Source organism: Flagellimonas marina (assembly GCF_042651185.1).
GTDB lineage: Bacteria > Bacteroidota > Bacteroidia > Flavobacteriales > Flavobacteriaceae > Flagellimonas > Flagellimonas marina.
Window position 1 is genome coordinate 572,703 of sequence record NZ_JBHSCL010000004.1, and the last position, 57,671, is coordinate 630,373.

Here is a 57,671-nt window from a genome sequence, read left to right on the forward strand (position 1 = left end):
CACAGGATTCAAATCCAAGTATGGCTTAAAGTCCACCGCTAGATTATCATCCACATTGTATTGTTTAAGATGCGCATCCACATTGGCATCGATAATATTCAAGGCATAGAGGGCAATGGTGATTACCAAGGCCAAATCTCTATCCCGTTGCGTACGTTCTTGGGCATCTTGCAATGCTTCATCGGAAACATCAGGACCGTTTCCATCTCCATTGATATCAAAAAATTCGTCATCCTCAAAACCTGCAAGTCTTCTTTTGAAGGCATTTCGGGCACTTCTGTAGTTTGTATTGTTTATGGAATAAACATAGATTCCCGTACCTATTGCTCCCCAGACTATTGGAGCTTTCCAATAGCGCTTGTTGTAGACCTGACCCAATCCGGGAAGAATCGCAGAGTAAAAAGCGGCTTTGCTGGGTGCCAAAGGGTTGATGCGTTTTTTTTCATAGGTGACCTCCTGTACGGTAATACCTTTATCCTCAAGATTTTGAGCCAAGGAATCAACAGCCGTGGGTTGGGGTTGCGCCTCTTCTTCTTTTTTTTCCTCCTCTTGGGAAAAACCAGTTTGAAGAAACAACAAGAAAAAGAACAACAAAAGAAGGTTTTTATTCACCTGTCAATAGTTTTTTGATACGCTGGAATTCTTCTTCAGAGTGGAATGGAATCACAATCTTACCTTTTCCACTTGCGGAAGCGGTAATGTCCACCTTGGTGGAAAGATGTTCTTTCAGTACGTCAGCTCCCTTGGTCGCAAAGCTGGGTACTTTTTTTAATTCCTTTTTGGAAGTTCCTCCAGACGCACCCTTGGGCTCCTTCAAGGATTTAACCAGTTGTTCCGTTTCACGAACGGAAAGACCATCGGAGACCACCTTTTCATAGACCGCGATTTGCTCCTTCTTTTTGTCTATGTTGATAAGGGCCCGTCCATGTCCCATGCTGATGAAACCATCCCGCATTCCGGTTTGGATGATGGGGTCCAATTTTAATAGTCGGAGGTAATTTGTGATCGTGGAGCGTTTTTTACCTACCCGGTCGCTCAATTTTTCTTGTGTGATTTGGATTTCGTCAATCAATCGTTGGTAGGAAAGGGCAATTTCAATGGGATCTAAATCCTGACGTTGAATGTTTTCCACCAAAGCCATTTCCAAGGACTCTTGGTCATTGGCGATTCTGATGTAGGCCGGTATGGTTTCCAAACCCACCAATCTGGAGGCACGGTACCTTCGTTCCCCTGATACCAACTGAAACTTGTTGAAATCGAGCTTACGAACGGTAATGGGTTGAATAATGCCCAATTCCCGGATGGAACTGGCCAATTCTTCCAAGGCTTCATCATTAAAATTGGAACGGGGCTGAAACGGATTCATCTCAATGGAATCAATTTCCAATTCCACCACATTACCTATGACCTTGTCCGCATTTTTGTCCGAAACAGATTGAATATCGTTCTCAGGATCTTTCAATAGAGCGGACAGGCCTCTTCCCAAAGCCTGTTTTTTCGTTGCTTTCGCCATCTAAACTTTCTCCTTGTTTTTCTTTAAAATTTCATTGGCCAAGTTAAGGTAATTGGAGGCCCCTTTGCTGCTCGCATCGTATTTTATGATGCTTTCGCCATAACTTGGTGCTTCACTCAGCCTAACATTTCGTTGGATAATGGTATCGAAAACCATATCGGCAAAGTGTTTCTTTACTTCTTCCACAACTTGGTTGGATAGTCTCAACCTGGAATCGTACATCGTCAACAACATACCTTCAATATCTAAATCGTTGTTGTGTATCTTTTGTACGCTTTTTACGGTATTCAATAATTTACCAAGTCCTTCAAGCGCAAAATATTCACATTGAATGGGAATCATCACTGAATCTGCCGCGGTTAGGGCGTTCAAAGTGAGCAATCCCAAAGATGGGGCACAGTCAATAAGGACAAAATCGTATCGATCACCCAAATTTTTGAGGGCTTCCTTCATCATATACTCCCTGTTGTCTTTGTCCACCAATTCAATCTCAATGGCCACAAGGTCTATATGTGCCGGGACCAAATCCACATTTGGGGAATCGGTTTGGATGATGACATCCTCCACACGCATAGTGTGCTCCAAAAGCTGATAGGTTCCATGTTCCACAGAATCCACATCAATACCTAAACCGGATGTGGCATTTGCCTGGGGGTCGGCGTCAATCAGCAACACTTTCTTTTCCAAAACACCAAGGGAAGCAGCAAGGTTTACCGTAGTGGTTGTTTTGCCCACACCGCCCTTTTGGTTTGCAATAGCAATAATCTTGCCCATTTCATAGTAAGTTAGGTGCTAAAAATACGATTATTTGAGATGCTATAAAATGTATTTTGTTAACAGGGGGTGAATAACTGGGGCAATCTGCGTTAAAGAAAGTTAAAGTTATATTTATGAGATCGTTATGGGCGATTAATCCATTAAAATCGTTAAAATTTCTAGGGCAGCATCGCTGATTTTTGTTCCGGGCCCAAAAACGGACACCGCACCCTTGTCCAAAAGATGCTTATAATCCTGTTTTGGAATAACACCACCTACAATGACCATGATGTCTTCCCTTCCTAGTTTTTTGAGTTCTTGAACTACTTCGGGAACCAAGGTTTTATGCCCCCCGGCCAAGGATGAAATACCTAGAATGTGCACGTCATTTTCCACGGCTTGTTTGGCTACTTCGGATGGAGTTTGGAACAACGGACCGATATCCACGTCAAAGCCTAGGTCGGCATAGCCGGTAGCGACGACTTTTGCACCGCGGTCATGCCCATCCTGGCCCATTTTGGCCACCATGATTCGAGGTCTTCGACCTTCTTGCAATGCGAATTCATCGGCCATTTTTCGGGCCTTTTCAAAACTTTTGTCGTCTTTGATTTCTTTGGAATACACGCCGGTAAAGGATTGAATTTTAGCCTTGTAGCGTCCGAAAGCACTCTCCATGGCATCGCTGATTTCACCCAAGGTAGCACGAGCTTTGGCCGCTTGTACCGCTAAAGCTAACAAATTTCCGCGGTCGGTTTGGTTTTGAGTGGCTTTTTTGGATGCGATACGGATGGCCTCCAATGTTTTTTCAACTTCGGATGCATTCCGTGTGGATTTAATTTTCTCTAGTCGAGCCATTTGTTGTTGGCGGACCTTTGCGTTGTCCACCTCCAAAATTTGAAGCTCATCCTCGTTCTCCAATCGATATTTGTTCACACCCACGATCACATCTTGACCACTATCGATTCGAGCCTGTTTTTTGGCGGCGGCTTCTTCAATCCGCATTTTGGGAATCCCTTTTTCAATCGCTTGGGTCATACCGCCCAATTTTTCAACTTCTTCGATGAGCCTCCATGCCTCTTCCGCGATTTCTTGTGTCAATTTTTCCACTACGTGACTTCCCGCCCAAGGGTCAACAGTACGGGTAATGTGCGTTTCTTGTTGCAAATAAATCTGGGTATTTCGAGCAATCCGGGCCGAGAAATCCGTGGGAAGGGCAATGGCCTCGTCCAATGCATTAGTGTGTAGACTCTGCGTACCACCAAAAGCGGCAGCCATGGCCTCGACGGTGGTTCGAGCTACATTGTTGAACGGGTCTTGCTCGGTCAAACTCCAACCACTGGTCTGACTGTGCGTACGGAGCATGAGTGATTTTTCATTTTTGGGATTGAATTGCTTTACCAATTTTGCCCAAAGCATCCGACCGGCCCGCATTTTGGCAATTTCTGTGAAATGATTCATACCAATGCCCCAAAAAAAGGAGAGTCGCGGGGCAAATTCATCGATTTTTAACCCTGCCTTGATTCCGGTGCGGATGTACTCAATTCCATCGGCCAAGGTATAGGCCAATTCCATCGCAGCCGGAGCACCTGCTTCGTGCATGTGGTACCCAGAAATACTAATGCTATTGAATCTGGGCATATTTTGACTGGCAAACTCAAAAATATCGGCCACTAATTGCATGGACGGAGTAGGAGGATAGATATAGGTGTTCCGCACCATAAACTCCTTTAAAATATCATTTTGAATGGTTCCCGAGAGTTGTTCCATGGAAACACCTTGCTCTTGGGCGGCCACAATGTAAAAGGCCATAATGGGAATAACGGCCCCGTTCATGGTCATGGAAACGGACATTTTATCCAAGGGAATGCCATCGAACAAAATTTTCATATCCTCAACCGAATCAATAGCGACTCCGGCTTTGCCGACATCGCCAACCACACGTTCATTATCAGAATCATAACCGCGATGGGTGGGGAGGTCAAAGGCTACGGAAAGTCCTTTTTGGCCTGCCTCCAGATTTCTTTGGTAAAAGGCGTTGCTTTCCTCCGCGGTGGAGAATCCCGCATATTGGCGGATAGTCCAAGGTCTGCGAACGTACATGGTGGAGTAGGGGCCACGTAGGAATGGAGAGATACCTGCAGCAAAATCTGAATGAGGAAAGTTAGGAGTTAGGAGTTTTGAGTTTTGAGTATTATCCGACTCTGAACCCTGAACTCTGAACTCTGAACTCAACTCCAAATGTTGAAGGTTTTTTCTACTCATCGTTCAATCGTTTTTGTTCGAGGGTTTCCGCCAATCGTTTTTCGATAATGGGCTCCATCAAGGTTTTTCTGGGCTGAGTCTTTACAAAAGGATACAGTTCCAGATTTTCCTTCATACGGTCTTGCTTGTTTTGGTACTTGTTGGTTCCGACGAGAACGAGTTGGGCTTCATCAAACAACTGCTGTTCCTTAGCGGCACTTTCCTTGATTTTTTGCTGTATGCCCCCCTTTTTCAACGCATCCAAAAAGCCTCCTGATTTCTCAATCTGTTTGAAGAGAGCCAATGCTTTTTCAGCCAATTGCTCGGTGAGGGATTCAATGTAATAGGTACCTTCGGAAGCTTGGGCGGCCGTCTTAAAATAACTTTCTTCCTTCAGCAGTAACAATTGATTTCTTGCTATACGTTCCCCAAAGTCGTTGTCCTTGTGGTAAATGGCATCGTAAGGGAGATTGCATATGATATCGGCCCCACCCAAAACGGCAGACATACTTTCCGAAGCGGTTCGGAGTAGGTTCACATTGTAATCGTATAGCGTCTTATTCCGTTTGGAGGGTATTGCGATGATATGGCAATCGTTATCAATACCATATTCAGCTGCCAAACTGCTCCACAACCAGCGCAGTGCCCTGAGTTTGGCTATTTCAAAGAAATAGTTTCCTCCGACTGCTACTTTAAAAGTGATTGGAAACGTTTTGTTGGGCTCAAAATGATTCAAATATTCGTTGGCATGGGCCAACCCATAGGCCAATTGTTGTACCATGTTTGCCCCTGCATTCTGGTAGAGCGAAATATCAACGCCAATGGAATTGACATTCATTTTTTTTGAAGTGATGGCATGGATTTCTTCCAAAATGGAGTGGTCTCTCTCCAAACTATGAAACCAATTTCCGCTACGGGCGAGATTTCCAATAAGGTCTATATTCAGGTAAACTTGGACCGCATTGTCTCCAAGATGGGCCATCAATTTTTTGATGGGTTCCGAGGCCAAAAACTGAAAATTGAAATGAAGTGGTGTGCTTGTCACATCAATTTCTTTCAGCAAAGTGGCAAAATCAATAGTTTCATTTGGAATGGTGAAAACCAAACTTTCCACCCCTTTTTCCAGGATTTCCAAAGCTTTGGTATTGGCTTTGTTGGCATCTCCAGTATAAATGGTCTGGGCAATATGCCAACTATGATTTTTAGGAAGATGGAAGGTTTTTAATCCCTCCAAATCCTCGGAATGGTAAAACGGTTTTATGTTGATGCCCTCCAAGGATTCCCAAACCAAGGTGTCGTTATAATCCGCACCTTTCAGGTCAAATTGAATCTTTTGTTTCCACTGTTTTGCAGAAACTGGAGGGAATTCATCAAACAAACCGACGTTACTCATCTTCCTTGTTTTTTAAGCTGTCTTCGTATTCAATCAGGAAAATTTCTTCTTTTTCCTTTTTCATATAATATTTTTCCCGGGCAAACTTTTCAAGCTCTTCTTTATCCGATAAGGTTTCCAAAACTTTCTTGTCCTTTTCAATTTCGCCTTTCAAAAACTCCTTCTGTTCTTCCAGTTTTTTGATTTCCCTTCGGAGTTCCAAATGAATCAGCAGTGAATTCGTATCAAAAAAAGCCATCCAAATCACAAAAATGGTCAATACCAAAATGTACATATTGGTCATGAGCTTGAACCATTTTTTTTGTCGCAATTCCTTTAGCCCCATACTTACACCAATTTATTGTTGATAATGGTCCTGACCATATCCACGGCCACCGTGTTGTAATGGTTGTTGGGGATAATGATGTCCGCAAATTCCTTGGATGGTTCAATGAATTGCTGGTGCATGGGCTTTACCGCGGTTTGGTAGCGCGTCAACACTTTTTCCAAATCATGGCCCCGTTCGCGAATATCGCGTTGCAATCGTCGTATCAATCGTTCATCCGAATCCGCATGCACATAAATTTTAATATCGAACATATCCCGCAACTGCGGATTGCTCAGCACCAAAATGCCCTCTACGATCATTACCTTCCGCGGAGGCGTAGGGATGGTCTCTTCCAAGCGGGTTTCTTCCACAAAGGAGTAGACCGGAATATCCACCGTTTTTCCTTGTCGCAATTGCTTTAAATGCGAGATCAACAGGTCAAAATCGATGGAATTAGGGTGATCAAAATTTATTTTCCCGCGTTCCTCCCTAGTCAAATGAGAAAGATCATTATAATAGGAATCTTGGGAGATTACACCTACTTCGTTCTCCGGCAATTGGTCCACAATTTGGTTGACAACCGTGGTTTTTCCACATCCAGTGCCCCCCGCTATCCCTATGATCAGCATTTATATTATTTTAATTTCAAAAGTAAGCATTTGATAAGATTTGCCATCAACCCATGCTTTTGCGTTATTTAGGTTTATTTTCGGTAAAATGCATGTCGGTTATCGTAAACCCCGAAAGTTAATGGCGGTAGCTTTGTGTGGGTTTGATCTTAATCTTATATTTAGCTAGGTAACCCATGACAATTTTTTATGGACGATTCATACACAGTCAAGATTGATGGTAATTTCGACTTTCCTCTTTCCAAGGACGACGTTTCCCAGCTGGACATCATAAAGTTTAAAAAGGACAGTTTTCATATTTTAAAGGAGGACATATCGTATCACGTTAAAATAGTTTCTTCGGATTTTACCAGGGGACTGTACACGGTCAATGTCAATGGGAACGAACATGAAGTTTCCATCCATACTCCATTGGATGAACTTATTGAGAAGATGGGCTTTGCTACTAATGGAGCCAAAAACATAGATTCCATTTCTGCTCCTATGCCGGGTTTAATTTTGGACATTTCGGTGGAAGTGGGGCAAGAAGTGAAAGAAGATGAACAACTCTTGGTGTTGGAAGCCATGAAAATGGAAAATAGTATTACCTCCCCCCGAAACGGTGTCATCAAGAAAATTGCTGTAAATCAAGGTGACGCCGTGGACAAAAAACAGCTTTTGATTGAATTTCAATAAAAAAAACATGAAGAAAATATTGATTGCCAACCGTGGAGAAATAGCGCTTCGTGTTATGAAAACTGCCAAAAAAATGGGTATTCGTACCGTTGCGGTTTTTTCTGAAGTTGACAGAAATGCACCCCATGTACTTTTTGCTGATGAAGCTGTGTGTATTGGCCCGGCACCATCCAATCAATCTTATTTAAAAGGGGACAAAATCATTGAGGTGGCCAAAAAACTAAAGACAGATGGGATTCACCCAGGCTACGGTTTTCTGAGTGAGAATGCTGATTTTGCCGAAGCTGTGGAAAAAAGTGGTCTAATTTTCATAGGGCCAAAATCCAGGGCCATCCGGATTATGGGGAGCAAATTGGCGGCAAAGGAGGCCGTAAAGAAGTACGACATCCCTATGGTGCCGGGTGTGGATGAGGCCATAAGCGATGTCTCCGAAGCCAAAAAAATTGCCAAGAACGTCGGTTATCCAATTTTGATAAAAGCTTCAGCCGGTGGAGGTGGAAAGGGTATGCGGATTGTGGAGAAAGAAAAAGATTTGGAATCGGGTATGAAACGGGCCATTAGTGAAGCCACTTCCGCCTTTGGCGATGGCTCTGTTTTTGTGGAAAAATATGTAACCTCCCCTCGGCACATTGAGGTACAGGTCATGGCCGACACTCATGGCAATGTCCTCCATTTTTTTGAACGGGAATGTAGCATCCAAAGACGTCACCAAAAGGTGGTGGAAGAAGCACCATCTTCGGTGCTTACCCCTGAGCTTCGGGAGAAAATGGGCGTAGCCGCTACCAAGGTAGCCAAAGCCTGTGATTATGTAGGCGCCGGTACTGTTGAATTTTTAATTGATGCTGACCTTAATTTCTATTTTCTGGAAATGAATACCCGTTTACAGGTGGAACATCCCGTTACTGAATTGATCACTGGAGTGGATTTGGTGGAATTACAGATAAAAGTGGCCCGTGGCGAAGCTCTTCCCATGAAACAAGAGGATTTAAAAATTAATGGACACGCATTGGAGCTTCGGGTGTATGCAGAAGACCCTTTGAATGATTTTCTGCCCAGCGTAGGCACTTTGGAGACCTATGAATTGCCTGAGGGCGATGGAATTCGGGTGGATAATGGCTTTAGGGAAGGCATGGACATTCCCATTTACTACGACCCCATGCTTTCCAAACTGATTACCTATGGTAAAACTCGCGAAGAGGCCATGGAGTTGATGTTGGAAGCTATTCAGAATTATAAGGTGAAGGGCGTTCAGACCACATTGCCCTTTGGAAGTTTTGTCTTTGCCCATGAAGCCTTCCGTTCAGGGAATTTTGACACCCATTTTGTAAAAGAGCATTATTCCCCGGAAAAAATCCATCAAAAGAATGCCAAGGAAGCTGAAATTGCTGCGCTGGCTGCCTTATTTCAATATCTAGAAGACAAGAAAACACTTCAAATCCCAATAAATTGAGCTCAATGAATCCCAAAATAAAAGCACTGGAAGAGAAAATGGCCCAGGCCCGTTTGGGTGGTGGTGAAAAGCGGATAGAAAAGCAACATCAAAAGAAAAAACTTACGGCAAGGGAACGTATTCATTATCTCTTGGACGAAGGCTCTTTTGAGGAAATGGGCATGTTGGTGACTCATCGTACCACCGATTTTGGCATGGACAAAGAAGTCTATTATGGCGACGGGGTGGTGACTGGGTACGGTACCATCCATGGACGATTGGTATATGTATATGCCCAAGATTTTACGGTTTTTGGCGGTGCGTTATCCGAAACCCATGCTGAAAAAATCTGCAAGGTGATGGATTTGGCGGTGAAAGTGGGTGCGCCCATCATTGGATTGAACGATTCTGGTGGTGCACGAATTCAGGAAGGTGTGAGGTCCTTGGGAGGATATGCCGATATTTTTCACCGGAATGTTCAAGCTTCGGGTGTGATTCCACAAATATCTGCCGTGATGGGCCCTTGCGCCGGAGGAGCAGTGTATTCTCCAGCCATGACGGATTTTATCATTATGGTTGAGGAAACCAGTTATATGTTTGTGACGGGTCCCAATGTGGTTAAAACCGTTACTAATGAGGAAGTTACTTCGGAGGAATTGGGCGGTGCCAGCACACATGCTTCAAAATCCGGGGTGGCTCATAAAACTTCGTCCAATGATGCGGCTTGTTTGGATGATATCAAAAAATTGATGGCGTATTTGCCACAAAACAATACTGAACTTGCTCCGCTTCAAGACTACATGTTAGGGGAGGAACTTCGGGAAGAACTGTCCGCCATTGTCCCGGATAATCCCAATAAACCGTATGATATGTATGAAGTGATCAACGGGATTATCGATTTGGACTCCTTCTACGAAATTCACAAAGATTATGCTGAAAACATTATCGTAGGCTTTGCCCGATTGGGGGGGCGCAGTATTGGTATTATAGCCAATCAACCTATGTTCCTAGCAGGGGTTTTAGATGTGAATAGTTCTCGAAAAGCAGCCCGTTTCACCCGTTTTTGCGATGCCTTCAATATTCCCTTGTTGGTTTTGGTGGATGTGCCTGGCTTTTTACCGGGTACCGACCAAGAATGGAGCGGCATTATTATGCACGGTGCTAAATTGTTGTATGCGCTAAGTGAAGCGACAGTGCCACGGGTTACCGTCATTACCCGAAAAGCCTATGGCGGTGCATATGATGTAATGAATTCTAAACATATTGGGGCCGATTTCAATTTTGCTTGGCCTTCGGCTGAAATCGCTGTGATGGGGGCCAAAGGAGCTAGTGAAATCATTTTTAGGCGGGAAATTGCCGCTTCGGAAGACCCAGATGCCAAATTGAAGGAAAAAGAAGCCGAGTACGCGGAAAAGTTTGCCAACCCTTATCGTGCCGCGGAACGCGGATTTATCGATGAGGTGATTCTACCAAAAAACACCCGACGGAAATTGCTCAAAGCCTTCGCCATGTTGGAAAAGAAAAAGGTGGACCCACCGAGGCGGAAGCATGGAAATATTCCGTTGTAGAGGCGATAAATTTTTGAAACAATTGTTGATTGTCAGGTCGAGCGCAGTCGAGACCTCTTTTTAAAATGAAATTATACTACGTATACATTTTACGATGCTCCGATGGGTTGACCTACACTGGGATTACCGATGACATTGCTCGGAGACTTTCCGAACACCAAAGTGGATTGAACAAAACTGCTTTTACCTATCTAAGAAGGCCGGTTGAACTTATATTTCAACAAGAGTTCAATGATGTTTTACAAGCTATCTATTTTGAAAAGAAAATGAAGAAGTGGAGCGCCCCAAAGAAAATGGCTTTGGCGAATGGGGAATTTGACCTGTTACAGATTCTCGCGGAATGCAGAAATGCTTCTCACTACAAATATAATCCTGACCAAGATTGAGGTCTCGACTGCGCTCGACCTGACATTTGATTCAATAAAAAGTACCAAAAACATAACACTAATACTTTCTTAAAAGCTTCACCAATCCATGGGGTATGTCTAATTTTGCACCATGCAAAAAGAAAATCAAAAACCCAACTTTGAATTTATCGCATTAATGGCTGCTTTGATGTCCATTGTAGCACTGGCCATTGATGCAATTTTACCTGCAATTTCCAATATAGGCATTGCCATAAATAGCTTGGATTCTACCGATAACCAAATGCTGGTGACCATGATTTTTCTGGGACTAGGGCTTGGGCAATTGTTTTTTGGGCCTCTTTCCGATTCATATGGAAGAAAACCCATTGTTTATTCGGGTTTTGGCCTGTTTTTGATAGGAAGTATTATCTGTTTGTTTGCTCCGTCATTAGCGATTATGATTGTTGGAAGAATTCTGCAAGGAATTGGACTTTCAGCTCCTAGGACCATGGCCATTTCCATTATTCGTGATACCTATGTAGGCGACTACATGGCCAAGGTTATGTCTTTTGTGGTAGCCTTCTTTATTTTGGTGCCCGTAGTGGCCCCCGCCATTGGAAAGGTCATTTTGGATGCTTTTGGATGGCAGGCCATTTTTTATGTCCAGCTTATTATCGCCCTTATTGTTGCGATTTGGTTTTGGCAAAGACAATCGGAAACCTTGCGGCCCGAGCACAAAATTCCTTTTTCAAGTCATGTGTTCATCGATGGACTTAAGGAATTTATGAAGTACAGGGAAACGGTAGCCTTTACTGTTATCTCAGGGTTGGTCACAGGTGCTTTCTTGGTCTATTTAAGTTCGGCCCAACATATTTTTGAAGATATCTATAGCTTAAAAGAAACCTTTCCCTATATTTTTGCGGGATTGGCCATTTCCATTGGTCTCTCCACATTTTTAAACGGGACTTTGGTAATGCGCTTTGGCATGCGGAGACTGTCTTGGATGGCCACTTTGGCATTTACCATCATTGGGTTGATGTATACTGTTATATTCTTGAATTCGCCAAACCCCAGCATTTATGTATTGGTGCCCTTTCTATCGGCACAATTCTTTTGTTTGGGTTTTATGTGGGGGAATTTCCGTTCCATTGCTATGGAACCCATAGGTCATATTGCTGGAATCGGGGCAGCCATTAACGGATGTGTTTCAACAATAGTGGCCATTCCAATTGCAACTTTTATTGGAGAATTTGTAGAGCACAGCGTGTGGCCCCTTTTTGTAGGATTGGGTATTTGTGGCCTAGCTTCGCTTCTTATTTTTACGATGGTAAAAAGACCTAAACGTTTGGCGACAGTTTAGGAGGTTTCGGGAAAGAAAACTTCACCACTGCAAGAATCTTCCCTTGCACCTGTAACGGAGCTCAACACATTGGTGGTGCCTTTCAGCCGTAGAACCCCCATAAGCGCAAAAACTAGGGCTTCTTTGTAGGCAATTAGTGTCTTGTTGGGAACCACCACTTCCACAGTTGACTCCAGCTTTTCTTGAAGTGTATCGATGAAAAATTGGTTGAGGGCGCCACCGCCGGTGACCAGTAATTTGTTTTTGGGTTGATTGGTATGTTCATGAACTTGCACGGCAATCTGCTCGCAATTATGGTGAATAAAGGTGTGCAAAAGGTCGGTTTCCGAACTTTCTGAGGCTTCAATTAATGGGATAATTTTGGAGGTAAACCATTCATACCCTGTAGATTTGGGGTAGGGTAGGCGATAATAGTCAAGACTATTGAGTTTTTTTAGCAACGGTTCATCCAATTTTCCACTTCGGGCCAGTTTTCCGTTTTCATCATAATCCATACCCATTTTATGGGTAATGTAATTCAGGGGCATATTGGCCATTCCAATATCGTAAGCAATTCGTTTACCCTCTTTTTCAAAAGAAATATTGCTGATGCCCCCTAAATTCAGGCAGAAATCATAGTCATGGAACAAAAGCCGGTCTCCAATGGGAACCAAAGGTGCCCCTTGTCCACTTAAGTCAACATCTTTTGTCCTGAAGTCGCACACTACTTGTTTGCCGGAAATATTCGATAAAACCTGTCCATCGCCCAATTGGAAAGTAACCCCATCTTCCGGTCTGTGGTGGGAGGTATGTCCATGGCTGGCAATGAAGTCAACTTCAATATTGCTTTCCTCTATAAAAGCCTTCGCTTGTTCCCCCAGCCATTTCCCATACTCTTTATGGAGTTGGGCATGGTCTTCTTCGGACAAGTATATGGCATTTTTGAGATATTCGCGCATCTCCTCGGAATAGGGAATCTCTTTAGTTTGTTCAATGGTGAATTTCCATCCATTTGTCTCTTCCCAAATATGACAATAGGCCATATCCAGTCCATCTAAAGAGGTGCCGGACATGAGTCCCAGTACTTTATATATGCTCGTGTTCATAGTTTAGTAATCTTAATGAGTAAGGAAACTGGCTTTTTTGCATCGTTCACAATTTCTTTTAAGGAAAATTGGATTCCTTCTATACAATTCAGCTCGGTGATCCAATCTTCAAGGGTTCTCGCGTACCACGAATGCCCGTCCTCAAAGTTTCCGGGAAGCCCTTTCCATGAGTCGGACAACCATTGACTTTGGTACGCCAATTCATTTTGAATCAAAAAGTATGGATGTAAGGTTTGTATGATGATGCTTCCTTTTTCGGAAATGTGCTTCAAGGTATTCTCCAGCAGTGGAACCAAGTCTTCTTTTAAATAGAGGCAAAAATTGAATATGGCTGCATCAAAGGGGCCATTGGGGATGGGTGTGCCTGCTACAATAGCTTCAAAGGTAAGCACATGATAGGCCTCAGGACCTTTGTTTTTCGCTTCTTGGATTAGGGTTTCAATGGCATCAACCCCAGTGGCTTCCCAACCCATTTTTTCCATTTCGCGGGTCAACCAGCCTTCACCACAACCCACATCGACTATTTTTTGGCCTTCCAAGGTTTTTAGGGTCTCCAAAATAGCTGGATTTGTAAATTTTCGTGAGGGAATGGCGTTGCTTTGTACCGTTTTAATCCATTCCGATGCATTTTTCTCCCAAGAATTGATGATTTCTTTTTTCATGGCTGAGTGATTTTAAGTTTGATGGGAAGTCTACCTTGAGCTATTGATGCTCCTTTAAAATGCAAAAAGGCTTCCTCTTGGAATTCCACAAAATCTTGATAGACCTCCACCACATTGGAACCGGACGTCAACTTCAAAATATCCAATACGTAAGGGTTCCCAAAAAGGTAAATCAATACATTTTTTTCTGCGATCAATTGTTGAATGAAGGCCAATAGTTCAGCATCAAAACCAAACTGATTCTTAGGCTTTACCGCAGGTGGAAAAAGAGCAAGAACCACATTTTGATGTGTGTTTAGTTTCTTTTTCACAGTTGACAAATGGGTGGTCAATTCCCATTTCTTCTGACCATAAGCTTCCTCTAAATGTTTTGAAAAGATATTTTTTTCCTCTACATCCAACGAAAGATTCAAAAAAGAGGAATCTTTTATTTGTTGCACCAGTTCAGAATCGGCATACAGCTCTGTAATGGTATTTTGGGCAAGTACTTTGTTTAATTGGGAGACATTTTCAGTGCTATTCCGTTGGACGTTCTTTTCCTTTACAAAAATAGTCTCCTTAAGCTGCCAAATCCGTTTGAAGCTTTCCTCAATGCGGTTTTCGGAAACCGTATTCGATATAATTTCAATGCCTTCAAGTGGATTTTCGCTAAAACACAGCATGTCCATTCCTGCAGCAAAAACGGTGGCCTCCAATTTCCCTTTTTCCGGATATTTTCTGGAAACGGCATGCATGTTCAACGCATCCGAGATGATTACGCCTTCAAACCCCATTTCCTTGCGAAGTAATTCTGTAATGATTTTGAAGGAAGTTGTGGAAGGTTCTTTGTCATCCAACTGGGGTAACAGTAGATGCCCCACCATCACGGAGTCAACTCCTTTTTGAATCAATTCTTGGAATGGGAATAATTCATTTTCCTTTAATTCTGATAGAGACTTGTCAATGACAGGAAGTCCCAAATGGGAATCGGTGGCGGTGTCGCCATGTCCTGGAAAATGTTTGATGGAATTAAGTATTCCGGCGCTTTTCATCCCCTTTACATACGCTTCAGCCTTGGCACAAACCTGTACTTTGTCATCGCCAAACGAACGATACCCAATTACTGGGTTTTCAGGATTACTGTTGATGTCCACTACAGGGGCAAGATTCCAATGGATGCCTGCTTCCCTGCAATCCAAGCCAATTTGTTGTCCCACCTCAAAAATGAGTTCGTCATTGTTTTGGATAGCCCCTAACGTAATGGCATAGGGGTATTGAGGGGTATTTTCAATGCGCATGGCAAGTCCCCATTCGGCATCCATGGCTATCAGCAATGGGTATTTTGCAGCGTTTTGATAGCGGGCGATGAGATCTTTGAGACGGTCATAACTTTTCTCATTGTGGACAACTGGTTTCTTGCCTTCAAAATTGGTGGCGGCACTGGCCCTGCTATGAAAAAAGCACAATGCGCCAATATGGTGTTTCTGGATAATTTGTTCCATTTCCTGGATGGCCTCTTCGGTATCATTGATGAATACGGCCAACATGAACAATTGCCCCACCTTTTGCTGGAGACTCAGTTGTTGATTTGCGATGGAATATGGAGGTATTTCTTTATACATTTGATTCAATGGTCTTTTTGCCGTAATCGGCAGGATATTTTAAGAATTTGAGCACTAAAAAGGCCGGTATTGCTGCTATTACCACCCAGATGAAGAAACCATCGTACCCCAGCCACTCCTGAATATAGCCACTTACCATTCCGGGGAGCATCATGCCCAAGGCCATAAACCCGGTTGCAATGGCGTAATGCGAAGTTTTTGAGATGCCTTCGGCCACAAAGATGAGGTACATTAAAAAGGCAGTAAATCCGAACCCATACCCAAATTGCTCCAGAACCACGGTTCCCACCACAGCATAGATGCTGGTTGTTTGGGTTACGGCCAGAATTGCATAGAGGGCATTGGGTAGGTTAAGGGCCAACAACATGGGCAACATCCACTTTTTCAATCCATCCCGGGAAATCAGAATACCTCCAACAATTCCGCCAAGGGATAGCATGATAATGCCAACTGTACCATAAATGGTGCCCACAGCTTCTGTGGAATATTCCAAGCCGCCAACTTCCAACTTATCCAACAGGAAGGGCGAGGCCATTTTTACCAACTGTGATTCACCCAATCGATAGGTGAGGATGAACAACAGCGCAATTCCAATTTGATTTTTCTTAAAAAAGGATGCAAAAACCTGTAAAAATCCTTCTGGTTTTTGGTTGGGTTTAACCGATGTGTTTTCAAACTTGGGTGTGCTAAAAAAATTGGCAATGGTCAATATCAACATAAGAGCTGCCGCACTGATCATAGTCAACGACCAAGCTTTGGTGTTGTCTCCGTATTTATTCTCCAAAAATCCGGCAAAAATGACCAAAAGCCCTTGCCCGGTAACCATGGCCAACCGGTAAAAGGTGCTTCGGACCCCTATAAAAAAGGATTGTTTTTTTTGGGTGAGGCCCAACATATAGTAGCCATCTGAAGCAATGTCATTGGTGGCAGAAGCAAAGGCGGCCATCCAAAAGAAGGCCAAAGTGATGATAAAGAATGAATTGGAGGGAACAAAAAGACCTATGCCCAAAAATGCCAATGAGATTATGAGTTGCATCACCAAAAACCAAGTCCTTTTGGTGCCATTCAAATCCACAAGAGGGCTCCAAAGTGGTTTTAGCACCCAAGGTAGATACAGCCAGCTGGTATATAGTCCAATTTCGGCATTGCCAATACCCAAACGTTTGTACATGATCACGGATACGGTCACAACCAAAATATAAGGGATTCCTTGGGTGAAATAGAGGAAGGGAATCCAAAGCCATGCATTTTTGTCCTTAGGCGCTACGTTCATCCGTTATGTTTTAAAAGGTTCTGATAAATACTTTTTTCGGAATTTGCTATTACCCTTGCATTGACTGCTTTTTCGTAGTAGGGGGTTGGACCAACCCCTCCGATGATGGCGTAGGCATAGCCCATTTCGCGGAGTGCGACAAGCGATTTCACCAAAAGTACTTTTCCAATGTCCTTGCCGCGTTCTTCGGCAATGACCCCTGTTGGGCCAAAAAAGTTCTTTGCAGTGGACTCAAAACATGCAAAGCCTAGTAAGGTCTGCCCACGTTGGGCCACAAAACAGTTTACGGGAAGTTTACTAAAGGCTGCTTCGGTCTCGTCTGCCCAGTTAATGCTAAAGTACTTTTTTACCCAGCCGACAACAATACTTTTTTCGGGTGGAATAGGTCTTCTGAATACCACTTTTTCAGATTCCAACAGCTCCTTTTCCTTTTCTGAAATATCCGGAAGGTCCAAAAGTCTTACGAGCATGTCTTGCATGTTGATTTATTTTAAGTTCAAAGGCAACAATTCGCTTTCATTGCCAAAGGCATCGGATATGGAAATGACCACCTTATTTGTTCGTTGTTTTTTGGTCAATTTGAGCTGAAAGCAACCCGAATTTTGACTTTCAGAAATATAGTTCTTTCCAATGAGTTGTTTTTCGTTACCGTTAAGTTGATAGTAATTCAGGAATCTGGGAATGGAATCAGTATGTGCGATACAAAGCTCCACTACTTCGTCTTGTTTTTTAACCGATTCGATTCCGGGAAGTTGTATTTCCCTTAAAACTTTGTTCAGTGTAGATGGGTTTTTTGAAGGAAGTGGATAAAATTTCTTTTTCAGGGTTTTTACCACTTTCTCATGCTGACCAATCAGCGATTTGGCACTGAAAAAAATATTACCATCAATGTTTTTCTGGTTTCTGGCAAAGGTCAACTGTTTTGGGATCTCCTTCTTTTTTTTCCAAGCCTTGTCACTGTTATTTTTGATTTTGTAAGTACCATTTCCGATGTAGAGATTCGTATTTGGCGTAGCATTGGCCCACCAAGAACCTACAGCTTTGTGGGAAGCAGGAGGATAGTCCATACTCCAATAGGCTTGTGGCGCCAAATAATCCAACCAACCTTCATTGACCCAAAGTACAGGGTCTGCATAGAGATCCTCATAGGTAGTTTGTCCGGCACGTGTGTCAGAGCCGTCGGGGTCGGTACTTTTGTTTTTCCAGACGCCAAATGGACTGATGCCAAACTGAACCCATGGTTTATTCTTCTTGATGGTTTGGTATACATTTTTTACAAGCGAATCTACATTGCTGCGCCGCCAATCCTCCAAGGACTGGCTGGGCAAACCGTATGTTTGGAACGTCAATGAATCCTTAAATACTTCTCCTTTTATTTTATAGGGATAGAAATAGTCATCAAAATGAATGGCGTCCAATTCATAATTCACGACCAGTTCTTCCACAATTTTAGCAAACTTTTCTTGCACTTCGGGCAATCCGGGATTGTAATAGTATTTTTTGCCGTACTTGAGCATCCAGTCTGGGTGTTGGTAAAAATCATGGTTTGGTGAAAGGGCTAGGGTGTCCAAATCAAATGTGGCTCTATATGGATTGAGCCAAGCATGGAATTCCATGCCGCGTTTATGGGTCTCCTCAATCATCCATTGGAGAGGATTCTCAAAATTCTCTGGTGCTTTACCTTCTTTTCCTGTGAGGTAGCTGGACCACGGTGCCAAATCGGTTTCGTAAAAGGCATCCCCTGCCGTTCTTACTTGTACTATGGCAGCATTGAAATTCATTTCTTCATAAAAATCCAATAGCTGGATGAAATCCGTTTTCTTTTTGGATGTAATATCTGTAGGGTCTTTAGGCCAATCAATGTTTACCACGGTAGCTATCCAGAACCCTCTAAATTCTTCCTCTGGTATATGGTGCACCGCACAACTTGTTATTGATAGGCAAAGAAATAAGTATACTAGTTTTTTCATAGAGTTGAAAAAAAGGCCTACATATTTTAAAAGTAGGCCTTTCGCTTAAATAAAATAAAACTAACAAACGAACTTAAAATATGAAATCAAATTGATGGATCATCAGGTGTATTGGGATTGCTATTTCTCTCCAAATCAGGGTATGGATAGAAATTTCTATTACGTTCTTCGTCATAGTTCATGGCTGCACCACTGGGTTGGGGTCTGCCAAACCTACGGCTGTCTTCCAAACTCATCCCTGTAAGGAAAAGTTCTGCGCGTCTATTCTTGTAAATCTCATCCAGTAAGGCCTCTGCAGTATTTGGGCCAGAGTAGGCCGCTACGTTTGCGTTTACATCAAAGGGATCATCGTTATCGGTCAATACCTCGTTGAGCGCGTCAGTAGCTGCGGCTAAATCTGGTGAGCCACGACGTATTTGAGCTTCTGCTATGATCAGGTTCATCTCATCTGGCAAATACACCGGGATAGGCTCAGTAATTTCATTGAAAAAGCCGGAAACATCCTCAATAGGTAATCCATTTTGGTTGGTTTCATCCAACGGAATCAGATAAAAAGCCAATCTACCGTCTGCTGGGTCGAATACAAATTCTGCAGGAAGTCCAAAATTGTCCCTTGGTTTAAAGTTGGGGGCATCGTTTTGGATGATTCGGGCCCAGATTGGGTTTTGGTTTTGTGAATCGTAAGCAAAAACGGAAGTAACGTTTTGGTCAACGGAGCTTGCTGCTGCAATTGCTGCATCGTAATTCCCTGCAAAGAGATTATATCGGGCTGTCATTGCCGCGATGGTGTTTTCCAAATCAATGTTGTCCAGAGTAATTCCGTTGATGAATTCTGAACTGGGCGCATTGGCTGCTATTGCTGCTGCAGCTTCGTTGAGCAGTGTGATCGCTGTCTCAAAACCAACAATTCTTGAAACGAAGGCCGCATCATTGTCAGGGCTGGTTTGAACAATTACTTGCTCATAATTTTGCGATAGACTTCCAATAGCCATGGCCTTAAACAGTTTTGCGTGCGCTATTAATGCACTTTGTGTACCGGCTTCCAACTCAATGGTATTGGCATTTGCCTCAATATCTTCAGCAATCTTCATGATTCTAAGCATTGAGGACCATAATCCTTGCACATTGGAATTGAAATTGGGTAGCACAGAGCCTCCATCTTCCAATTCTATCATGTTTTGAAAAGTTGTGGTAATACCTCCCTCACGTGTTGTGATGGCCGGGGTCTCCACAATCCATCGAAGACCTGTATCCGAATAAAGTTGTTGCATACCTACTGCTGCGGCAAAGATTCCTTCCCTTGAGGAAAATACCTGGTCTTGGGTAGCTGCATTTGGATTTTCAAAATCCGTTTCACAGGACACCAATACCAAAGTAAGTGAAATGCAAACGCTAAATAGTTTTATATAGTTTTTCATTGTACTTTTTTTTGATTTAGAAACTTACATTGATTCCCAATTGGTAGGTTCTGGGAATGGGTACTCCGGCAAAATCGAATCCACGCACACCGTTACTTTGTCCGGGTGTGTTTATTTCAGGGTCCCATCCACTATAGTCGTCCCACGAAATAAGATTTCGTCCGACGAGGCTCAACTGCACATTGTCGATATAATCAAATGGTGGCTTAAAGTTATAGCTTAGTGCCAATTCCCTAAGCTTTACAAAGGAGCCATCTTCAACAAATTCTTCAAAAATACCTGCTTGGGCACCTCCAAATCCTTTGGGGCGATTACCCAAAAGCTCTTGGCCTACGTTATAGCCACCTCCGAAGATAACATTGTCCAGTAGTCTTCGGTTCCAGTTGAATATGTCGAATCCTTGTACAGCGTCCAATTGTACTCTCAGCTTAAAGTTTTTATAGGAAAACTCATTGATCAATGACCCAAACCAATCTGGGTTGGGATCTCCAATAACCTTTGATCCTGTTCCATCCTCGTTGGTTCCAGCAAAAGGATATCCGTTATCATCCAAAGAAATACTACCATCAGGATCACGGGCGTAAAATTGACGGAAGAACACCCCTAGAGGCTCACCTTCAATTACATAGTTTGTAGCAAAGCTTCCGGCCAAAGCAAATTGGCCTCCTCCAGCTACATTGGTCACTGTGTTTTCATTTTTTGAAAATGTTGCGGTAACATCCCATGAAAAATCATCACTTTTAATTGGTGCACCTCTTAAAAGGAGTTCAATACCTTTATTTTCCAAGTCACCAACATTTTCAATTCTAGAATTAAAACCAGCAGATGGGGCAAGTTCACGAGGTAGCAACAAATCTGAAACGTCTTGCTTGTAGTAGGTGAATTCAATACCCAGTCGATTGTTCAATAACCCTGCATCGAAACCAAATTCAATTTCCTCCTGTCTTTCTGGAGCAATATTTAAATCACCTTGTTGCTGACTTGGTATTAAACTGGGAGAACCATTGATTGATGACGGGTTTAGAACTGTAAACCTCTGGAATGCGGATAAAGCGGTTAGGTTACCTGCTTGTCCCCATGATCCTCTTAGTTTAAGGGTGTTAAAGGCATCGCCAAAAGTGTCTCTCCAAAAATCCTCTTCAGATATTACGTAGGAAACACTTGCTTTGGCATACAATTGGTTCCGCTCATCTTCACCAAAAGTCGATGCACCATCCAAGCGTACAGCTCCGTTAACATAAAGTTTATCCCGATAGCTAAAAGACTGCTGTAAAAAGGTACCCCAATAGGATATTTGGGAGCGGGTTTCACCCTGGGCCAAAATACTTCCATTGGTCGCAACTTCAACAACAGGAGCCAAACCATCGGCCTCAATTCCAACCCTGTCAAATTCCTCATATTGCCAAGAACCTCCCAAAGTGGTAGTGGATTGGATGTCCTCGTTGATCGGGATAGTGTACGTGAGGTTCAGGTCACTGTTATATTGAAAGTTGTTTATATCTGCCCTTCTTGCAAATCCATCACCATTTGGTGACGTGTTGTTTATGGGAATAAATGCGGTTGCCGACTGATTGTAAAAATCAAGGCCCAATAGGTAACTGGCCTTTAGGTTCTTGGTAATATCAGCATTAAGTCCAACACTAGTAATGACACGGTTTACTTTTTGTCCAAAATCAAAACGATCCACAGCTTCCAACGGATTTGTTCGTGGAACGAGCAGTGAGGTTACAGGATAAACACCTGACTCATCGGGGTTTGGATTTATAGAGTTTTCACTGAACACAAAGCCGGTAATAGCACCATAGGCAGCGTTGATACCCCCGTTTGGAATATCATTGCTAACGCTACGCGTGAAATTTAAACCAGCATTGATTTCCAACCAATCCCAGGCTTTTTGGGTAACATTTGTTTTAAAGCCTACTCGTTGAAAATCAGTGTTCTTGATGATTCCTTCATTGTCAAGAAAGGAACCAGAAATGTAATAGGAAGTTCTGTCATTTCCGCCAGAAACGGAAAGGTTGTTCTCGATACCAAAACCGGTCTCAAAGAAACTGTCTTGATAGTTGAAGCGTTCAACTGGTACAGTTTCCAAATTGTTACGATCAAATGGGTCTACCCATGCCAATGGAACGGTGTTGTAGTCAATCTCCTTTCTAAGTTCATTGACCCGTACATTGGTTGAAAAATTGAATTTAGGGTCGCCGGTACGGCCTCTTTTGGTGAAAATCTGAACTACCCCATTACTTGCACGGGACCCGTAGATAGCGGCAGCGGCGGCACCTTTGATGACCTCGATGCGCTCAATGTCGTTAGGGTTTAAGTCTACCAAACGGTTTTGGGAGTTGCCTCCAAGGTCCACAAGGTCATTACTGTTACTTGAATTACTTACAATGATTCCATCAACAATATAGAGTGGGTCTGAATTTCCCAAAACGGTACTTGGACCCCTTAATCGGATACTGATACCCCCAGCAGGATCCCCTGAGTTTTGTTGTACAAGGGCACCTGTGATTTTACCGGAAATGGCTTGATCCACAGCAATGGCACCGTTATTCACCAAATCTTCCGATTTTACCGTTGAAATAGCATTCCCAAGCGTTCTCTTGTTGGCTCCTGCACCTGTACCTGTAATAACAACCTCATCCAAGCTCAGGAGGTCTTCATTGAGGACAGCATCTGTTGTAATGGTGGAGCTGCCACCAACATCAATGGATACTTCTTGTGTTGAAAAGCCCAATGAGCTAAAAGTCAATGTGTACGCTCCGGGCTGTAAGGTAGCCGTAAAGCTGTAATTTCCGTCAAAATCGGTAATGGTACCGAAAGAAGTGTCAGCAATAAAAACTGAAGCTCCTGATACTGGAAGACCATTGCCGTTTTCGGTCAATGTCCCAGTGAAGGTAAACTGGCTTTGGGAAAATGCGCTGGTACTCACTACCATGCACGCCAGAAGCAGTAGTTGGCGCAAAATTTTTCCATTCATAAAGTTTAATTTTGAGTTAGCAATGAATTTTGATTAGTCGAATTTTATGGAACTAGTTCCGTTGTAATCAAAAATATGCAAATAATCGAAAAAGATGCAATTTTTTGCAATTTTTTATAATCATTTCTTTTATTGAAGCGATTTTTTGCATTTATTTACTGAAGAGTTACACGTACATTTGACTAAACAAGACTCCCATGTTAAAGGAAGAACGCCATCAGGTTATATTAAACGAGGTCCGGATTCATAACAAGGTTTTATTGACGGATATCGCTGAACTTTTAAAGGTTTCACCAGATACGGTTCGTAGGGATATTAAGGAATTGCACGACGACAACAAGTTAAAACGTGTCCATGGTGGTGCCATTTCTTTGGGCTTCAATCATTATAACTATGTAAATCGGGAGATTTATTCCTTAGAGGAGAAGTCAAAAATAGCAGAAAAGGCGGTGTCCATCTTAAAAGCGGGACAAGTGGTGTTGCTTAGTGGTGGAACCACAAATTTGGAAATCGCAAGATTGATTCCGCCCTATCTCAAGATAACCTGTTTTACTCCTAGTTTGCCTATTGCCATGCAACTGCTTCCAAAACCCAATATTGAAATCATATTCATTGGGGGAAAGGTCAATAAGGATTCGCAGATAACCATTGGAGGAAAACCTATTGGCTTTTTATCTGAACTAAAGGTGGATGTCTGTTTCCTAGGGGTCAACAGCATGCATCCAACTGACGGAATTACTGAGTTTGATTGGGAAGTGGTGCAACTGAAAAAAGCAATGATAAAGGCGTCGAAAAAGGTGGTGGTTCCTTCCATATCCGAAAAGATAAATTCAACCCAGCGCTATAAGATTTGCGATATAGATTCCATTAATGTTCTAGCTACAGAATTGGATAAAAGTGATCCAATCCTGGAACCCTACAGAGGAAAAATTGAACTGCTATAAAAAAGCCCCTTTTTAGGGGCTTTTTTTTGAACAAAACTACTTAAAATGATAACGGACAAAACCTTCCATGGCCTCATATTCTGCCATTCCTAAGTTGTTGTATTTATGAGCGGTCTCCATATTTCTCTGCTCTGCTCTCTGCCAGAACTCACGCTCGTCATTTCCGGGGAACATGGCAGCATCTTTTTGGGACTGGTGCTTAAAAATGGCATTTTTCTTTCGCTCCATGTCCATTGGTCCAATGGGTACTGACATTTCCATGTCGGCAATATCCCATTCCTGCCACGCCCCTCTGTAAAGCCAAACGTAGCAGTCGTCCAACCACTCAGCACCATCGGCTACCAATTGCTCCAATGCCTCATATATGATCTGAAGACAGACCCGGTGCGTACCATGGGGGTCAGACAGGTCCCCTGCAGCAAAAATCTGATGGGGTTTAATAGAATTTAAAAGATCGTATGTGATTTTTACATCTTCACGGGAGTGGGGCTTTTTCCTTACCGCACCGGTTTCGTAGAAAGGTAGGTTCAAGAAGTGGGCATTTTTTTCATCCACACCACAATACCTGCAAGCGGCCAAGGCTTCTCCTTTTCGTATCAGCCCTTTTATATTTTGGATTTCGGGAGTGTCTATTTGCCCTGGAGTCTTTGTTTTCAAAAACTCCCTTACATCTAAAAGTTTTTGCTCCAGTTCTTGGTCCTCTTGTTGGAGGTCTGTAGCAAAATCCAAGAAACGAATAACCTCATCATCAAAAACGGCAATATTTCCCGAGGTTTGATAGGCCACGTGTACTTGATGTCCTTGGTCTACTAAGCGCAGCAGAGTTCCGCCCATGGATATGACATCATCATCTGGGTGCGGACTGAAAATAAGAGTCCGCTTGGGGTAGGGGGTATTTCGTTCAGGGCGTTGGCTGTCATCCGTGTTGGGTTTTCCACCAGGCCATCCGGTTATGGTTCTTTGCAGTTGGTTGAACACTTTTAGGTTGATGTGTTCTGCAGAACCTACTTCGGCAATCAGGTTACCCATGCCATATTCATTGTAGTGTTCATTGGTAAGTTTTAAAATGGCCTTATCCAATTTTTCAGAAAGCCACAGGGTGGCTCTTTTTATCAACTTGTCATTCCAATCGCATTCGCTTACCAGCCATGGTGTTTGAACGCGCGTTAGGGAAGATGCAGCGGCCGTGTCAAGGATAAAATCGCAGTTTTCATGATGTTGGAGGAAAGTAGCGGGAACACTCTCTTTAATCTCTCCTTCCACGGACTGCTGGATTATTTTTGATTTGCCCTCTCCCCAAGCCATCAAGATTATTTTTTTTGCCGCCATGATGGTGCCAACTCCCATGGTAATGGCCTTGCTGGGTACATTTTCCAGCCCAAAGAAATCACTGGCAGCATCCAAGCGGGTCACTCTGTCTAAACGAACCAAACGGGTTTTACTTTTTAAAGAGGAACCGGGTTCGTTGAAACCTATATGCCCAGTCCGGCCAATTCCCAATACTTGAATATCTATTCCGCCAGCCTTATTGATTTTTTCTTCGTAAGCTTCGCAAAAGTCACGCACATCTTCCTTGTCCAACGTTCCATCGGGAATATGGATGTTCTTTCTTTTGATGTCAATATGGTCAAAGAGGTGCTCATTCATGAACCTCACATAGCTGTGAATGGAGTCAGGTTCCATGGGGTAATACTCATCTAAATTGAAAGTGATCACATTTTTAAAACTCAGACCATCTTTCTTATGAAATTGTACCAAATAATCGTAAACCTTGGTAGGTGTTGAACCTGTAGCTAGGCCCAGCACCACATTTTTGCCGTCAGCTTGTCGGCTGCGAATTAACTCCGCTATCTCATTGGCGACCAATAAAGAGGCCTCTTCTGAACTTTCAAAGATTTTGGTGTTTATTTTTTCAAATTTTCGTGATTCCTCGTCATAAGGGTAATCCAGTGTTGATGACTGTACCATAAATGGAATGATTTAAAAACGTTTGACGCGGCAAATATAAGCAAGAGATTTATATTTTGCTTTTTTTTGCTGTTTTTATTACAAAAAAGTGCTGTTTTTATGATATTGTTGATTTTTGGGAGATCAAAACGGAAGAAAATGGCACATTGATTATTTTTATATATTTGCGTCAATTTTGCACTTATATGCTGAAAGAGGAACGACAACATATGATTTTGAACGAAGTGGCATTGCACAATAAGGTGCTGCTGACCGATATTGCTGAAATGTTGGATGTTTCAATAGATACCGTGCGAAGGGACGTTAAGGAACTAGATGAGGAAAATAGACTGAAGAAGGTTCATGGTGGTGCGGTTTCCCTAGGGTTCACAACTTCTACTGCTCCAAATGCCAACATCTATGCATTGGAAAAAAAGCAGAAAATTGCAGAGAAGGCGGTAAAGATGTTAAAGGATGGAGGGGTGATTTTTATTGATGGGGGAACCACTTGTTTGGAATTGACGCGGCAAATACCCGAAAGTTTAAAGTTGACCTGTTTCACGATAAGTTTACCTGTGGCCATGCTGCTTTTGTCTAAGCCAAACGTTAAAACGGTTTTCATTGGGGGGGAGATTTCGCTGGATTCCCAAATTGCAGTTGGGGCCGGAACCATAAACCAATTGTCCGAAATTAAGGTGGATTATAGCTTTATTGGAACTGGTTATGTTGATTCACTCTATGGATTAACCGAGTTCGACTGGGGCATCGTTCAAGTGAAAAAGGCGGTAATAAGGGCATCCAAAAAAACTGTACTTTTATCCATATCGGAAAAACTTAATTCCCAACATCGATACAAAACCTGTGATATTAACGCAATAAACACCATGGTGACAGAGTTGGACCCCAGTAGCAACCTATTAAACCTTTTTAGAAACCAAGAGATTCATCTTCTGTAATGCAAATGGATTATACAAAAATAACCGAGACCCCTTCAAATTATGAGAATTTGGAGAAAATGGACACCCAGACCATTTTGGAAAACATCAATAACGAGGATAAAAAGATAGCTGAAGCGGTAGCCGGAGTTATTCCTCAAGTAACCAAACTTGTGGACTGCACTGCAGAACGTTTTTTGGATGGGGGCAGGCTTTTCTATATTGGAGCGGGTACAAGTGGCCGCCTGGGCATTTTAGATGCCTCGGAAATACCACCTACCTATGGAATGCCCCATGACAGGGTTATTGGATTGATAGCAGGAGGAGATAAGGCTATTAGAAAGGCAGTTGAGTTTGCGGAAGACGATGTGCATCAGGCATGGAAGGATTTGCAGGAGTATAATATCAACTCCAAGGATGTTCTTGTGGGGATTGCCGCTTCGGGAACCACACCTTATGTTTTGGGAGGTATTGAGGATGCGAAGAAACATGGCATTTTAACAGCCGGAATCACCAACAATCCAGAATCGCCCCTAGCTACCTGTTCAGATATTCCCATAGAAATTATTGTTGGTCCTGAGTTCGTGACAGGCAGTACCCGAATGAAAAGCGGTACCAGCCAAAAATTGGTGCTTAATATGATTTCCACAGCCCTAATGATTCGTATTGGTAGGGTAAAAGGCAATAAAATGGTGAACATGCAGCTGAGCAATACCAAGTTAGTAGATCGTGGTACCCGATATTTGATGGAGGAATTAGGATTAAGCTATACCGATGCAGAAAAAGCCTTGAAGGAATATGGTTCCGTAAAAAAGGCCATTGACGCCCTAAAATAAATCCTATTTGGGAACGAGTCTATAAATTCCCTTGCCCTCAATGCCTACATATATATACCCATCCGGTCCTTGGCGCACGTTTCGGACCCGGCCCATACCATCCAACAGTTTTTCACGGTAGGTGACTTTGTTGTTTTTTAGTTCGAGGCGCTCTAGATATTGAAATGATAAGGAACCCACCAACAAGTTTCCTTTCCACTTGGGGTATTTGTCCGAAGTCACAAAGGTCATTCCTGATGGAGCAATGGAGGGCGTCCATTGGTATAAAGGTTGTTCCATGCCCGCTCTAGAGGTTTCATCGGTAATCTTGGTTCCACTGTAATTTATACCATAGGTAATGATTGGCCATCCGTAATTTTTCCCTTTCTGGATGATATTGATTTCATCCCCACCCCTAGGACCATGCTCGTGCTCCCAGAGTTTGCCGGTTTCAGGATGTTTGGTCAATCCTTGGGGATTGCGGTGTCCATAACTGTAAATAGCGGTCTTTGCTCCAGATTTTCCAACAAAAGGGTTGTCATTGGGAATGCGGCCATCATCATGGATTCGGTATATCTTGCCACCATCCCGGGTAATATCCTGAGGGTTCACATCCCTGTTTCCACGTTCACCAACTGAAAAGTAGAGATACCCTTCGTTGTCAAATTCCAATCGGGAACCAAAATGTTGTCCTCGGGTTGAGTTGGGTTCGGCTTTGTAGAGCAATTGCTTTTGAACCAGTCTATTATTGGACAGTTTGGCCCGCATTATGGCCGTGTTGCCACCTTTTCCATTTCCTTCTGAGGATGCGTAGGATAGATAGAGCCACCCATTTTCGCTATACTTGGGATGTAGTTCAATGTCCATTAACCCACCTTGCCCACGTACATAGACATCGGGCGCATTAGTGATTTTGGAAGTTTTTCCAGAGGAATAATGTACTAATTCACCTGTTTTCTCCGTTATCAACATGCTGCCATCAGGAAGGAATACCATGCCCCAAGGGTTTTGTAGACCAGATACAACAGATTCCGCAGTAAAATCAATGGTTTTGGGAATATTTATGGTTTTATCGGGGGATTGGGCACAGGATGTACTGAGCAGTACAACGAAAAAATACTGAAACACCACACTTTTTTTCATAATTTTACGTTGAAGTAATAGATTTTATAGATAAACGGCTCCTTTTTGGTAGTCGAGTGAGTTGAAGATAAAGAGAATTTTATAAGTATAGAAAATTACAATGTAAGAATATTACGATCCCAAATCTAAATATTCTGCCCTAACAAGACTTAACCTATGCTCCCTCAAAAAACAAGGCATTTGCTATATGCCGTGTTGATGGTGTCCATATCCATATTTTGTTCCACGGTATTAGCAAAAACAGAGGTCAACCGGATACTTACCAGAATAGTATCCACAGTTTCAGAACCACGAGCTGAAGAAAAAACGGAGATTTCCTCCGATAAGGTTTCAGCTGCTCGGCCAGAAACATCCTTTGCTGCAAGCAGCAGCATGTTCATGACCATTATTCAAGGGGCCAACGAAGAAGTGGTTTGCCCTAATGACGGTAGTACACTTGCCAAATTCTTTCTCTGTGGTACAAGTGACATCAGAACCATTTCCCTAAGTCAATCTGGTAGCAGCTACCAATGGCAAAGGTTGGACCCCAATACCTGTGCGCCGACAGTGGTAGATGACTGCCCCACAATCAACGGAGCCTGTACTTGGAACACCGTTGGTGACCAAGCAACCTACAATCTGTCCACTGCTGGAGAGTTTAGGGTACGTGTAAATTCAGGGCAATATTACTACTTCAAGTCAACACTGAACCCCTTAAACCCGCAATTAATTAAGGAAGACATCATTTGTGGAAATCCAGGTAGGGTAGAGGTAACCAATGTCCCTGCAGGATATGAGTACAGTTTAAACAGTGCTGCAGGACCTTACCAAGATGATCCTTTCTTTGATATTACCGCTCCAGGTAATTATAGAGTCTATGTCCGATTGAAGAATGTATCGGCAACCGCTTGTGTATTCCCATCCAATGTGGTGACCATTAACGATTTGGATATTAATGTGGATGTAACGGCAAACGATATTCTTTGTAGCAGTCAATTGGGTAGCATCGATGTCAGTGTTTCTGGAGTTCCCGGATTCTATACCTATAGATTGGTGAAAAATGGAGTTACCGTGGATACCTTCGGACCAAACGGAGCCGACTCTTATACCTTTGCCAATGTTAGCCCAGGTACTTACAGCATTCGTGTGGAGACCAACAATTGTTCCGAAACCGTTACCACAGATATCAATGGTGACCCCATTGTTATTGGAAATGGAATCAGTCCTTTGGCCGTTTCTGCTACAGCCTCTGATAGTTTTGGATGCGGAGCCACTTCCGTGGATGTAAATTTGACCACATCTGGAGGTACAGCTCCGTACCGCTTTAGTGTGGACGGAGGACCATTTGGTTCCACCTATACCGGTTCCACGACATTTACGGTAACTTCTGCTGGAACCTATTCTATTTTAGTGGAGGATGCCAATGGATGCCAACGCAGTGCATCTGTGGATGTTCAAGATATTCCACCGCCTATTTTCAACTTCACCGAAGAAGATGCCAATTGTGGTGGAGCCAATGACGGTAGAGTAACCATAAATGTCACCAATGGATTTGGGTATGAGATTGAATACAGTATCAACAATGGTGCAAGTTTCCAGATAAGCAACACCTTTTCCAACTTGGCTCCTGGAAATTATGATATTGTATTACGTTATGAGCAGGATTCTTTTACTTGTACCACAACCCCTCAAACGGCAACTATTGGAACACCTTCAACTATTACAGCCACGGCAAGCCCAGATAGCACGCCCAGTTGTGCCAATGAAAATGGAGGACAAATCACTATATCTGGAGTTTCAGGAGGTACTGCCCCGTATGAATATAGTGTTGGGGCCGGATTCAGTACCAACCCCGTTTTCACCAATTTGGGTGTCGGGACCTATACGCCAATGATTCGAGACGCCAATGGATGCGTAGAAGCCCTTACGGATATTGTCTTCAATGCCTTGAATAAACCCACCAATTTGGATTTTGCCATTTCCAGCTTGGATTGTATTACAACCACCGCCTCAGTGAGCTTGACTGTTACCGGAGGTGCAGGACCCTACACGTATGAAATTATTGCCCCAGCTGCCAGTGCCATAAACAATGGTAACAACGATACCTTCAGTGGATTGGGATTGGGAACCTATACATTTAGAGTTACGGATAATGCGGGCTGTTCGTATAATGAAAATTATGCCATAACCGATATTAGTTCCATTGGTGTTGCAGCACAGCAGACCAAAGTGGTCACTTGTGTGGGTGATTCAGATGGAGAGGGTCGCTTTTTGGTGGATGGATTTAATACTACGTATAGCTATAGTATTGATGGTGGTCCCGTTTCAACCGGGCAGAGTGCCAGTATCATACCATTGACTGGGCTGACTGCCGGAAGCTACGTGATTTCCGTGACCGATGAAGAAACCAATTGTACCGATACGGCCACTTTGGTCATAGAAGAGCCTTCAACCACTTTTGCCATTTCTAGTTTGGATGTGACCGCAATGAGTTGTCAGAATGGAAACATAGGAGCCGTTCGTATCAATACCGCTGGAGGTTGGGGAGGTAACCGATATACCCTGACCCAACCAGATGGTTCCACAAGAGGACCTAAAAATGGAAGTACGTTCTCCAATCTTTCCCAAGATGGCACCTATCAAGTAAGTGTTACAGACGCCAATGGATGCACTGTTACAGATAGTTTTACCCTCACCCGATTGGACGCTCCTACTTTGACCTTGGATAATGGTGCTTCGGATTTTTGTTATGACAATTTTGGTGCAGCCACTTTAGCGGTAAATGCTTCAGGAGGCTTGGCCCCATATCAATACCGAATCAACGGTGGTGCCTTGGGCGCCAGTAATACTTTTGCTGGACTTACGCCGGGAACCTATTCCATTCAAGTGGTGGATGCCAATGATTGTAGAGATACCGTTACCGCGACCATTGAGCCACAGGTAATAGCCAATGCCACTACCATTCAAGAATTGGATTGTGCCGGCCCTCCTGGACAGATTCAGGTGAACATCAGCAATGGATACACCTCTGGAGGTAATTACGATATTTATGAGGTAAGTATCAATGGCGCACCTTATACTTCAGATAACAACAACATTACAGGGAACTCATTCGTGTACAGTATACCCAATGATGGCTCCATTATTTCGGACACAACCTTTCAGTTCCAGATTACGGATAGTCGAGGTTGTGTAACAGAATCCAACATTGTAACCATTTCTCCCCCTGAAACGATTGCAGGTTCAGCGGTTGCTACCGATACACAATGTGGTGACAATACTAGCGGAATTGTAACCTTGACCGCAGATACCACTCAGGGTGTTCCTCCCTATGAATTCAGTAATGATAACGGAGCAACATTTGGAGCACAAAATACTTTCTCTGGTTACGGACCCGGAACCCATGGCGGATTCGTTATCCGTGATAGCAGGGGATGTGTGAGTCCACCATATAGTGTGACCATTGCCGCAAGTACTCCATTGGATGCCACTGCTACCCCTACGGATGCAGTTTGCTCCGCTGGCGCTGTAAATGGTTCCATTTCAACCACTATTAATAATGGAGTGGCACCTTTTGACTATGTTCTTCTGGATGTAGCCGGAAATTTAATTTCCAATTCATTAGGAACCATGAGTACCACAGTCAACTTCCCAAATCTTCCCGTTGGAAATTATACGGTTGTTACTACGGATGCATCAGGTTGTGAGGACCGCGATGAAGTGGTGATTGACCAAAACACCTTGGATTTGATTCCCTTGGATGCCGACCCAGGATTATGTTCTGATACTTCTTTCCCATATAGGGTTAGAGCAACAGGAGGAACAGCTCCTTACGAGTTTAGGTTGGTTGGTGAACCTACCTTCAACCCAGCGACTTCTGGTGGGGACACCTATGACTTTACAGGTCAGGTAATTCCTGGTGTTACCTATTATGTAGAGGTAAGGGATGCCTTGGGTTGTACTTATGTAGAAGAAATTGACCCGATAGGTCCAATCAACCCAGTTACGATTACTGCTACGGCTACCTCAGCCTCTTGTAATGTTTCTGGTACCGGAAGCATAGATTATGATATTTCTGGGGTTGCTGCCCCTGGTAACTTTACGGTTACCCTTCAAAATACGGATACTGGTGCAACTGAATCTGGACCAACAACATTGACAGGGCAAACCATACCGTATAGTGGAACTTTCATGGGTTTGGCTCCCGCTAACTATCAAATCATTGTGCGCGATGACACTACGGGATGTAGCTCAAGCACTTTGGTCTTTATTAGCTTTAGTTCTCCATCCATAACTATCGATAATTTTGTTGAAGCGACCTGTAATGCAGGTGCTTTGGTTACCGTAAGAGGTTTTGGTGGAAGTGGCGGCCCATACAATTATGCCTATGTGCCAACAGGGGATCCAGCACCAACCGTATTTTCTACGGAAACCACGTTTGAAATCCCTGGGCCCTATCCAACAAGCTACGATTTTTACGTGCAAGATGCCAATGGCTGTACTGCCTTAACAACATTGAACGTAACCCAAGAAGCAGGTGTGCCCACTCCTGTCATAGACGTTGTAAATCAGTGTACAGCTACCAGTGGTTATCAAATTCACATGGTTTCTCCGCTAACATCGGGGCCAGAACCTGAGAATACTTTTCAGTATGATATTGGTAGTGGATTCCAAACAGGAACCACCTTTACAGTGCCCAATCCGGGTAGTTATGTAATTACGGTTCGTGATGGCAATGGATGTACCAACACAGTTACGGCAGAGGTGTTCGATTTCTTTGCCATTAGTGCAGACGCTACGTCATTGCCAACATGTAACGCCGGTGATGGAACAATAACGGTAAACACTACCGGAGGTAGTGGGAATTTTGAATATCAGCTGCGCGATGCAGGTACCTTGGCAAATATTGGACCAGCACAAAGCAGTAACGTATTCAACAACGTGTTGCCAGGAGATTACAATATTTTGGTGACCGATTTAAATTCAAACACAACCCCGTTGTGTTCTGATGAAGCCATTGTAAATGTGTCTACCGTAAACACCCCAGTAATTACGGCTACACCAAGCAGCGATGTTACCTGTAATGGGGCTGATAATGGAACCATTTCTGTGGAACTCCAACCTGGAACCGATACAGATACACCGTTGAACTACATTCTCTATGATAGCAGTTCAGCCATTTTTGCTGGACCGCAGGGCTCCCCTGTTTTTGACGATTTGCCACCAGATACTTATCAAGTTGAAGTGGTTTCCGATAGGGGATGTACGGATTTAGTGGGAGGTATTGTTATTGATGAACCTACTGCATTACAAGTCAATGCGGTGAATACGGAATTTAGTTGTAACCCATCAAGTAATCAGTTTAGTACGGCCACGATTACCATCTATACTGATGACAATGGTGATGGAACGGGTACTGCAACCGGAACAGGACCCTATACCTATAGTATGAATGATGGAACGCCTCAATTTGATGGCACTAATTTCCAGACCAGTAATACTTTTGAGGTAATTGATAATGGAACCAATCAGACCATTATTTTAACGGCCCGTGACCAAAATGGATGTGAGGAAACATCTACCGTGACCATTAATACGCCAACAGATATTACGTTCAGCTATGCGGTCAACCAAATAACCTGCGATGCTTCAGGGACTGGGGTAAACCCTGGAACCATTGATATCATAATAAATGAAGGTCCTGGAGATTATGAAGTTGAAATACTGCCTTTGGGGTCAGAACCATCCAGAAGTTCAGGGGGCTCAGATCGCGTAACTTGGGATATTGCTACTCCCGGGGATTACATCTTTGCAGTAACGGACGTAGGCAATGGAGGTTGTTCTTACCTTACCACAACCATCAATATGCCTGAATACAATACGATTGAGGCCTTGATTGCCGAAGTGCAGCCAGTAACCTGTTTCAATGGGAATGATGGGGAAATCAGCTTGCAAATCAACAATTATAGCGGTACGTACAATTACGAAGTGTTCTCTAGGGATAATAGCGGTGTTGAAACAACAACTGGTGTAACCGGTAGTTTTGATACCAACGCACCAATAAATTCTCCAGAGATCATTACAGGTTTGCCAGCAGGTAACCTCGTAGTACATATAGAAGCATTGGATTCCCCATTCTGTGATGTGGTCAGTAATGTGACCACGGTTCGCTCACCAGATAGGGAATTGACGATTGATGCCATCCAAACCTCTCCAGTGACCTGTAATGTCCCAGGATTTGGTGAAATTACAGTAACTGGAGATGGTGGTTGGGGCACATATGAATACCAATTGATTGCCCCTGATGGCAGTACAGTATTGGTGGATTACCCCAATACCAACCCAATTTTTGAAAATCTTTCCACAGGAACATACACAGTAAACGTGAGGGATATTCAAGGTTGTGAAGCAACCAACACGATTAATTTACCACTGCCAACTCCAATTACGGCGGATATTCGAGTAGTGCAGCCTCTGGCTTGTAATAATGACAATAATGGTATAATTGAGGCCTATAACATGGCAGGTGGACAAGGTCCAGGTAACTACCTATTCCAATTGAACCGGATTACAGGTGGCACTAATAGTGGACTTCAAACCACCCCAACATTTGCCAACCTTTCTGCAGGAGATTACACCATCACTATTTTTGATGGATGGAACTGTAGTTTTACAACAATCCCTATTACGGTTCAAGATCCTGAGATTGTGGTAGCTGAATTAAGGGAGTTGCAACCCCCTGGATGCGGTGATTTAGGTAGAATGGAGCTCACAGTAACCAATCCAGAACCCGGTGTGGACTATTTTTATCGTAGATCGGGAACTTCAGACCCTTTTATACCATTTGGAGCTGGTATGAGCAGCGTTGAGATTGCGGCGGACATTACTTTGGACCCCGGACCATTCCAGTATGACGTTCAAAATTCAAATGGATGTCCGTACGAGCGTTCCAATCAAATTTCGTTGGACCCCGCAGCACCTTTGGTCATTGCTCTGGATTTGACCAATGCTACCATCAACTGTGCCGGTGAAGCCACTGGAATCATCCGTTCTGAAGCCTTTGGAGGAATAGGAAGCTATGTGTACACCTTGGTAAGTTCTGATGTGTTACCAGTGAACCCAGCAAACATAATTCGTCCAGCACAAGGCTCGGGAATTTTCCGTGAGCTGAACCCAGGAACCTATTATGTGTATGCCCAGAGTGGAGGGTGTGAAGCCATTTCAGACCCTATTATCATTGAACCCAAACCACCTTTGGTATTGGAATACCTAGAAGCTGTTCCCGTAATGTGCGCAGGAGATACCAATGGACAGATTATTATCGAGGCCAGTGGCGGAACAGGTGCTATTAGATATTCCATTTCTGATACTTTGAGTGAGTTCTTTGAAGGAGATGACCCCGCTAATCCAAATCGAAAAACATTCAACAATCTGTCGCCCAGAACCTACGATATCATTATTCAAGATGATTTGGGATGTACCATAACCAGAACCGTTGAGATTACCCAACCCATGGAATTGGTGGCCGGAATAGCATCCACAACGCCCGAGGTTTGTTTGGGAGATGGCGACGGTACGCTCACCCTAAATGTATCAGGAGGTACAGCACCGTACTACACTAGTGTGAATTCTGCTGACGATGCTGATTTTGTACAAAACGACACCATGTTCTTTGATAACCTTCAAGGTGGGGAAACCTACGTGATTTTTATCAGGGATGCCAATGGTTGTCAGACCAATGTTGTCGCAGAAATTGGTGTTGGGATTGAACTTATGGCTGAACCTATTGTACAATATGGATGTGAGGGAATATTCCCAAACAGCACCACGACAATTTCAATTTCAGATGAATCGCTGATACCGCAGTTATTGTTCTCATTGGATGTGGAGGATGTTGGAATGGCTACAGAGCAACGCACATTTGGTGACCTTCCAGCAGGTGAACATACCGTGTACATCTATCATGAGAACGGTTGTGTCACTTTTGTTGAATTTGAGATTGATGCTTATGAACCATTGACGCTTGAAGCGATAAAGACCGGACCTAACGAGGTCACTGCTATAGCCACCGGAGGTTTCGGAGGGTACGAATATTTCTTCCAAGGAGAATCCTTTGGAGAAACCAATACATTCAACATCAATGTAGATGCCAACATCAATATCATGGTACGGGACCAAAATGGATGTGTCGCCAATTTGGTCATGCCGTTTAATTTTGAAGGAATGCCAGAAATGCCGGATTTCTTTACTCCGGACGGAGATAACCTAAATGATTATTGGTACCCAGGTAACCGCGAATTCTTCCCAGATATCGATGTCATCATTTATGACCGATATGGAAGGGTGGTCGCTCGTTTGGATCAAGTTAAAAAATGGGATGGAACCTATGAAGGAAGTCCATTGCCAACTGGTGATTACTGGTATGTGGTAAATGCCAATGATCGTGAAAAGCAACGATATGTAGGCCACTTTACACTGTATCGATAATCTTTTTTAAGACATTTTTTCTATATTTACGAAACAGCATATTTCTAACTTCAAATCCTTGGTCTTCTACCATTATGGATTTTGAATGACAAGCGAATTGCTTAGCACTGAAATTGAACATGAGCCAGGTGAGGCTCAGCAATACATCAATTTCTGTGGAGGTTTCAAAAAAAAAACGGATTATCACCAAATCGCTAACGAACTAACTTAATGGATAACACTAAACCTACGAACACTACCTCTTTTTTGGCACATGAATATGAAAATTTAGACTACTCCATTTTTCAATTGAACCTTTTTCTAAACGCCTATGGTGAGGTACATAAACCCTATAAGATAGATTATAACATATTGCTGATGAGCTATCGCTTGTGGAAAGGTGGTGACATAGATGAATTTTGTCAAGACCAAACTATCAGCTATTTTTTATTGAATCCATCGTATGATTCGGCAGAAGCCAGGGAAGCCTTTTGTATGGAAATCAGGGAGTTCCTTTTAGGGGTCTAGAAAAGCAGCTACACTTTTTATCTCCTGCGTTCATATTTATTGAAAATAGGGATATAGTTTTACTAAAATTTATATTTTTGCAATCCGTTTTCGGGATGTGGCCCTTCGGCTGCGCTCAGGATAAACTCCGTCTGGTACCCAGACTGCTCGAAGCAGTGGACGTTTTGGAAATTGGGTATTGTTTATTGAAAATTATTGACCGAAGGTCAAACACGGGATGTGGCGCAGTCTGGTAGCGTACACGCATGGGGTGCGTGTGGTCGCTGGTTCGAATCCAGTCATCCCGACTTACCTTATTCAAGTAAAATCAAAACACTGTTAATCTCATGATTTTCAGTGTTTTGTGTTTTTAGGCATATCGTTTGAATTCATTTAAAACCATCTAAAATCATATTAAGCGTGTTCCCATCGGGAGCAAACACTTACAGTTCTTATTGTAACTTTAAATGACTTTTAGAACCATTTTTCTTGTGTTTTGACTTTCACAGTATTCACACTCTAAAAGGTTACAACATGCAGAAAAACAATCGTTTAACAATCAATTTCTTTACAAGAAAGCACAAGGTTCAATCCGAGAACCTAATTGTCTATTGTAGGATCACCATCGATGGTGAGCGAACCGATTTTAGCATAAATCGGGAGATAAAAGCCAATTTATGGGACAATAACCGTAAAAGGGGCAAGGGTTTTTCCAGTTATGTGATTTCTCTGAACAAGTACCTAGACCAAATTTATACGGGACTACATGAGGCCCATAGGTTAATGATGGCAGAAGATAAAGTAATCACTCCGCTATCTATCAAAGCAAGATTTTTTGGGGAAGATGAGGGCGGAAAAACATTGAAACAATTGATTGCCTACCACAATGGAACCATGCACACTTCTTTACGTCCGGGAACCAGAAAGAATTATCACATCACCGAACGATGCGTGGGACTATTTTTAAAAGAGGAATATGGGATGGAGGATATAAAGCTCAAAAAATTGAATTATCGTTTTATATCCGACTTTGAACAGTACCTAAGAAAGTACAGACCATCTACACGAACCAAATGTACCAATAACGGGGCCATGAAACACATGGAACGGCTTAAGAAAATGTCAAGGTTGGCCGTTCGGTTGGATTGGATAACAAAAGATCCTTTTGAAAACTATAAACTACGTTTTGAGAAAACCGAACGGGAATATTTGACAAAACGGGAATTGAGGTTGATTGAAGAAACCACATTTAAAAAGGAAGGGGTTGAGAAATGTAAGGATGTGTTTCTCTTTTCGTGCTATACTGGTCTATCGTATATCGATGTCAAGGCGTTGACCCCAGACCATCTGCTTAAAGGAATAGACGGTAACGACTGGTTATTCACCAAAAGGATAAAGACGGACGAAAAACTTAAAATCCCCCTACTACCACAAGCAAAAGAAATCATCAAGAAATACGAAGATTCAGCCGAAAGGAGAATAACAAGAGTCCTATTGCCTGTTTATAGCAATCAAAAGGTCAATTATTACTTAAAGGAAATCTGCAAAGCCTGTAAGATATACAAGAAAGTGACATTCCATACAGCAAGGCACACTTTTGCAACAACGATAACCCTTTCTAATGGAGTCCCTATAGAAACCGTCTCCAAAATGCTCGGCCATACCAAATTGTCCACCACCCAGATCTATGCAAGGGTACTGGAACACAAGATAGGGGAGGACATGCAGAATCTTATAGAACATTTGCAAACCAAAAAAGCAGCCGAAGGATGATAAGTCTGTATTTATTCGGTCCCGCTTGCGGGACGAAGGAATAGCAAGAGGGTGATGCGCAAATTGCGCCATCACGGTTGTTTTCGGGTCTTCAACAATTTGAAAACCAGCTTATTGAGTAGATTTTGGAATACTGTACAAAATCAGGGGCTACAGTAGGCTTTTTCGAAATCTACAGTAAACCCTTTGGGAAGCTCTGTAAACACTGGAAATTTTTGACGAAAAAATTGACGCAATTTCACTAAAAAACAAAATCGCACCTATGGAAAAGCAATCAACAAATGGCAGAACAAAGAAAGGGACAGGTGGTTATTCCAACATTACCGTAAAGAAGGAAACGGCCACACGCTTTCGCACTTATTCCAAAAAATTCGGCAAATCGCATAGTGAGGTAATGGATGGAATGATACACTACTTCAAGGAGAACAACATTGACCCCTTTGGGGAGGGAACAAAGATTATCCTTGACAGTCTCAAAGAATTGGAAAAGAAGATGATGAAAAAATTCGACAGGCTTATTGCCATTATCAAGAACATGGAAAAGACCAGTATCCGGCCCACCTATGAAATGATGTTGATCCTTTACGAGGCCTATGTAAAGGATGGGAAGAGACCCAAACCTGAGCCAATCAAAATACAGGAAGAGCGAATGGATTTTTTGGAGCCCAGGAATACCGTTCCAAAAGTGGAACACGATAGAATATTGCAAGAAATGAGAGAATATAAAAAACGCTGTAATGAGATTCTACACAATGTCGAGAAGGTGGAGCCAATGATGGGAAAGCCGTATCTCAAGATCAATATGGGCATCGGGGATTTTGAAAGCTTGAAACACCGATTAAGATAAAAGATATGTACCTAACCATCTCAGCACAGAAAATGGGCAGTACCTACAATTCCAGTGTGGGGAACTATGTGGACTATCTGGAAAAGGAGAACGAGGATAGGTTGCCCGAACAAAGGGAGGAATTCTTTGACCAAGAAAATGACAGCGTTAGCCCTCAAACGGTCATCGATGAAATAGATGCCAATACTGCGAAACTGAGACATAAGGACCCGAAATTCTATTCCATAGTGGTCAGTCCCAACCAAAGGGAGCTTAAGGCCATAGGCAATGACCCAAATCTGCTAAGGAAATACACAAGAAAGCTCATGGAGGACTATGCCAAGAGTTTCCATCGCAACCAAGAGGTCAAGGTGGAGAACCTAAAGTATTACGCCAAGATAGAGCATGAGCGCACCTATAGGGGCTTTGACAGGCAGGTTCAGGAGAATGCACCATATCGTGGAGAAATAGCAAGGCTCAGGAACGAGATACGAAAAGTGGAAAGGGGCGAATCCATTGGCAATGTCAATGAGCTTGAAAAAAGGATCAAAGAGCAAGAAAGACTGGCCCCACACAAACAGAACGGACAGTTGGCGGCCGCAGGAATGAAGAAGGAGGGACCACAGACCCATATCCATATCATAGTCAGTAGAAGGGACGTGACGAACACCTATACACTTTCCCAGATGGCCAAGCACAAGGCCTCAGAAGTGGAATTGAACGGAAAGACGGTCAAGAGAGGCTTTGATAGGGACGGTTTTTACCAAGCAGCAGCGAAGACTTTCGATAAAACAACGGGATTCAAACGGAATTATGTGGAATCCTATGTTGGGAGAAAGGCCCATGCCAAGGAGCCGGGGGAGTTCTTTGCCAAGGTCATGGGGCTGCCCACCAAGGAAAAGGACATGGCCTTTAAACTACTTAAGACGATGGGAGTCAAAGCTCCCAGTATACCGACCAATAAAGTACAGATGGCAGCCAAGATCATCAAGGCTCTTGGAAGGGGTATCAATAAGGCTAGGGGCACGGGTGAGGATATGGGCTACTGAAATCTAAAAAGTAGGTTGCGCCCCTATCGTGTTTTTGCTTCACGCTTATCTGCCGGAACACTACAAAAACCCGATAGGATCCATGCGCAAAAGTTGGGGTAAGGATTTGGGACGCTTGCAGCGCAAAACCATGTTTTGCTCGCTCATTATCATTGCAATTTTCACGAAATGTAGTTCCATAGTAGCTTCTAGCACTTTTATTAATCTAAATTGGAAATTTTATCAAACGTATTTTCTTTAATAATTCCAGTAACTAACAAAGGGATTATTGCTAGGATTCCTGAAATCAAGAACCCTAAAAAATATGGTTCTGTATCACCTCCTTTGGTATATCCCATTTCTAATAGGATGATGAATCCGTTTGAGAAAAATACATTGGCGATAGCCCACAAAATTTTGAACCCGATTTTTTTTGCAAAATAAAAAGCGATTAAAGAAAGGATTCCAAATAGAAGATTTACATAATTTAACAAAGAGTAATCGGATGTATTTAAGATGGCTTCGAATGTATATAGAAATCCTCCATTGGCATAAAGCATGATTATTTGAATCACCGGGACAAATGAGGTAATTGTCAAAACTGCTCCAATGACCAAAGCAATATTGATATTTTCGGATTTGATCATATTCGATTTTAAATAACCCACTTATCGTTTTTTTGAGTTTTTATTAAAATAATTGGTGTACAGCGCGCTAAAAAAAGTATCGATAAAGCACTACTAATCCGACAAGACAAAGTCCAATAATTCCACCAATTTTTTTAATACTGAAAGACTTCCTAATCCAATCATCATTTTGGGTGGCATTCAATATTCTATATTCCCTAATTCCTAATATTATTGAAACCGCAAAACAAATTACTCCAAATATTAATTCTAGCTCCTTCTTGTCCATTTTAGCCTATCACTGATTTTTTAAGTTGAAATGTTTACACCCATCTTCTATTGAAATCGTTTATTTAAACTTTAAAACTATTCCTTACCTAAGTTTTGTAGAAGCTTCATTTGTCATCAAACAATCCACGGTCAATTAAAACTTCCTTTTTTCTATCGTAAAATAGTCTTTCAATGCTTTTTCCATCTAACCCTTTCCATGTTCCATTCCAGGACTTCTTAACAGGATCAAATTGATATTTCTGTTGATAATATTGACCTTCCTCATTTAAAGAAATATAAAGGATTACATTTTCATATTTCTCAAAACGAGGTCTTCCATAATGATCAAATGCAACGAATTCTATCGTATCTGTTTTTAGTTCATTGAACACATTTTTCAGGACTCTATACTTAGATTTAAACCCGTTGTCCATGACATAAGTAACTTTTCGCATTGTATCTCTTGATATGGAATCGATAACTATTTGTGTATTGTTTTCATTTGGATCAAACTCCTCAACTGATATTTTTTCGCCGATAAATGCAAATAAATTTACAGTGGCATCATTCATAATGAATTCAGAATTCTTTTTTAAGCTTGTTGACTTGCACCCGAAAAGAAAAATTAAAATCAATAAAATTGATGGTATACGGTTCATGGGTTTATTTCTTTGTAGAGTGCTTCACAATCGTTTATTTGAACTTCTTGTCAACTTATTTATTTGATTTTGGATTTTATCTCACCCTATTGAGGTAAATAAGCTTTCCCAAAAACCTTTCTTCTTTTAACACCAATTCATCCAAGGTAGCATTAACAATAGAATAGGTGAAACGGGAAACTTTTAATGTGTCTCCCTTCAATGAATAACTTGTTTCGATTTTGCCCTCGCCATTATTAAAATAAGCCTTGCCATTATCTAAAAACAATAGTTCTAACTTAATTGTATAAGGTTGTCCATTTAACGTCATGTCACTGCCATCACCTCCATCCAAATCAGTTTTCTTATATGCTGACCACTCTCCTAACACTGGTTTTTTTCTATCTTCATTTTGACCAAAAACCATATACAATGGAACTAGTAGAAAAATGATTGTTTTTAAAACATTATTGTAATTCATCTAATTCTTGTGATTTAAATGGTTCTATTTTATTTCAATGATTAAAAATCCCAAACTTCATCGTTTATTTGAACTTATATAAATGTAGGAATTTTCAAGTTTTCAAAAATTGGAGTTTCGGTAAAAGGAGGAAAAACTGTCAATCGGCCCCTAAAACCCTAACCTCAATATAGGTATATTAAAGGTCTAAATGGTGAACCAATTAAGTGTACGGAAAAACTAAACTCCTGTATTATCAAGGAATCTTTATCACGTCAAGATTTTATTTAATATGGTCGCATTAACCCTATTATAAATGAGAGAAAAATTAAAGTGCGAACGAAGTAAAGTGAAGTGCTGCAAAGGTCCCAAAACTTGCCAAACTAATTTACTGAGCTAGGCATATCAGTCTTTATTCAACTGTTTTTCTAAAGACGCCACCTTTTCTTTTTCAGCCTGAACAAGGCGCTCATAAAGTTCAATTATTTTCTCAATTGGATTAATGGTACAGAGATAATTGTTATTGTTAGAACTATTATCCTTAAAAGTGTTATTGATAATATTAAATACAGCTTCTTCAGAGAAATTCTCAATCCCTTCTTTGGTTACTCCAAGTACTGAAGCAATCTCTTCCAACTTGGCATCATCCACCTTTTCACTATTTTCAATGTTCGAAATGGCCTGTTGGCTGATGCCCAATTGTTCAGCAAGGGTTTCCTGCTTCATTCCACGGAGTTCCCTGATCCTACTGATCTTTCTGCCTATATGGTTGTTCTTGGTCTTTGTCTGCATATCTCAAATATAGGGTGTTTCGTACAATAATTCGATTGTAAAATACAAAACAGTTTCAATAAAGTACAAGTGTTTATGGTGGGGTACTTTGGAATGTGGCCTTAATATGGTCAGTGATTCACGAACCCTTTAAACCACGAACACATGAAGTATCACACAAACATATCGGAAAACTTTGAAAGAGCGGATGAACTCTCCAATTTGATCGACAGCATACTGAACGTGATTACGATTGATGCCGTCTTTTTGTCAAGAAAGCAAATAGAGGGCAATTCCACTTATCATATTCTAACACTCTTTACCGATGTCGATAACGATCCCATTCCAAATGAGATACTGGCATTAGTGTCAAAGCTTGGGAAAGAGCATCCCGATTTCAGGATAAGGATCTATACCGAGGAACAATCCGAGATAGGTCTTTCGCGTGGGTCGCTCTATTTCTTGGAACACTGCTGCCTTGGGGATACGGTATATGCTCGCATGGAGGGTGCAAACTATTTGGACTATCCTGAAATGACTCTGACCAATATCATCAAAAGAACTTCACGCTATTATGATTCGGAAATGAAGAAGGTAAAAACCTTTGCCGATACTGCCGACATATTGATAAAGGAAGGGGACTTTGCCATTGCCACCTTCAACATGCACCAAGCCTTTGAGCTTGCTTTCCGTTTTATAGAGCAGATGTGCATTGGAAGAAGTAAAGTTACCCATAGCATCATCAGCCATATCAACTATTGCAGGCATTACTTTCCAACGATTATTCCGTTTTCCAAAACATCGGAATTGGACAACAATGAACTACTGCTTCTATTGGAACATGCCTATAGTGTAGCACGTTACGGCAATGAATTTGAAATAGACAAAACTCAGACTCAGACCATCCAATCCGAACTAAGGGAATTTATTGAAAAGGTGCAAGCCGTTTATATCAGGCACTTTGACCATTGTAAGCATAGGATTGAGGGCGAGGAGGATTCCACCGATGAAACCCAAATTGAAGCCCATAATAATGGGTATGAACCTGAAGAATCCCTATGGGAAATACTGAAAGATTGGGAGGAAGAACACTTTATAACTTTGATGTCCTTTAACGGACACAAGACCATAGACATCACCACAGAGGGCTATTTGGACTCTTCATTCATGATTTCCAATTTGATAAAGGTATGTATTACGGCAATGGAATCTGATATGTCATCCAATCGGGTGGTTCCAGAGCCGGAGCATATTATACGTGAAGTGCTTGGATATGTATTGGATATGATACCCCATGATGAGATGAGATTTCTCGATAAGATCAGCAAACTGCTTTCGGAACCGAAATACAATCATGAATCCAAAATAGCATACTATGAAGAAGAATAAAAAGCTAAAGACCTTGGAAGAGATTCAACAGTTGAGGAACAATCTTTCAGGATTGTTAAGGAACAAAAAATCAATGAACCCGAATGAAGAAAAGCTAATAAAGGATTTGAGACTTCACTCAAATGACCATTCCCCTACCTTGGTTCCCCATCCATGGTTCAAGGATAAGTTCCAACCCACGTTCTTTTATCTTGACGGCCACGCCGACCTTTTGCTTAGCGTTCGCGCATTGATATACCTTTCCATGAGGGCAATAAATCCCGAATTGGGGTCGGACGATTTAATGGACAGGAACGAAGAGGAATTCATTCATCAAGCGATGACCATAGCCAACCGATTGATGCCAGTTGGGGAAGAGGCTTTGATGGATCATTTGAACCTATTTTATCGGGAAGAAAAGAAAGCCAAAGAAGAGGGCTAATTTAAGAAAACAACGAGTAAAGCGATAGCAATGAAAAAGAGCAAAAAGGAATTGAAAAAAATAATGAAATCCGCAAGATATAAGTTGGAGGTACTGGAGCCAACCAATCTACAAAAAGGTAAGTTCAGACCGTCTTTTGTTTTATTGGATGGATACTTGGATCTTTTCGACACGATAGAGGCTTTGATCAATGTGTGCATTTTGGCGACCCAAGGCGACCCATATTCCCCACCAAGCGTAAAACAACCGGGCGAGGATATACGGAAGACTTTGGAATTGGTCACACAACTTTTGCCATTTGAAGAAGGGGAGTTTTTGGATGAAATAAACCAGCTACTCAAGAAAGAACGTTGAGTTAAAATGAAAAAATTGTAAGATGTATTCGCGACTATTATTGATTAGATTCCAAAATGAACTTTCAATTTGTCAAAATTATTTTTATGCGCAATAATTGATTTCCTAATTTGGACACAGGAGTCGATGTCGAATTCAAAATCTTCTTTTCCATATTGCCCTTTTAGAACTAGCTTACCCTCTTTTTCTTCTGCCTTTGCGTGAGCAAACTTATTTCTGATATCAATTATTTCAGTAAAATAGGTTTTATTTTGGTTCAAAAATTCGGTTAAAATCTGGTCATCATTTAAAGATTTAAATTCTTTGATTGCCTTTCTGAAAATCTGCCATTTTCTGTTTGCTTCAATTAACCCAAATACATTTTTAAACCCCATTTCTGCAAGTTTACCTCTAAAATTTTCAGGACTCTTTTCTAAGAAGTCAGAAACATATTCTTCGACTATTGAGGATAATTCTTTTTCTGATTTTTTCAGTTTTTCTATAAGTACGTAATGAGTTAGTCCTTCAATTGTTACATCGAGTTCACTGGTTGCCGAGGTTATAATTCCTCTGGTTGCATTAAGGTCCAATAATTTCTCTAAAGTTAATTCTATGAGTTTCTCGATTCGTTCGAGAAGTGTGTCTCTCCCAGTGTGAAAACTAATTCTGTCAAGAAATGCGAGCCTATTTTTTACTTCTTGATCATCTCTAAAATTTACCTTTGCAGAATAAAAAAGAATTTCAGTAAGGTACTTATCCCTTATATTCTCAATTATTTTGTCTCCAGTTGTATTGTCCAACTGATAATCCGAAACAATCAAATCAAACTTTGTTTTTTTGAGATGGTCATCAAGTTCTTTTTCATCAAAGAGGGTAACGACATTTGGTTCAAACCCCAAATCGGAAAGGAAATCGTTGAGCCTTTCTATTTGTCCTCTTTCTATGTATTCGGGTAGATCGTTATCAATCCATAGAATGTTGTAATGTAGTTGCATATTACTTCTTAAAAGTTAAAAGGAATTCAACCCCAGGTTTAATATTGTTGTTTACCTCTATGGTGGATTTCATTTTTTTCATGATATCTCGAATATGGTAAAGACCAAGTCCTGAACCTCTAGTTGTTGTGAATCCAAAATCGAATATTTGATCAACAATACTATCTTTTACTCCTTTGCCGTCATCTGAAAATTTAAGTAAAGTTTCTTGCTTGTTGATTTCTACCCATGTAATATGAATCGATTTTGCTCCATTTTTCAAGGAGTTATTCGTAAGGTTATCTATAATAATTATTAAGTCTATTGGATTGAACTCCATCGTGAACTTTAAGGTTTTCGGAACATCAAAATTTACGTTTAAAAGCTCACGATTGCTTATTAAATCTTCTCTTTTACGATATACATTTTCAATATATTCATTAATAAAGGCCACAATATCCTTCTTGACCTTATTTGAATGAATATTAAAATTCACCTTTTTGAAGTACTTAGCAAATGAGGTTACTTTAAGGTTCTCAGAACTTATACGCTTTACTATTTGTAAGATTTTATCTTTATTATCACCTCTATTTATCGATTTGACCAAATCTTCTATATCCATCCGAATGAAGTTGGTTGTAAGACCTATATGGTGAAGAATGCTTTCTAGATTTTTGGTATCATCACTTATTTCATCTTTAAGAAAATTGTTTTGACCTATTACATATTCTAGCTTTTCTTCAGACTCCTTTCTAAGTTTTTCTTCATTGGCTGCCTTGACCTGCGCTTTTTTTGAATCCTCCTTAGTTTCTTTTATTGCTTTTTCAATTTTCTTGGCCTCCTTAATAAGGTCTGGGTTGCCTGATTTTTCAGCAACATTAGTGATGTTTTTAACTATTTTATCGACACTCTTGTTCTGTTTTTCGGATATTATCTCAAGAAAGTCCTTGTCATATTGAATGTCAATTATATTCTTGGAGTTAATAAATCCTGCAATAATTCCGAGTATTTCTACTTTGACATCTTTTGGCCAGAGTTCGGGAAGTAATTCACCGGTTTCCTTTATTAATTTTTCATCCCCCCACCTAATTACATTTACAACATAGTTTTCTAGTCGTTTTAGTACATACTCATAAAAAAAATCTACAAGTTGATAATAGGTACTAGTTTTAACCAGACCACCATCACGGCTTGTGATTTCTCTAAGTTCCGGCTGATCTCCATCAATTTCTATTCTACCTATTAAATCTCTAGTTCCTAGAAATCTATTGTAACCCTGTTGTTTTCTTCTATCAATAAGAAGAATGTCCTCCCCTTCCTCCCCAAAGGGATATACCCTGAACCCATTCTTGTACATAAATACTGAGCCGTATTCAACGGAGCGCATTCCCATTATTCTATGAAAATTCTGCTTAGCCTTATAATTGAGTTGAAATAGATAAACTTTAATATTATGCAGTTCTTGAAATGGGTTTTTCTCTTTCAAGTAGTAAATAAGATCTCCTCTGTCTTGAAGAGTAGTTTCAATATATTTTCCGTCCTCTGAAATGTTGACTAGTATGTTGGATGTTTTTATCTCCAGTGTTTCAAAAACCGAATTCCTTATAGTCCCATTAACAATTTCCCAGTCACTCCTTTTCTCATTTTTTTTGTTGGGCAGAAGATCAATTGGTTTTTCGTCCTCTGCCACAATTTCTATTGAAAAGTTCTGACTATCATTTTCTTGATTTGGGTTTATTAACTTGACTAAGGATCTTTTAAGGCTTAAAATTCTCTCCCTGTCCCAATCATCTCTTAAACCTGAAATCTCTAATGATGTACCATGTTTATATTTAAAATTGGATGTTTTTAGGCGGTCATGAGAAACATTTATGTTTACGAACTCCTCTTCATCTGAATTTTCGAAGTCTTCCCAGTTAACCTTTAAGTTTTCGATTTTGGGGTTGGCTTCATCTTTTATTGTTACCATGTTCAGGTATCGGCCAAGTCTATCACAAGAAAAACGACCAACCCCTTTAGCACCGGCGAAAATCCTGTTGACTTTTATTTTGTCGCGATAATCATCATTCTCTTTACCAAGTCGTTTTGCGGAATAGGCAACAAAGAGCCACTTGTTTTTAAGGTCATCGTAATTCATCCCCTTGCCATTATCAGAAATTATAATCTTATCCGATTTTGGGTGGTCATGATTGTTTTCAAAACGGACTTCTACCTTGGTTGCGTTTGCATCAAAAGAATTCTTGACTAATTCAAAAACGGCAACGAATTCATCTGTTATTAGTTCCTTGCCAATTAAGTCTTTAAGGGCGGCACTTATTTTAAAAGTTTCTGAATTAGGCATTGATAAAATCTTTTAAAGCTAACCCAGCTTGCTCACCAAAAAGGGGTGGAATTGCATTTCCGATTTGTGTATATCTGGGAACCTCTGTTCTTCTCAGATGGCCTCCTGTTGTATACTTTTCTTTAAAAGCATACCAATCAGGAAAAGACTGTATTCTGGCATATTCACGGACGGTCAGAATTCTGGGTTCCGAATAGTGGACATAATCGTCTGGATGACTCGTTAAAGTTGGTGCCTTATCACCTTCAGAAAGTACTGTAATGCCTCGCTTCTTGATATTAAAAATCTTTTTTATTTTACCCTCTAATTTTTTTCCTCGCGGTGCATTCTCTATTAAGTTTTCAAATAGACTAATAGTATTTTCTCCGTGATTTGAAAACCTATGGCTATCTGGAATATTATTTTCATTCTCACCTCTTAAGAAAGTTTGATAATTGGATTCAATTTTTCCATATTGAGCGGATTTAAAACCTTTTGAATCCGGACTTTCAACTTCACCATGTTGAAATAATAAATCCGAAATGGCATCTTTTAGGGATGTATTTAAGCCAATTCCTTTATTTATCAAAAAAGTCTCTTTGTTTGCAAAAAGTTTATCAAAGAAATTTGATGGGGTACATGATTTTTCAATTTCTATATCTTTTCGAATACCAACTAATATAAAGCGAGTTCTTTTTTGAGGGATACCGAAATCTGAAAAATTAATTAGTTCACCAGCAACATCATATCCGATAAAATTCTTACCCGAGCGTCTCAAAGATTTTTCAACTAATTCAGAATACTTCAGACCTTTACTTTTATTCCTTTGAAAGCGTTGTGTAAATCCCTTGACATTTTCAAAGAAAATAATCTTAGGTTGAACAACTCGTATGAATTTTATGTAAGAATGAATTAATTCATTCCTTTTGTCATTTTCAATTCTTCTTCCTGCTGTGGAAAAACCTTGGCAAGGTGGTCCACCTGCTACTAAATCAACTTTTCCCCTTAATTCATAAAGTTCATTTGCATACCCCTTCAAAACTTCATTGATATCATGCTCCTTTTGATCAAGCCAAAACGGCCAATCAAAATGGTTTAAATTATCGATAAGATTATGTTTGAGTGTAGAAAAAGCAAAAGGGCTTTTCTCAATTGCAAATATACCTTTCCACCCAGATTGATTCAGTCCAAGAGATAGTCCACCACATCCAGCGAAGAGATCAATATATGTTCTTTTTTCACTCATTTAGTGGTAACTACTTTAGTTGGATTTAACAATTCTCTTATATCGATATCCAAAGCCAAGGCTACTTTATGAAGATTCTCCAATGACGGTTGCCTCGAATTAGTGCACCACTGAGAAATAGTGGATTCATCTTTGCCTATCTGTTCGGCTAGCCACTTATTTTTCCTTTTAGTTTCGGCAAGAACTACCTTAAGTCTATTAATTTCGATACCCCCTAATTAATTTGCGTTTAGCGCAAATTAATTAACTTTATCGAAATAGTCATAGTAATATTTGTTAATATCGAAAGGAAGAATGTGAATTTTAAATTTTAGGGCTTTTCAGAGACATATGCCTTATCTTAATTTTCAGAAAAGAATAAAATGGAATGTTTTTTCTAGTATTCTTATTGCATACTATATTATTAATAGGAGCTTCTTCATGACTACAATGGTAAAACAGATGTTTCTTGATAGAAACCAGTAATCATTGGTTGGCTAATCTATATCCAAAACCTGGACCATCACATGGAAGGTAACCTCCATTAAATATTTCCTTAGTGTTCAAAATAGAGATATGCTCTTTAAGAGAAATTCCACAATTTTGAATTAAATAACTGTCTTCTTCATACTCGAATTCATAATGCTTCGAGTCATCTGATTCGATTAAACGGTAACTACCTTTGGCAATACTGGTACTGTCCGGGTACACCCTTCTTTTGACAAATTGATTGTCAGAAGAAAGCTCAATGAATTCGTTAAACTCCAAATCCTTCTTCTCGATGATTTCTCCCGACATTCCTGCATTGATATATTGAAGTTCAAAAAGGTTGTTTCCTTGAAGGTCAATTTCTTCATCTGTGCTATCACAAGACTGATTGATTACTAAAGAAATTAATGAAAGCAATAGAGCAAGATTTTTCATGGTAAAAAGGAATTGATTTATCTATTAGATACATTGAACCTTACTTCGTTGCTTATCAAAAAAATGCCTAAATTAGTGGTGTAAAACTCCCATAAGTTTTGCCTCTGGATGTGCCGATTTGAACACGGTTCAGGGTTCGGTTAACTGGTCTTAGTTAACGGTGTAAAAAATTGAAAATCAACTATTTATGTTCATAGAGATGGGCCTGCCACACCGACCATCAAGCAAAAGACTGCTAACTTAGTCAGTGGCCTTTTTTGATTTTATCGAGCGCAACGTTATAAAGCTATAATAAATGTAAAAAAGGACGAATTCTGATATTCATTGCGTTTTTAGAGATGCTTTCAATGCACTAAGTTTACTTCGATCATAAATAGTATTTCCTTTCAAGACCAAGTCTATACTTCCAATATTTTCAATGTTCTCAAGAGGATTCTCAGTGAGCATAATTATATGAGCCACTTTGCCAACTTCAATGCCACCATAATATTCCTCAAGTCCAAAGAACTTTGGACCGCTTATGACTGACGTTGATAAAGCCTCCTTAGACGTGAGTCCCGTTTCAACTAGTAATGCCAATTCGCTATGTAAAGCAGCCCCAGGATAAACATACGAATTGGATGGGCCACAATCTGATCCAGCTAGAATAGTTATACCCGCTTGATACATCGGTAACACCAAGCTCCGTTCCCTAATGTCCATATCATGAATCAATTGCTTTCCTTCACGACTTCTGTTTTGGGCTTGCTTTATTCTTCTTTCATAGGTTTTTTGAATGCCAAGTCCTATCAGCGGTAAAAGGCTATCCACAGTAGGATCCATTTTGTCCAGTTGCATAATCACTTGTGAAACATATAAAGTTGGGGTGACATAGAAATCCTCTGAAGCCAGTTTGGCAATAGCATCTCTTGCGAGATCTTCATCATAGGTTTCAAGAATTTGTGGGAACATACCAAAACCTAGGTTTTGTTGTCTTAAACTATCCCCAATAGGAGAGGCAAGGCTTAGAAAAGAAAAAAGGTGTTCAACACCATCAAGGCCCAATTCAACAGCTTTAAAATGATCTGCGGACAAGGGTATATGTCCTGTTACTTTAAGACCGCGCTTTTCGCACGCTGATATAATACGGTAATATAGTTCTGGAGATAGTGAACTGGCATAGATTTTCACAAAATCGACTTTTAGGTCTTCCAGTGAATCCAAAGCAGGTAGGATATCTTCTAACTTGCCGATTGGAATTGATCCGACCCAAAACGGATCGGCACCGTCAAGCTTTGGTCCTGAAGTGAAAATATTGGGTCCGGTCAGTTGACCTTCCCTTATTTCATTTCTCCATTGCAGTACCCTTTGTGAAATATCACCTCCCATATCCCTAACAGTGGTCACACCATGGGCAATAAATAGAGGCAATAAGTCTTTATTTTCGTTGATCAAGGAATCACCACCTCTAAAATGAACATGATTATCCCACAAGCCCGGCATGACAAACTTTTCTTTGGCATTGATAATTTGATTGGACTCATACCTATCTGCGGATGCCATATTGGCGACCAATTGAATAGTGTCGTTGTTGATACCTATCAACTTCCCAGGTAAAACCTTTCCACTCTCTACATCAATAACCGAAGCGTTGATAATTAGTAAATCAAATTTTTCTTTGGCCTTCGGTTGACAGGCAACCATAAAAATCAAAGTAAAACAGTAGACAGGTATTTTATTCATTGTGAATAGGATTTATAACTCCGGATCTCATGACATGGGTTATTGAGCGAAAGTTGGTAATATCAATTGCTGGGTCTTCTTCTAGAATGATAAGATTAGCGAACTTTCCTTTTTCCAAGGTTCCAAAATCATTAGCTCTCTCCATTGCTATGGCACCATTTTGTGTAGCCATTATTATGATATCCTTGGGTTCAATTCCTGCTTTTTGCATAATTTCCATTTCATCGTATATGGATATTCCATGAAAAGTGCCCGGATTCCCTGCGTCCGTAGCCACTGCAACCCGTATTCCAGATTCATGCACTTTTTTCAAGTTGAGCATCATTATAGGTTCGGTTCTAAGACATAGATTCTTTAATAAGCTTATGCGTTCTTCAAGATTAAAATCTTTTGGTAGCTTATCTAAATAGTCAGTGCTTGTTTCTAAAAAAGTTTTTGCACGAACATCCAATGCATTATTAGCATCATCAAAATCACGTTTTTCCTTAAAGGATTTAAATGCTTCTAAATAACCTCTAGTTACAGTTATTGTTGGTAGGTAGATAATATCATTCTTTAGGGCCAATTGTATAAATTCTTCATCTACCTCTTTATCATCAACACTATGTACCAGAATCTTAGCACCAAGTCGTAACGCTTCTTTTGCTTGGTCTAAACTTGTGGCATGAACAATGAGTTTATTGTTTTGGTTATGGGTTTCATCCGCAACCGCTTGTAGGCTTTTCATAAAAGAGGAGTCCTTTAGCATAACCCCCCAAATTTTAATCCCTGTAGAACCTAGTTTACTGTATTGTTTTACGGTTTCCCTTCCCATTTCTGGCGATGACAAATACACCATTTGTTTTGCGTCTGAGGTATTAAAGTAGTCAAGTCGTGTTTCATCAACACCAGAAAGTAATGGTCCTGATGCAGCTACATGAGGTGCTTTATAATTGTTTTCAGCTTCTTTCTGTCGTGTAATGCTCCATAAAAACCCACCTACGTCATAAACACCCATAACACCGGAACGTAAATAAGCATCATAATAAGATTGAGGATTGTTTTTTAAATCATTTTGAAGTTCGTCAAAATCAAAATAATCTCTTAAATCCACAACGTTTGGTCTTGCATCAAAAAATCCAGTTTGAGCAAAATGAATATGAGAATCTATCAGTCCAGGTGTAACAAATTTCCCAGTAATATCAATTATTTCAACTGATTTTGGAATGTTTACCGTTTTATCGCCAATCTCTACTATTGTACCACCTTGGATAATAATTATTCCGTTTTTAATTACGTCACCTTTTCCATTATAAATGGTGGCATTTTTTAGTACAATCACATCAGTTGGCTTATTTTGTGTGCAACTGCATATAAATATGAGACACAGTAAAAAGTAAAATTGTTTTTTCATGTTTTAATTTATAGCTAACGAACTGGCTACATGTAGTAGCCAAGGAATTGAGCCTATTGACATGTAGCTACTGTTACATATCATTTCAACTATTCCGGGGCATTTTGCCATTTGTTCCATACCGGACTTAAATCCACACCAGTAGCCTGAGACATTATAGATTCAATCTCATTGTATTTAAATGCTCTTTGATTTTCATTTGACCAACTGAGCAATCCAAGAATAGCATCCTTAAAGGATTTTTTCCCGTTGGTTTGTTTTTGAATATACTCATCTAGATCATAAGCCATTAAAGCTCCCCTTGAAAAAAGATTTTTCCCTATTCTAAAATCAGAGGCATATTGGGTCGAACCCAAAAGAGATAATTCCTTTAAGGATTTGGCTTTAATAAAATCCGGAGCATTGTCCACGGTGGTCTTCCACCAGTTTAACCTTTCCTCGTTAGTGAGGATTTCTTGGAAAGAAACATACCATATAAATCCTTCGTTTAGCCAGATTGTCTCTATCAGGGGCGCCACCTGCCATGCAAATGGGCGGTATCCTTCCCCCCAGGACCTTAATGGAACCCATGAATGTCCCATATGATGTATGATTGTTCCCAAATCTCTATTGGGATAAAATTCCTTTGAAATATCTCGGTGCGCCGTCATGCTATTTAAATGTTCCATATTAAAACCATAGTCATGTCTCTCTGAAATAGGTGTTAAAAACTCATAAACTAAGGTGTAATGAGGCATAGGAACGTATCCGAAATAATCAGCCAGTTTCTGCAGCGACAATAAGGCTGTATTTCCAATGCTTTCCAAATCAATGGTTGTCTCACTCTCACTATAGGCCGCTACAAATAAGGGAATTTGTGCTTCTTCAACACGAATCACCTGAACGCCCTTTCCTAAGAGATACTGAGCATCAACTAGTACGGCATAGTTCTCTACCCCATAATTATCCATGCCATATTTTCTTTTGGTGTCGGGGCAGAGAGTACTAAAAATAGGCCATGAAGAATCGGTTTTGATCGTTAGATTGATTGCTTCGCTTTCAAGACCTTCAATAAATCCGAACACGGAATACCCGAACAGTCCAAGAAAGTCTTCTCTGGCTTTGGAACTCGAAGAGGCATCCAATAAATCAATTTCCATTTTTTGTATGTCGACGGTATAACTCACTTTATTCAGAAGGTCATTACTTTCTCCAAATGTAAAGAAGCTTCCGTCCCCTATCATCCCTGATAATTGCTTTCCTGTAGTGGTATAACCGATAACATTATCAACAAAGGCCATATAGTTGGTCAGAATATAGGTTCCCGGTGCACTTCTTGGAATTACCAGTTTAACATCTTTGGTTGCAAATGAATCAAAATTTACTTCAACAACAGCCTTGTTTGAACTTGTTTTATAGTTTAGAAAATAGGAAAGCTTATTTTGTGCATGTAAAGAGACGTTAACTATTATGATCGAAAAAAAAATTATAACTCTATTCATGTTATAAATGTTGTGTAACGTCAAGTGGATATGGCAAGTTGCGTTGCGAACTTGCCAGCAAAAGCAATGGTAGCCTTAAGATGCAAATGCATCTATTGCACAAGTTAGGTAAAATAGTCCCTGATAATCATTAAAGTATGGAAAATCACTCAACCTTTAAATATACAGGGGAAAAGAAGTACCAAGAAAGGCTGTTCGCTTTAAGTATCAAAGTCTATTCATATCAAGAAGATTTATTCTATAAAAATATTCATGGCTGAAAACAAACAGCATAAATATTATTATATTTATAGATAGTTAAACACATGAGATTTGTGTTCAAAAGTTGTTTATTGCTTTCCGTGTTCTTAACGGGAATACCTTCAAGATTGCAGTGTTAAAATAATAATATTCAACAAGATAAGATTTCGTCGATGATTCAGTCATCCCGACGAGTCTTAATTTAGATAAACTTAAAATAACTGTTAATCAATCGATTAACAGTTATTTTTTTGTTTAACACATCTACTAATACCTCTTCTCTCCCTACAATTTTCCTAAAATAAAGAATTGTTGGTAAAGATTAGTTTAGACCATTCAATTCCCAAATCGCCCTCTTCGACTAAGTCCTGTTTTTCCGGTTAAGCCCAAAAGTTAGCTTAAAAGAATATTAAAATGCCCCATTTGAATTATAATCTCAAATTTCAACATATTTCATTAAACAATTTCTACCTTAATCATGGCAAATTAATTATTTATGACTACCGAAATCATTCTTGTGTTTCTTGTATTGCTGACCACAGTGATCCTTTTTGCATTTGAGGTATTTCCGGTTGATAAAATTGCCTTTTTCATCATTGTTTCCCTTGCTTTATTGGGGCTTGTCACTCCTGAGGAAGCGATAAGCGGTTTCTCGAACAGTGCTACAATCGCTGTCTTGTCACTTATGATATTGGCCATTGCAATGGAGGAAAATGGGGTGATTAATTGGTTGACTTCGGGCATGGGAAGGGTAAAATCACTTCCTCTATATTTTATGGCGCCAATTTTCATGTTCGTTACCGCAGGTATCTCAGCCTTTATCAGCACCACGGCGGTGGTTATCGTTTTTATCAAGATAACAAACCAACTTTCCGAAAAATTCAAAATCCCAAAATCCAAACTACTGTTGCCTA

47 protein-coding genes and 1 tRNA gene (2 of these 48 cut by a window edge) are annotated in these 57,671 nt (G+C 41.0%); 18 read left to right on the forward strand and 30 right to left on the reverse strand.

The window, feature by feature from the left end:
• The 7 genes from ACFOWS_RS06150 to udk all read right to left on the reverse strand — a co-directional run.
• Positions 1-612: the 5' portion of a DUF5683 domain-containing protein gene (locus ACFOWS_RS06150; protein WP_379763066.1), read on the reverse strand. 45 nt of this gene lie to the left of the window's left edge; only the first 612 of its 657 coding nucleotides appear in the window; the start codon lies at positions 610-612; its stop codon lies beyond the left edge, outside the window.
• Positions 605-1,513 carry a ParB/RepB/Spo0J family partition protein gene (locus tag ACFOWS_RS06155; protein ID WP_379763067.1) on the reverse strand — a complete coding sequence of 303 codons (909 nt, stop codon included), beginning with the start codon at positions 1,511-1,513 and terminating at the stop codon, positions 605-607. Before ACFOWS_RS06155 ends, ACFOWS_RS06150 begins: the two co-directional genes overlap by 8 nt.
• The gene (locus tag ACFOWS_RS06160; protein ID WP_379763068.1) at positions 1,514-2,287 is read right to left on the reverse strand and encodes a ParA family protein; all 774 of its coding nucleotides are present in this window, start codon (positions 2,285-2,287) and stop codon (positions 1,514-1,516) included.
• Positions 2,288-2,422: 135 nt separating this feature from the next.
• On the reverse strand, positions 2,423-4,531 hold the full coding sequence (gene scpA, locus ACFOWS_RS06165; RefSeq protein WP_379763069.1) for a methylmalonyl-CoA mutase: 2,109 nt from the start codon (positions 4,529-4,531) through the stop codon (positions 2,423-2,425).
• Positions 4,524-5,903, reverse strand: a complete 1,380-nt coding sequence (locus ACFOWS_RS06170; RefSeq protein ID WP_379763070.1) for a methylmalonyl-CoA mutase subunit beta — start codon at positions 5,901-5,903, stop codon at positions 4,524-4,526. The genes scpA and ACFOWS_RS06170 overlap by 8 nt, the downstream gene beginning before the upstream one ends.
• A complete protein-coding gene (locus ACFOWS_RS06175; RefSeq protein WP_366587986.1) occupies positions 5,896-6,228 on the reverse strand; it encodes an FtsB family cell division protein in 333 nt (110 codons plus the stop codon). Before ACFOWS_RS06175 ends, ACFOWS_RS06170 begins: the two co-directional genes overlap by 8 nt.
• Before the next feature lie 2 nt (positions 6,229-6,230).
• Complete coding sequence (gene udk / locus ACFOWS_RS06180; RefSeq protein ID WP_366587989.1) at positions 6,231-6,839, reverse strand: uridine kinase; 609 nt, start codon at positions 6,837-6,839, stop codon at positions 6,231-6,233.
• A gap of 189 nt (positions 6,840-7,028) precedes the next feature.
• On the opposite strand from udk, the gene ACFOWS_RS06185 reads away from it, so the two are divergent.
• The 5 genes from ACFOWS_RS06185 (at position 7,029) to ACFOWS_RS06205 (ending at position 12,218) form a co-directional block, all read left to right on the forward strand.
• Positions 7,029-7,514 carry an acetyl-CoA carboxylase biotin carboxyl carrier protein subunit gene (locus tag ACFOWS_RS06185; protein WP_379763071.1) on the forward strand — a complete coding sequence of 162 codons (486 nt, stop codon included), beginning with the start codon at positions 7,029-7,031 and terminating at the stop codon, positions 7,512-7,514.
• A 7-nt stretch (positions 7,515-7,521) separates the two neighbouring features.
• Positions 7,522-8,964, forward strand: coding sequence for an acetyl-CoA carboxylase biotin carboxylase subunit (accC, locus tag ACFOWS_RS06190; RefSeq protein WP_379763072.1), 1,443 nt, complete (start codon positions 7,522-7,524; stop codon positions 8,962-8,964).
• 5 nt (positions 8,965-8,969) lie between these two features.
• Positions 8,970-10,511: an acyl-CoA carboxylase subunit beta gene (locus ACFOWS_RS06195; RefSeq protein ID WP_379763073.1), complete on the forward strand. Its 1,542-nt coding sequence runs from the start codon at positions 8,970-8,972 to the stop codon at positions 10,509-10,511.
• A 65-nt stretch (positions 10,512-10,576) separates the two neighbouring features.
• Entirely contained in the window at positions 10,577-10,897 is a 321-nt protein-coding gene (locus ACFOWS_RS06200) for a GIY-YIG nuclease family protein (RefSeq protein ID WP_379763074.1), read from the forward strand.
• Positions 10,898-11,009: 112 nt separating this feature from the next.
• Entirely contained in the window at positions 11,010-12,218 is a 1,209-nt protein-coding gene (locus ACFOWS_RS06205; protein WP_379763075.1) for a multidrug effflux MFS transporter, read from the forward strand.
• On the opposite strand, the gene ACFOWS_RS06210 is transcribed toward ACFOWS_RS06205, so the two are convergent.
• From ACFOWS_RS06210 to ACFOWS_RS06245, 8 genes are all read right to left on the reverse strand, one after another.
• Positions 12,215-13,303, reverse strand: coding sequence for an anhydro-N-acetylmuramic acid kinase (locus tag ACFOWS_RS06210; RefSeq protein WP_379763076.1), 1,089 nt, complete (start codon positions 13,301-13,303; stop codon positions 12,215-12,217). The two genes, ACFOWS_RS06205 and ACFOWS_RS06210, sit on opposite strands and share 4 nt — an antisense overlap.
• Positions 13,300-13,965, reverse strand: a complete 666-nt coding sequence (locus ACFOWS_RS06215) for a class I SAM-dependent methyltransferase (protein ID WP_379763077.1) — start codon at positions 13,963-13,965, stop codon at positions 13,300-13,302. The genes ACFOWS_RS06210 and ACFOWS_RS06215 overlap by 4 nt, the downstream gene beginning before the upstream one ends.
• Positions 13,962-15,566, reverse strand: coding sequence for a glycoside hydrolase family 3 protein (locus ACFOWS_RS06220; RefSeq protein ID WP_379763078.1), 1,605 nt, complete (start codon positions 15,564-15,566; stop codon positions 13,962-13,964). The genes ACFOWS_RS06215 and ACFOWS_RS06220 overlap by 4 nt, the downstream gene beginning before the upstream one ends.
• On the reverse strand, positions 15,559-16,839 hold the full coding sequence (locus tag ACFOWS_RS06225) for an MFS transporter (RefSeq protein WP_379763079.1): 1,281 nt from the start codon (positions 16,837-16,839) through the stop codon (positions 15,559-15,561). The genes ACFOWS_RS06220 and ACFOWS_RS06225 overlap by 8 nt, the downstream gene beginning before the upstream one ends.
• Complete coding sequence (locus tag ACFOWS_RS06230; RefSeq protein WP_379763080.1) at positions 16,836-17,318, reverse strand: GNAT family N-acetyltransferase; 483 nt, start codon at positions 17,316-17,318, stop codon at positions 16,836-16,838. The genes ACFOWS_RS06225 and ACFOWS_RS06230 overlap by 4 nt, the downstream gene beginning before the upstream one ends.
• Positions 17,319-17,324: 6 nt before the next feature.
• A complete protein-coding gene (locus ACFOWS_RS06235) occupies positions 17,325-18,809 on the reverse strand; it encodes a glycoside hydrolase family 10 protein (RefSeq protein ID WP_379763081.1) in 1,485 nt (494 codons plus the stop codon).
• 86 nt (positions 18,810-18,895) lie between these two features.
• Complete coding sequence (locus tag ACFOWS_RS06240; RefSeq protein ID WP_379763082.1) at positions 18,896-20,227, reverse strand: hypothetical protein; 1,332 nt, start codon at positions 20,225-20,227, stop codon at positions 18,896-18,898.
• Positions 20,228-20,243: 16 nt separating this feature from the next.
• The gene (locus ACFOWS_RS06245) at positions 20,244-23,207 is read right to left on the reverse strand and encodes a SusC/RagA family TonB-linked outer membrane protein (RefSeq protein WP_379763083.1); all 2,964 of its coding nucleotides are present in this window, start codon (positions 23,205-23,207) and stop codon (positions 20,244-20,246) included.
• A gap of 197 nt (positions 23,208-23,404) precedes the next feature.
• Between ACFOWS_RS06245 and ACFOWS_RS06250 the strand changes: the two genes are divergently transcribed.
• Positions 23,405-24,151, forward strand: a complete 747-nt coding sequence (locus ACFOWS_RS06250; RefSeq protein WP_366588017.1) for a DeoR/GlpR family DNA-binding transcription regulator — start codon at positions 23,405-23,407, stop codon at positions 24,149-24,151.
• A 36-nt stretch (positions 24,152-24,187) separates the two neighbouring features.
• On the opposite strand, the gene nagB is transcribed toward ACFOWS_RS06250, so the two are convergent.
• On the reverse strand, positions 24,188-26,119 hold the full coding sequence (nagB, locus tag ACFOWS_RS06255) for a glucosamine-6-phosphate deaminase (RefSeq protein ID WP_379763084.1): 1,932 nt from the start codon (positions 26,117-26,119) through the stop codon (positions 24,188-24,190).
• Between the two features lie 185 nt (positions 26,120-26,304).
• On the opposite strand from nagB, the gene ACFOWS_RS06260 reads away from it, so the two are divergent.
• Both ACFOWS_RS06260 and murQ read left to right on the forward strand, forming a co-directional pair.
• Positions 26,305-27,054 (forward strand): DeoR/GlpR family DNA-binding transcription regulator, encoded by a 750-nt coding sequence (locus ACFOWS_RS06260; protein WP_366588021.1) that lies wholly within the window; start codon positions 26,305-26,307, stop codon positions 27,052-27,054.
• A gap of 5 nt (positions 27,055-27,059) precedes the next feature.
• Positions 27,060-27,869, forward strand: a complete 810-nt coding sequence (murQ, locus tag ACFOWS_RS06265) for an N-acetylmuramic acid 6-phosphate etherase (RefSeq protein ID WP_366588023.1) — start codon at positions 27,060-27,062, stop codon at positions 27,867-27,869.
• A gap of 3 nt (positions 27,870-27,872) precedes the next feature.
• On the opposite strand, the gene ACFOWS_RS06270 is transcribed toward murQ, so the two are convergent.
• Together ACFOWS_RS06270 and ACFOWS_RS06275 are read right to left on the reverse strand one after the other, a co-directional pair.
• On the reverse strand, positions 27,873-28,991 hold the full coding sequence (locus ACFOWS_RS06270; RefSeq protein WP_379763085.1) for a PQQ-dependent sugar dehydrogenase: 1,119 nt from the start codon (positions 28,989-28,991) through the stop codon (positions 27,873-27,875).
• 164 nt (positions 28,992-29,155) lie between these two features.
• Complete coding sequence (locus ACFOWS_RS06275; protein WP_379763086.1) at positions 29,156-29,371, reverse strand: hypothetical protein; 216 nt, start codon at positions 29,369-29,371, stop codon at positions 29,156-29,158.
• On the opposite strand from ACFOWS_RS06275, the gene ACFOWS_RS06280 reads away from it, so the two are divergent.
• The 6 genes from ACFOWS_RS06280 (at position 29,364) to mobB (ending at position 41,591) form a co-directional block, all read left to right on the forward strand.
• The gene (locus ACFOWS_RS06280) at positions 29,364-37,457 is read left to right on the forward strand and encodes a T9SS type B sorting domain-containing protein (protein WP_379763087.1); all 8,094 of its coding nucleotides are present in this window, start codon (positions 29,364-29,366) and stop codon (positions 37,455-37,457) included. The genes ACFOWS_RS06275 and ACFOWS_RS06280 overlap by 8 nt on opposite strands.
• Positions 37,458-37,667: 210 nt before the next feature.
• Positions 37,668-37,964, forward strand: coding sequence for a hypothetical protein (locus ACFOWS_RS06285; RefSeq protein ID WP_379763088.1), 297 nt, complete (start codon positions 37,668-37,670; stop codon positions 37,962-37,964).
• Positions 37,965-38,177: 213 nt separating this feature from the next.
• A tRNA-Pro gene (locus ACFOWS_RS06290) sits at positions 38,178-38,251 on the forward strand.
• Positions 38,252-38,477: 226 nt separating this feature from the next.
• Complete coding sequence (locus ACFOWS_RS06295) at positions 38,478-39,716, forward strand: site-specific integrase (protein ID WP_379763090.1); 1,239 nt, start codon at positions 38,478-38,480, stop codon at positions 39,714-39,716.
• 262 nt (positions 39,717-39,978) lie between these two features.
• Positions 39,979-40,563 (forward strand): BfmA/BtgA family mobilization protein, encoded by a 585-nt coding sequence (locus ACFOWS_RS06300; RefSeq protein WP_379763091.1) that lies wholly within the window; start codon positions 39,979-39,981, stop codon positions 40,561-40,563.
• Positions 40,564-40,568: 5 nt separating this feature from the next.
• Positions 40,569-41,591 (forward strand): MobB family relaxase, encoded by a 1,023-nt coding sequence (mobB, locus tag ACFOWS_RS06305; RefSeq protein WP_379763092.1) that lies wholly within the window; start codon positions 40,569-40,571, stop codon positions 41,589-41,591.
• Between the two features lie 200 nt (positions 41,592-41,791).
• Here the strand turns inward: mobB and ACFOWS_RS06310 are convergent, their stop codons facing one another.
• From ACFOWS_RS06310 to ACFOWS_RS06325, 4 genes are all read right to left on the reverse strand, one after another.
• Complete coding sequence (locus ACFOWS_RS06310; protein WP_379763093.1) at positions 41,792-42,217, reverse strand: hypothetical protein; 426 nt, start codon at positions 42,215-42,217, stop codon at positions 41,792-41,794.
• 374 nt (positions 42,218-42,591) lie between these two features.
• On the reverse strand, positions 42,592-43,125 hold the full coding sequence (locus ACFOWS_RS06315) for a hypothetical protein (RefSeq protein ID WP_379763094.1): 534 nt from the start codon (positions 43,123-43,125) through the stop codon (positions 42,592-42,594).
• A 76-nt stretch (positions 43,126-43,201) separates the two neighbouring features.
• On the reverse strand, positions 43,202-43,585 hold the full coding sequence (locus tag ACFOWS_RS06320; protein ID WP_379763095.1) for a hypothetical protein: 384 nt from the start codon (positions 43,583-43,585) through the stop codon (positions 43,202-43,204).
• A 384-nt stretch (positions 43,586-43,969) separates the two neighbouring features.
• Positions 43,970-44,356, reverse strand: coding sequence for a helix-turn-helix domain-containing protein (locus tag ACFOWS_RS06325; RefSeq protein ID WP_379763096.1), 387 nt, complete (start codon positions 44,354-44,356; stop codon positions 43,970-43,972).
• Between the two features lie 144 nt (positions 44,357-44,500).
• Between ACFOWS_RS06325 and ACFOWS_RS06330 the strand changes: the two genes are divergently transcribed.
• The 3 genes from ACFOWS_RS06330 to ACFOWS_RS06340 are packed head-to-tail and all read left to right on the forward strand — an operon-like array spanning position 44,501 to position 46,499.
• On the forward strand, positions 44,501-45,724 hold the full coding sequence (locus ACFOWS_RS06330; RefSeq protein WP_379763097.1) for a HEPN domain-containing protein: 1,224 nt from the start codon (positions 44,501-44,503) through the stop codon (positions 45,722-45,724).
• Positions 45,711-46,145 carry a hypothetical protein gene (locus ACFOWS_RS06335; RefSeq protein WP_379763098.1) on the forward strand — a complete coding sequence of 145 codons (435 nt, stop codon included), beginning with the start codon at positions 45,711-45,713 and terminating at the stop codon, positions 46,143-46,145. The genes ACFOWS_RS06330 and ACFOWS_RS06335 overlap by 14 nt, the downstream gene beginning before the upstream one ends.
• 30 nt (positions 46,146-46,175) lie before the next feature.
• Positions 46,176-46,499, forward strand: coding sequence for a hypothetical protein (locus tag ACFOWS_RS06340; RefSeq protein ID WP_379763099.1), 324 nt, complete (start codon positions 46,176-46,178; stop codon positions 46,497-46,499).
• Between the two features lie 44 nt (positions 46,500-46,543).
• Here the strand turns inward: ACFOWS_RS06340 and ACFOWS_RS06345 are convergent, their stop codons facing one another.
• From ACFOWS_RS06345 to ACFOWS_RS06380, 8 genes are all read right to left on the reverse strand, one after another.
• Positions 46,544-47,473, reverse strand: coding sequence for a hypothetical protein (locus ACFOWS_RS06345; RefSeq protein WP_379763100.1), 930 nt, complete (start codon positions 47,471-47,473; stop codon positions 46,544-46,546).
• A 1-nt stretch (position 47,474) separates the two neighbouring features.
• On the reverse strand, positions 47,475-49,793 hold the full coding sequence (locus ACFOWS_RS06350; protein ID WP_379763101.1) for an ATP-binding protein: 2,319 nt from the start codon (positions 49,791-49,793) through the stop codon (positions 47,475-47,477).
• Positions 49,786-51,018: a DNA cytosine methyltransferase gene (locus ACFOWS_RS06355; RefSeq protein WP_379763102.1), complete on the reverse strand. Its 1,233-nt coding sequence runs from the start codon at positions 51,016-51,018 to the stop codon at positions 49,786-49,788. Before ACFOWS_RS06355 ends, ACFOWS_RS06350 begins: the two co-directional genes overlap by 8 nt.
• Positions 51,015-51,227: a helix-turn-helix transcriptional regulator gene (locus ACFOWS_RS06360; protein ID WP_379764490.1), complete on the reverse strand. Its 213-nt coding sequence runs from the start codon at positions 51,225-51,227 to the stop codon at positions 51,015-51,017. Before ACFOWS_RS06360 ends, ACFOWS_RS06355 begins: the two co-directional genes overlap by 4 nt.
• A 256-nt stretch (positions 51,228-51,483) precedes the next feature.
• A complete protein-coding gene (locus tag ACFOWS_RS06365) occupies positions 51,484-51,921 on the reverse strand; it encodes a hypothetical protein (protein ID WP_379763103.1) in 438 nt (145 codons plus the stop codon).
• 321 nt (positions 51,922-52,242) lie between these two features.
• Positions 52,243-53,643 (reverse strand): amidohydrolase family protein, encoded by a 1,401-nt coding sequence (locus ACFOWS_RS06370; RefSeq protein WP_379763104.1) that lies wholly within the window; start codon positions 53,641-53,643, stop codon positions 52,243-52,245.
• The gene (locus tag ACFOWS_RS06375; RefSeq protein ID WP_379763105.1) at positions 53,636-55,036 is read right to left on the reverse strand and encodes an amidohydrolase family protein; all 1,401 of its coding nucleotides are present in this window, start codon (positions 55,034-55,036) and stop codon (positions 53,636-53,638) included. The genes ACFOWS_RS06370 and ACFOWS_RS06375 overlap by 8 nt, the downstream gene beginning before the upstream one ends.
• An 89-nt stretch (positions 55,037-55,125) precedes the next feature.
• Positions 55,126-56,517 carry a M61 family metallopeptidase gene (locus tag ACFOWS_RS06380; protein ID WP_379763106.1) on the reverse strand — a complete coding sequence of 464 codons (1,392 nt, stop codon included), beginning with the start codon at positions 56,515-56,517 and terminating at the stop codon, positions 55,126-55,128.
• Between the two features lie 736 nt (positions 56,518-57,253).
• On the opposite strand from ACFOWS_RS06380, the gene ACFOWS_RS06385 reads away from it, so the two are divergent.
• Positions 57,254-57,671 carry the start of an SLC13 family permease gene (locus ACFOWS_RS06385; protein ID WP_379763107.1) on the forward strand. The gene runs 1,403 nt beyond the window's last position, so the window shows 418 of its 1,821 coding nt (coding positions 1-418); the start codon lies at positions 57,254-57,256; its stop codon lies off the right edge, out of view.

What these genes read in the sequence shown, in the direction of transcription:
- ACFOWS_RS06155 (WP_379763067.1), bottom strand. Translation starts at nt 1,513, where the DNA reads ATGGCGAAAGCAACGAAAAAACAGGCTTTGGGAAGAGGCCTGTCCGCT.
- ACFOWS_RS06160 (WP_379763068.1), bottom strand. Translation starts at nt 2,287, where the DNA reads ATGGGCAAGATTATTGCTATTGCAAACCAAAAGGGCGGTGTGGGCAAA.
- scpA (WP_379763069.1), bottom strand. Translation starts at nt 4,531, where the DNA reads ATGAGTAGAAAAAACCTTCAACATTTGGAGTTGAGTTCAGAGTTCAGA.
- ACFOWS_RS06170 (WP_379763070.1), bottom strand. Translation starts at nt 5,903, where the DNA reads ATGAGTAACGTCGGTTTGTTTGATGAATTCCCTCCAGTTTCTGCAAAA.
- ACFOWS_RS06175 (WP_366587986.1), bottom strand. Translation starts at nt 6,228, where the DNA reads ATGGGGCTAAAGGAATTGCGACAAAAAAAATGGTTCAAGCTCATGACC.
- udk (WP_366587989.1), bottom strand. Translation starts at nt 6,839, where the DNA reads ATGCTGATCATAGGGATAGCGGGGGGCACTGGATGTGGAAAAACCACG.
- ACFOWS_RS06185 (WP_379763071.1), top strand. Translation starts at nt 7,029, where the DNA reads ATGGACGATTCATACACAGTCAAGATTGATGGTAATTTCGACTTTCCT.
- accC (WP_379763072.1), top strand. Translation starts at nt 7,522, where the DNA reads ATGAAGAAAATATTGATTGCCAACCGTGGAGAAATAGCGCTTCGTGTT.
- ACFOWS_RS06195 (WP_379763073.1), top strand. Translation starts at nt 8,970, where the DNA reads ATGAATCCCAAAATAAAAGCACTGGAAGAGAAAATGGCCCAGGCCCGT.
- ACFOWS_RS06200 (WP_379763074.1), top strand. Translation starts at nt 10,577, where the DNA reads ATGAAATTATACTACGTATACATTTTACGATGCTCCGATGGGTTGACC.
- ACFOWS_RS06205 (WP_379763075.1), top strand. Translation starts at nt 11,010, where the DNA reads ATGCAAAAAGAAAATCAAAAACCCAACTTTGAATTTATCGCATTAATG.
- ACFOWS_RS06210 (WP_379763076.1), bottom strand. Translation starts at nt 13,303, where the DNA reads ATGAACACGAGCATATATAAAGTACTGGGACTCATGTCCGGCACCTCT.
- ACFOWS_RS06215 (WP_379763077.1), bottom strand. Translation starts at nt 13,965, where the DNA reads ATGAAAAAAGAAATCATCAATTCTTGGGAGAAAAATGCATCGGAATGG.
- ACFOWS_RS06220 (WP_379763078.1), bottom strand. Translation starts at nt 15,566, where the DNA reads ATGTATAAAGAAATACCTCCATATTCCATCGCAAATCAACAACTGAGT.
- ACFOWS_RS06225 (WP_379763079.1), bottom strand. Translation starts at nt 16,839, where the DNA reads ATGAACGTAGCGCCTAAGGACAAAAATGCATGGCTTTGGATTCCCTTC.
- ACFOWS_RS06230 (WP_379763080.1), bottom strand. Translation starts at nt 17,318, where the DNA reads ATGCAAGACATGCTCGTAAGACTTTTGGACCTTCCGGATATTTCAGAA.
- ACFOWS_RS06235 (WP_379763081.1), bottom strand. Translation starts at nt 18,809, where the DNA reads ATGAAAAAACTAGTATACTTATTTCTTTGCCTATCAATAACAAGTTGT.
- ACFOWS_RS06240 (WP_379763082.1), bottom strand. Translation starts at nt 20,227, where the DNA reads ATGAAAAACTATATAAAACTATTTAGCGTTTGCATTTCACTTACTTTG.
- ACFOWS_RS06245 (WP_379763083.1), bottom strand. Translation starts at nt 23,207, where the DNA reads ATGAATGGAAAAATTTTGCGCCAACTACTGCTTCTGGCGTGCATGGTA.
- ACFOWS_RS06250 (WP_366588017.1), top strand. Translation starts at nt 23,405, where the DNA reads ATGTTAAAGGAAGAACGCCATCAGGTTATATTAAACGAGGTCCGGATT.
- nagB (WP_379763084.1), bottom strand. Translation starts at nt 26,119, where the DNA reads ATGGTACAGTCATCAACACTGGATTACCCTTATGACGAGGAATCACGA.
- ACFOWS_RS06260 (WP_366588021.1), top strand. Translation starts at nt 26,305, where the DNA reads ATGCTGAAAGAGGAACGACAACATATGATTTTGAACGAAGTGGCATTG.
- murQ (WP_366588023.1), top strand. Translation starts at nt 27,060, where the DNA reads ATGGATTATACAAAAATAACCGAGACCCCTTCAAATTATGAGAATTTG.
- ACFOWS_RS06270 (WP_379763085.1), bottom strand. Translation starts at nt 28,991, where the DNA reads ATGAAAAAAAGTGTGGTGTTTCAGTATTTTTTCGTTGTACTGCTCAGT.
- ACFOWS_RS06280 (WP_379763087.1), top strand. Translation starts at nt 29,364, where the DNA reads ATGTTCATGACCATTATTCAAGGGGCCAACGAAGAAGTGGTTTGCCCT.
- ACFOWS_RS06275 (WP_379763086.1), bottom strand. Translation starts at nt 29,371, where the DNA reads ATGAACATGCTGCTGCTTGCAGCAAAGGATGTTTCTGGCCGAGCAGCT.
- ACFOWS_RS06285 (WP_379763088.1), top strand. Translation starts at nt 37,668, where the DNA reads ATGGATAACACTAAACCTACGAACACTACCTCTTTTTTGGCACATGAA.
- ACFOWS_RS06295 (WP_379763090.1), top strand. Translation starts at nt 38,478, where the DNA reads ATGCAGAAAAACAATCGTTTAACAATCAATTTCTTTACAAGAAAGCAC.
- ACFOWS_RS06300 (WP_379763091.1), top strand. Translation starts at nt 39,979, where the DNA reads ATGGAAAAGCAATCAACAAATGGCAGAACAAAGAAAGGGACAGGTGGT.
- mobB (WP_379763092.1), top strand. Translation starts at nt 40,569, where the DNA reads ATGTACCTAACCATCTCAGCACAGAAAATGGGCAGTACCTACAATTCC.
- ACFOWS_RS06310 (WP_379763093.1), bottom strand. Translation starts at nt 42,217, where the DNA reads ATGATCAAATCCGAAAATATCAATATTGCTTTGGTCATTGGAGCAGTT.
- ACFOWS_RS06315 (WP_379763094.1), bottom strand. Translation starts at nt 43,125, where the DNA reads ATGAACCGTATACCATCAATTTTATTGATTTTAATTTTTCTTTTCGGG.
- ACFOWS_RS06320 (WP_379763095.1), bottom strand. Translation starts at nt 43,585, where the DNA reads ATGAATTACAATAATGTTTTAAAAACAATCATTTTTCTACTAGTTCCA.
- ACFOWS_RS06325 (WP_379763096.1), bottom strand. Translation starts at nt 44,356, where the DNA reads ATGCAGACAAAGACCAAGAACAACCATATAGGCAGAAAGATCAGTAGG.
- ACFOWS_RS06330 (WP_379763097.1), top strand. Translation starts at nt 44,501, where the DNA reads ATGAAGTATCACACAAACATATCGGAAAACTTTGAAAGAGCGGATGAA.
- ACFOWS_RS06335 (WP_379763098.1), top strand. Translation starts at nt 45,711, where the DNA reads ATGAAGAAGAATAAAAAGCTAAAGACCTTGGAAGAGATTCAACAGTTG.
- ACFOWS_RS06340 (WP_379763099.1), top strand. Translation starts at nt 46,176, where the DNA reads ATGAAAAAGAGCAAAAAGGAATTGAAAAAAATAATGAAATCCGCAAGA.
- ACFOWS_RS06345 (WP_379763100.1), bottom strand. Translation starts at nt 47,473, where the DNA reads ATGCAACTACATTACAACATTCTATGGATTGATAACGATCTACCCGAA.
- ACFOWS_RS06350 (WP_379763101.1), bottom strand. Translation starts at nt 49,793, where the DNA reads ATGCCTAATTCAGAAACTTTTAAAATAAGTGCCGCCCTTAAAGACTTA.
- ACFOWS_RS06355 (WP_379763102.1), bottom strand. Translation starts at nt 51,018, where the DNA reads ATGAGTGAAAAAAGAACATATATTGATCTCTTCGCTGGATGTGGTGGA.
- ACFOWS_RS06365 (WP_379763103.1), bottom strand. Translation starts at nt 51,921, where the DNA reads ATGAAAAATCTTGCTCTATTGCTTTCATTAATTTCTTTAGTAATCAAT.
- ACFOWS_RS06370 (WP_379763104.1), bottom strand. Translation starts at nt 53,643, where the DNA reads ATGAATAAAATACCTGTCTACTGTTTTACTTTGATTTTTATGGTTGCC.
- ACFOWS_RS06375 (WP_379763105.1), bottom strand. Translation starts at nt 55,036, where the DNA reads ATGAAAAAACAATTTTACTTTTTACTGTGTCTCATATTTATATGCAGT.
- ACFOWS_RS06380 (WP_379763106.1), bottom strand. Translation starts at nt 56,517, where the DNA reads ATGAATAGAGTTATAATTTTTTTTTCGATCATAATAGTTAACGTCTCT.